This is a genomic window from Pseudoxanthomonas sp. UTMC 1351 (assembly GCF_040948865.1).
In the GTDB taxonomy this organism is placed as follows: Bacteria; Pseudomonadota; Gammaproteobacteria; order Xanthomonadales; family Xanthomonadaceae; genus Pseudoxanthomonas_A.
The window spans coordinates 115,343-172,555 of the sequence record NZ_JAVGJT010000001.1 but is presented as its reverse complement, the minus strand read 5'-3'; the positions used below and the strand labels follow the sequence as shown (position 1 = coordinate 172,555).

The 57,213-nt window shown below is 62.9% G+C and carries 52 protein-coding genes, 1 tRNA gene and 1 riboswitch (2 of these 54 only partly in view); of the genes, 28 read left to right on the top strand and 25 right to left on the bottom strand.

The window, feature by feature from the left end; genetic code table 11:
• The 6 genes from gcvH to AB6O04_RS00715 form a co-directional block, all read right to left on the bottom strand.
• Positions 1–238: the 5' portion of a glycine cleavage system protein GcvH gene (gene gcvH / locus AB6O04_RS00740; protein WP_368561696.1), read on the bottom strand. The gene continues 158 nt to the left of window position 1, outside the view; only the first 238 of its 396 coding nucleotides appear in the window; the start codon lies at positions 236–238; the stop codon falls past the left edge of the window.
• An 82-nt stretch (positions 239–320) separates the two neighbouring features.
• Positions 321–941 (bottom strand): 2-hydroxychromene-2-carboxylate isomerase, encoded by a 621-nt coding sequence (locus AB6O04_RS00735; protein WP_368561695.1) that lies wholly within the window; start codon positions 939–941, stop codon positions 321–323.
• A 6-nt stretch (positions 942–947) separates the two neighbouring features.
• Complete coding sequence (gene gcvT / locus AB6O04_RS00730; protein ID WP_368561694.1) at positions 948–2,054, bottom strand: glycine cleavage system aminomethyltransferase GcvT; 1,107 nt, start codon at positions 2,052–2,054, stop codon at positions 948–950.
• 292 nt (positions 2,055–2,346) lie between these two features.
• Positions 2,347–2,868, bottom strand: a complete 522-nt coding sequence (locus AB6O04_RS00725; RefSeq protein WP_368561693.1) for a hypothetical protein — start codon at positions 2,866–2,868, stop codon at positions 2,347–2,349.
• Positions 2,869–2,870: 2 nt separating this feature from the next.
• Complete coding sequence (locus AB6O04_RS00720; protein ID WP_368561692.1) at positions 2,871–3,302, bottom strand: NfeD family protein; 432 nt, start codon at positions 3,300–3,302, stop codon at positions 2,871–2,873.
• 3 nt (positions 3,303–3,305) lie between these two features.
• Positions 3,306–4,262 carry an SPFH domain-containing protein gene (locus AB6O04_RS00715; protein ID WP_368561691.1) on the bottom strand — a complete coding sequence of 319 codons (957 nt, stop codon included), beginning with the start codon at positions 4,260–4,262 and terminating at the stop codon, positions 3,306–3,308.
• Between the two features lie 282 nt (positions 4,263–4,544).
• Between AB6O04_RS00715 and AB6O04_RS00710 the strand changes: the two genes are divergently transcribed.
• From AB6O04_RS00710 to AB6O04_RS00700, 3 genes are read left to right on the top strand one after another with little or no spacing between them, the layout of a single operon-like run.
• Positions 4,545–5,117, top strand: a complete 573-nt coding sequence (locus AB6O04_RS00710; RefSeq protein ID WP_368561690.1) for an RNA polymerase sigma factor — start codon at positions 4,545–4,547, stop codon at positions 5,115–5,117.
• Positions 5,110–5,931, top strand: a complete 822-nt coding sequence (locus AB6O04_RS00705) for a hypothetical protein (protein ID WP_368561689.1) — start codon at positions 5,110–5,112, stop codon at positions 5,929–5,931. Before AB6O04_RS00710 ends, AB6O04_RS00705 begins: the two co-directional genes overlap by 8 nt.
• A 20-nt stretch (positions 5,932–5,951) precedes the next feature.
• Positions 5,952–7,160 (top strand): PDZ domain-containing protein, encoded by a 1,209-nt coding sequence (locus AB6O04_RS00700; protein WP_368561688.1) that lies wholly within the window; start codon positions 5,952–5,954, stop codon positions 7,158–7,160.
• A 458-nt stretch (positions 7,161–7,618) separates the two neighbouring features.
• Here the strand turns inward: AB6O04_RS00700 and AB6O04_RS00695 are convergent, their stop codons facing one another.
• From AB6O04_RS00695 to AB6O04_RS00675, 5 genes are all read right to left on the bottom strand, one after another.
• Positions 7,619–8,569 carry a DUF6607 family protein gene (locus AB6O04_RS00695; RefSeq protein WP_368561687.1) on the bottom strand — a complete coding sequence of 317 codons (951 nt, stop codon included), beginning with the start codon at positions 8,567–8,569 and terminating at the stop codon, positions 7,619–7,621.
• Positions 8,570–8,592: 23 nt separating this feature from the next.
• Complete coding sequence (locus AB6O04_RS00690; RefSeq protein WP_368561686.1) at positions 8,593–9,162, bottom strand: Hemin transport protein; 570 nt, start codon at positions 9,160–9,162, stop codon at positions 8,593–8,595.
• A gap of 52 nt (positions 9,163–9,214) precedes the next feature.
• The gene (locus tag AB6O04_RS00685; RefSeq protein ID WP_368561685.1) at positions 9,215–11,482 is read right to left on the bottom strand and encodes a TonB-dependent hemoglobin/transferrin/lactoferrin family receptor; all 2,268 of its coding nucleotides are present in this window, start codon (positions 11,480–11,482) and stop codon (positions 9,215–9,217) included.
• A gap of 191 nt (positions 11,483–11,673) precedes the next feature.
• Positions 11,674–11,874: a hemin uptake protein HemP gene (locus AB6O04_RS00680; RefSeq protein ID WP_368561684.1), complete on the bottom strand. Its 201-nt coding sequence runs from the start codon at positions 11,872–11,874 to the stop codon at positions 11,674–11,676.
• Positions 11,875–12,053: 179 nt separating this feature from the next.
• Complete coding sequence (locus AB6O04_RS00675; RefSeq protein ID WP_368561683.1) at positions 12,054–13,025, bottom strand: aldo/keto reductase; 972 nt, start codon at positions 13,023–13,025, stop codon at positions 12,054–12,056.
• Positions 13,026–13,493: 468 nt separating this feature from the next.
• Here AB6O04_RS00675 and AB6O04_RS00670 point away from each other — a divergent pair, with 468 nt between their 5' ends.
• The 7 genes from AB6O04_RS00670 to AB6O04_RS00640 all read left to right on the top strand — a co-directional run bounded on the left by AB6O04_RS00670 (position 13,494) and on the right by AB6O04_RS00640 (position 22,192).
• Complete coding sequence (locus AB6O04_RS00670; protein ID WP_368561682.1) at positions 13,494–14,066, top strand: TMEM165/GDT1 family protein; 573 nt, start codon at positions 13,494–13,496, stop codon at positions 14,064–14,066.
• A gap of 84 nt (positions 14,067–14,150) precedes the next feature.
• Entirely contained in the window at positions 14,151–15,449 is a 1,299-nt protein-coding gene (locus AB6O04_RS00665) for a NupC/NupG family nucleoside CNT transporter (protein ID WP_368561681.1), read from the top strand.
• 121 nt (positions 15,450–15,570) lie between these two features.
• Positions 15,571–16,563 (top strand): ribokinase, encoded by a 993-nt coding sequence (locus AB6O04_RS00660; RefSeq protein ID WP_368561680.1) that lies wholly within the window; start codon positions 15,571–15,573, stop codon positions 16,561–16,563.
• 264 nt (positions 16,564–16,827) lie between these two features.
• The gene (locus tag AB6O04_RS00655) at positions 16,828–18,966 is read left to right on the top strand and encodes a TonB-dependent receptor (protein WP_368561679.1); all 2,139 of its coding nucleotides are present in this window, start codon (positions 16,828–16,830) and stop codon (positions 18,964–18,966) included.
• Positions 18,967–18,978: 12 nt separating this feature from the next.
• Positions 18,979–20,127: a PepSY-associated TM helix domain-containing protein gene (locus AB6O04_RS00650; RefSeq protein ID WP_368561678.1), complete on the top strand. Its 1,149-nt coding sequence runs from the start codon at positions 18,979–18,981 to the stop codon at positions 20,125–20,127.
• 159 nt (positions 20,128–20,286) lie between these two features.
• Positions 20,287–21,315, top strand: coding sequence for a tRNA dihydrouridine synthase DusB (dusB, locus tag AB6O04_RS00645; protein ID WP_368561677.1), 1,029 nt, complete (start codon positions 20,287–20,289; stop codon positions 21,313–21,315).
• A 49-nt stretch (positions 21,316–21,364) separates the two neighbouring features.
• Positions 21,365–22,192, top strand: a complete 828-nt coding sequence (locus AB6O04_RS00640; RefSeq protein WP_368561676.1) for a class I SAM-dependent methyltransferase — start codon at positions 21,365–21,367, stop codon at positions 22,190–22,192.
• Positions 22,193–22,326: 134 nt separating this feature from the next.
• Here the strand turns inward: AB6O04_RS00640 and AB6O04_RS00635 are convergent, their stop codons facing one another.
• The 3 genes from AB6O04_RS00635 to AB6O04_RS00625 form a co-directional block, all read right to left on the bottom strand.
• On the bottom strand, positions 22,327–23,418 hold the full coding sequence (locus tag AB6O04_RS00635; protein ID WP_368561675.1) for a metal-dependent hydrolase: 1,092 nt from the start codon (positions 23,416–23,418) through the stop codon (positions 22,327–22,329).
• Between the two features lie 206 nt (positions 23,419–23,624).
• A complete protein-coding gene (locus tag AB6O04_RS00630) occupies positions 23,625–24,443 on the bottom strand; it encodes a UDP-2,3-diacylglucosamine diphosphatase (RefSeq protein ID WP_368561674.1) in 819 nt (272 codons plus the stop codon).
• Entirely contained in the window at positions 24,440–26,152 is a 1,713-nt protein-coding gene (locus AB6O04_RS00625; RefSeq protein WP_368561673.1) for a lysophospholipid acyltransferase family protein, read from the bottom strand. Before AB6O04_RS00625 ends, AB6O04_RS00630 begins: the two co-directional genes overlap by 4 nt.
• A gap of 201 nt (positions 26,153–26,353) precedes the next feature.
• On the opposite strand from AB6O04_RS00625, the gene metK reads away from it, so the two are divergent.
• Complete coding sequence (gene metK / locus AB6O04_RS00620; RefSeq protein WP_368561672.1) at positions 26,354–27,565, top strand: methionine adenosyltransferase; 1,212 nt, start codon at positions 26,354–26,356, stop codon at positions 27,563–27,565.
• Between the two features lie 224 nt (positions 27,566–27,789).
• Here metK and AB6O04_RS00615 read toward each other — a convergent pair whose 3' ends face one another.
• From AB6O04_RS00615 to AB6O04_RS00605, 3 genes are read right to left on the bottom strand one after another with little or no spacing between them, the layout of a single operon-like run.
• A complete protein-coding gene (locus AB6O04_RS00615) occupies positions 27,790–29,901 on the bottom strand; it encodes a glycogen debranching N-terminal domain-containing protein (RefSeq protein WP_368561671.1) in 2,112 nt (703 codons plus the stop codon).
• Between the two features lie 9 nt (positions 29,902–29,910).
• Positions 29,911–31,029: a glycosyltransferase family 4 protein gene (locus AB6O04_RS00610; RefSeq protein ID WP_368561670.1), complete on the bottom strand. Its 1,119-nt coding sequence runs from the start codon at positions 31,027–31,029 to the stop codon at positions 29,911–29,913.
• A gap of 49 nt (positions 31,030–31,078) precedes the next feature.
• Positions 31,079–31,609 (bottom strand): Hsp20/alpha crystallin family protein, encoded by a 531-nt coding sequence (locus tag AB6O04_RS00605; protein WP_368561669.1) that lies wholly within the window; start codon positions 31,607–31,609, stop codon positions 31,079–31,081.
• A gap of 500 nt (positions 31,610–32,109) precedes the next feature.
• Between AB6O04_RS00605 and AB6O04_RS00600 the strand changes: the two genes are divergently transcribed.
• The 4 genes from AB6O04_RS00600 (at position 32,110) to AB6O04_RS00585 (ending at position 36,408) form a co-directional block, all read left to right on the top strand.
• Positions 32,110–32,733, top strand: coding sequence for a CDP-alcohol phosphatidyltransferase family protein (locus AB6O04_RS00600; protein ID WP_368561668.1), 624 nt, complete (start codon positions 32,110–32,112; stop codon positions 32,731–32,733).
• Positions 32,733–33,326, top strand: a complete 594-nt coding sequence (locus AB6O04_RS00595) for a lysophospholipid acyltransferase family protein (RefSeq protein WP_368561667.1) — start codon at positions 32,733–32,735, stop codon at positions 33,324–33,326. The genes AB6O04_RS00600 and AB6O04_RS00595 overlap by 1 nt, the downstream gene beginning before the upstream one ends.
• The gene (locus tag AB6O04_RS00590) at positions 33,323–34,306 is read left to right on the top strand and encodes a phosphatidate cytidylyltransferase (RefSeq protein ID WP_368561666.1); all 984 of its coding nucleotides are present in this window, start codon (positions 33,323–33,325) and stop codon (positions 34,304–34,306) included. The genes AB6O04_RS00595 and AB6O04_RS00590 overlap by 4 nt, the downstream gene beginning before the upstream one ends.
• A 224-nt stretch (positions 34,307–34,530) precedes the next feature.
• The gene (locus AB6O04_RS00585; protein ID WP_368561665.1) at positions 34,531–36,408 is read left to right on the top strand and encodes an ATP-binding cassette domain-containing protein; all 1,878 of its coding nucleotides are present in this window, start codon (positions 34,531–34,533) and stop codon (positions 36,406–36,408) included.
• A gap of 423 nt (positions 36,409–36,831) precedes the next feature.
• Here the strand turns inward: AB6O04_RS00585 and ppc are convergent, their stop codons facing one another.
• The gene (gene ppc, locus AB6O04_RS00580; protein WP_368561664.1) at positions 36,832–39,555 is read right to left on the bottom strand and encodes a phosphoenolpyruvate carboxylase; all 2,724 of its coding nucleotides are present in this window, start codon (positions 39,553–39,555) and stop codon (positions 36,832–36,834) included.
• A gap of 222 nt (positions 39,556–39,777) precedes the next feature.
• Positions 39,778–39,900, top strand: a riboswitch (S-adenosyl-L-homocysteine riboswitch).
• 39 nt (positions 39,901–39,939) lie between these two features.
• Between ppc and ahcY the strand changes: the two genes are divergently transcribed.
• The 5 genes from ahcY to AB6O04_RS00555 all read left to right on the top strand — a co-directional run bounded on the left by ahcY (position 39,940) and on the right by AB6O04_RS00555 (position 44,776).
• A complete protein-coding gene (gene ahcY, locus AB6O04_RS00575) occupies positions 39,940–41,373 on the top strand; it encodes an adenosylhomocysteinase (protein WP_368561663.1) in 1,434 nt (477 codons plus the stop codon).
• A gap of 85 nt (positions 41,374–41,458) precedes the next feature.
• On the top strand, positions 41,459–41,992 hold the full coding sequence (locus AB6O04_RS00570; protein WP_368561662.1) for an N-acetyltransferase family protein: 534 nt from the start codon (positions 41,459–41,461) through the stop codon (positions 41,990–41,992).
• A gap of 8 nt (positions 41,993–42,000) precedes the next feature.
• On the top strand, positions 42,001–42,840 hold the full coding sequence (gene metF, locus AB6O04_RS00565) for a methylenetetrahydrofolate reductase [NAD(P)H] (RefSeq protein WP_368561661.1): 840 nt from the start codon (positions 42,001–42,003) through the stop codon (positions 42,838–42,840).
• A gap of 241 nt (positions 42,841–43,081) precedes the next feature.
• Positions 43,082–43,675, top strand: coding sequence for a hypothetical protein (locus AB6O04_RS00560; protein ID WP_368561660.1), 594 nt, complete (start codon positions 43,082–43,084; stop codon positions 43,673–43,675).
• Between the two features lie 195 nt (positions 43,676–43,870).
• Entirely contained in the window at positions 43,871–44,776 is a 906-nt protein-coding gene (locus tag AB6O04_RS00555) for a branched-chain amino acid transaminase (RefSeq protein WP_368561659.1), read from the top strand.
• A gap of 222 nt (positions 44,777–44,998) precedes the next feature.
• Here the strand turns inward: AB6O04_RS00555 and AB6O04_RS00550 are convergent, their stop codons facing one another.
• The 6 genes from AB6O04_RS00550 to AB6O04_RS00525 form a co-directional block, all read right to left on the bottom strand.
• Entirely contained in the window at positions 44,999–46,345 is a 1,347-nt protein-coding gene (locus tag AB6O04_RS00550; protein WP_368561743.1) for a sensor histidine kinase, read from the bottom strand.
• A complete protein-coding gene (locus tag AB6O04_RS00545) occupies positions 46,332–47,015 on the bottom strand; it encodes a response regulator transcription factor (protein WP_368561658.1) in 684 nt (227 codons plus the stop codon). Before AB6O04_RS00545 ends, AB6O04_RS00550 begins: the two co-directional genes overlap by 14 nt.
• 6 nt (positions 47,016–47,021) lie before the next feature.
• A complete protein-coding gene (locus tag AB6O04_RS00540; RefSeq protein WP_368561657.1) occupies positions 47,022–47,249 on the bottom strand; it encodes a hypothetical protein in 228 nt (75 codons plus the stop codon).
• A gap of 409 nt (positions 47,250–47,658) precedes the next feature.
• Positions 47,659–48,534, bottom strand: coding sequence for a 30S ribosomal protein S6--L-glutamate ligase (gene rimK, locus AB6O04_RS00535; RefSeq protein ID WP_368561742.1), 876 nt, complete (start codon positions 48,532–48,534; stop codon positions 47,659–47,661).
• A gap of 91 nt (positions 48,535–48,625) precedes the next feature.
• Positions 48,626–48,699, bottom strand: a tRNA-Gly gene (locus AB6O04_RS00530).
• Positions 48,700–48,784: 85 nt separating this feature from the next.
• Positions 48,785–50,584, bottom strand: coding sequence for an autotransporter domain-containing protein (locus AB6O04_RS00525; RefSeq protein ID WP_368561741.1), 1,800 nt, complete (start codon positions 50,582–50,584; stop codon positions 48,785–48,787).
• A gap of 290 nt (positions 50,585–50,874) precedes the next feature.
• Between AB6O04_RS00525 and thiS the strand changes: the two genes are divergently transcribed.
• The 5 genes from thiS (at position 50,875) to AB6O04_RS00500 (ending at position 55,091) form a co-directional block, all read left to right on the top strand.
• Positions 50,875–51,075 (top strand): sulfur carrier protein ThiS, encoded by a 201-nt coding sequence (thiS, locus tag AB6O04_RS00520; RefSeq protein WP_368561656.1) that lies wholly within the window; start codon positions 50,875–50,877, stop codon positions 51,073–51,075.
• Positions 51,076–51,166: 91 nt separating this feature from the next.
• Positions 51,167–51,961: a thiazole synthase gene (locus AB6O04_RS00515; protein WP_368561655.1), complete on the top strand. Its 795-nt coding sequence runs from the start codon at positions 51,167–51,169 to the stop codon at positions 51,959–51,961.
• A gap of 7 nt (positions 51,962–51,968) precedes the next feature.
• Entirely contained in the window at positions 51,969–52,754 is a 786-nt protein-coding gene (trmB, locus tag AB6O04_RS00510) for a tRNA (guanosine(46)-N7)-methyltransferase TrmB (protein WP_368561654.1), read from the top strand.
• A gap of 76 nt (positions 52,755–52,830) precedes the next feature.
• Positions 52,831–54,690, top strand: coding sequence for an SLC13 family permease (locus tag AB6O04_RS00505; protein WP_368561653.1), 1,860 nt, complete (start codon positions 52,831–52,833; stop codon positions 54,688–54,690).
• Entirely contained in the window at positions 54,687–55,091 is a 405-nt protein-coding gene (locus AB6O04_RS00500) for an ACT domain-containing protein (protein WP_368561652.1), read from the top strand. The genes AB6O04_RS00505 and AB6O04_RS00500 overlap by 4 nt, the downstream gene beginning before the upstream one ends.
• Before the next feature lie 219 nt (positions 55,092–55,310).
• Here the strand turns inward: AB6O04_RS00500 and AB6O04_RS00495 are convergent, their stop codons facing one another.
• Positions 55,311–55,610, bottom strand: a complete 300-nt coding sequence (locus AB6O04_RS00495) for a Rieske (2Fe-2S) protein (RefSeq protein ID WP_368561740.1) — start codon at positions 55,608–55,610, stop codon at positions 55,311–55,313.
• Positions 55,611–55,723: 113 nt separating this feature from the next.
• Here AB6O04_RS00495 and AB6O04_RS00490 point away from each other — a divergent pair, with 113 nt between their 5' ends.
• From AB6O04_RS00490 to mscL, 3 genes are all read left to right on the top strand, one after another.
• A complete protein-coding gene (locus AB6O04_RS00490) occupies positions 55,724–55,996 on the top strand; it encodes a hypothetical protein (protein WP_368561651.1) in 273 nt (90 codons plus the stop codon).
• Between the two features lie 48 nt (positions 55,997–56,044).
• Positions 56,045–56,755: a fumarylacetoacetate hydrolase family protein gene (locus tag AB6O04_RS00485; protein WP_368561650.1), complete on the top strand. Its 711-nt coding sequence runs from the start codon at positions 56,045–56,047 to the stop codon at positions 56,753–56,755.
• A gap of 225 nt (positions 56,756–56,980) precedes the next feature.
• On the top strand, positions 56,981–57,213 hold the 5' portion of the coding sequence (mscL, locus tag AB6O04_RS00480) for a large-conductance mechanosensitive channel protein MscL (protein ID WP_368561649.1). 169 nt of this gene lie beyond the right edge of the window; 233 of the gene's 402 nt are visible here — the first part of the coding sequence; the start codon lies at positions 56,981–56,983; its stop codon lies off the right edge, out of view.

Here is a 57,213-nt window from a genome sequence, read left to right as displayed (position 1 = left end):
CGACCACCTTGCCAGTGACCGGGCTATAGACGTCAGAAGCGGCCTTCACCGACTCGACCACGGCAGCGGCCTCGCCCGCTTTGACGTCATCGCCGACGTTCGGTAACTCCACGTACACCAAATCACCAAGCAAACCTTGGGCGTGATCGGAGATGCCAACGGTAACGCGGCCGTTGCCTTCGTTACGGGCCCACTCATGGGACTTGAGGAATAAAAGATCGCCAGGAATCTCATTCATGGGGCTACTCCGGATTCGAACGTGGTCAGGGGACAGGGCGCTAGTTTAGCGAAGTAACGGCGGGGGAAGGAAAGCGCGACCATCACGTAGGGCGATGGGGTGCGCGCCCGGTGCGCAGCGCGCGCTCCAAGTGCTCGATGCGATCCTGCCCCCAGAATGGTTCGCCGGCCAGAACATAGCCGGGCACGCCGGGCAGATCGGCCGCGATCGCCGCTTCGGTGTTGCGCTGGTACTCGTCCACGACGGCTTCACTTGACGCCAACGACAGCACCGCCTCTGGGTCATGGCCGTGACGCGCCAGCAATTCCGCGACCGTACCCCGATCAGCCAGGTTGCGGTCTTCCACCCATAGGGCGCGCAGGGTCGACAGCATGTAGTCGGCCGGATCCGCTTCCGCTCGCAACAGTGCGATCGCCGTCTGATCCACGAGCGCGGCATCGACGGGGAAGAAGGCGGGATGCAGGTTCAGTGGCAGCTCGCGAATTTCACGCCAGCGCGACAGCTCCACCAATCGATAGCGCTGCCGAGATGGCGGTCGCTGGCCCAGCGGAACACCGCCTGCCGCCTTGAACACTTCCAGCATCCGCACCGGCCGGTAGCGAACGCTGACGCCGTACTCGCGCGCCACCTGCAAGAACTCCTCGTGACCGAGATAGGCGTACGGCGAGACCAGACTGAAGAAATAATCGACCGTCGCGCTCATGGCGAATCAGCCCAACACGCCGGGTTGCGCCTGACCTTCCCGCACGAACGGGAACTTGACCACGCGCACCGGCACTTCCTTGCCACGAATGTCCACGCGCACTTCACCAGGCGTGCCGGCCGGAATGCGAGCGAAGGCGATCGCCTTGCCCAACGTGGGCGAGAACGTGCCGGACAGCACTTCGCCTTCACCCTGGGCGGTCAGCACTTTCTGCCCGTGGCGCAGCACGCCTTTCTCATCCATCACCAAGCCCACCATCTGGCGCGGCGCGCCACCGGCTTTTTGTTTTTCCAGTACCGGGCGACCGATGAAGTCGCGACCTTCATCCAGCGCCACCGTCCACGCCAAGCTTGCTTCGTACGGCGTAACCGCCTCGTCCATGTCCTGGCCATACAGGTTCATGCCCGCTTCCAGACGCAAAGTATCGCGTGCGCCCAATCCCGCGGGCTTCACGCCGGCTTCCAGCAGGGCGTTCCAGAACGCCACCGCATTCGATTCCGGCAGCACGACCTCGTAACCGTCCTCACCGGTATAGCCGGTGCGTGCGACAAACAGCGGTACGCCATCGGCGGTCTGCGCCTCAACTGCGGCGAATCGCGCCAGCTTGGCGGCAGCAGCACGATCGCTTTCGCGCAGCAGGCCCTGCACCTTCGCGCGGGCGGCGGGTCCTTGCACGGCGATCATGGCGAAGTCGGCGCGCTCCTTTACCTGTACATCGAACGGCGCGGCTTGCTTGCCGATCCACGCCAGGTCCTTGTCGTGGGTGGCGGCGTTCACCACCAGTCGGAAAAACGAGTCCGACATGTAATAGATGATCAGGTCGTCGATGACGCCGCCGTTCTCGTCCAGCATGCAGGTATAGAGTGCCTTGCCCGGCGCCTTCAGCTTATCCACCGAATTGGCGACCAGATGGCGCAGAAAGTCGCGCGTGCGCGGGCCGTGAAGATCGACCACGGTCATGTGGCTGACGTCGAACATGCCGGCGTCGCGGCGTACCTGGTGGTGTTCTTCAATCTGGGAGCCGTAGTGGATCGGCATGTCCCAGCCGCCGAAATCGACCATCTTGGCGCCAAGCGCGCGATGGGTGTCATTGAGGATGGTCTTCTGGGTCATGGCGGCTTCCGGCGCAAAGACGGGCATTATCCCAGATGACGCGGTGGGTGCGGCCGCGCCCCGCGATAGTATCGAGTCGGTAGCGATGAGACCGTCGCAACGGCAGGCGATAGCGAATAGCCGCTTAAAGGCGCTCCTCGCGGAGCGGAGCTTGCTCCGCCGCTGTTTGTGTACGGGCTCCGGAGACTGTCAGCCGAGCAAGCTTGGCTCTACCAAAGCGCGGTTATTCGCTATCGCCTGCCGTTGCGACGGCCTTATTGCTATCGTCACGACAAGGCCGCGGGGCGCGGCTCTAAAGACCGAAGTAAGCCTCGTTGATGCAGTCCACCGCGGAGGGCTGGACTTCGACAAGCTTGCCGCTGGGCAAATCCAGCCGGCGGGCCCAGATCACGTCCTGCAGATATTCCTGATCCATGCTTTGGCGGACAACGGCAGCCAGCCGCTCGTCGTCCTTGCCATGGACCCGGCAACTGCCGAACTGCAATTGATAACCTTCCTCTGCTTTCGGATAAGGCTGTGCATCGGTGATCTTCCACAAGGCGCTCTGTCCATCCCGCCCCGCCATCTTGGCTGCCACCACATAGCGCAGCGTGGGTTCGGCTTCATCGCCTTGGGAACCTTCGCCGCCACCAGCGGCCAGTACGCCTATGGAGTAATCGCATACGTGCGCGTAATCGTCCGACTCGGAGATGCAGCTGCCTCCGGCGTCGTGCAAACCCTCCGGATACGGCGGCACGATCTTGCCGATCAAACCGGAGGCGTGTGCCCCGGAGGACGATAGTGCCAGCAGCAGGGGCCAGACTGCTGCGCCCATGCTTAGGCCTCTTGCACCTTGAGCGTCATGCCATCCACGGCGATCACCCGCACCGGCGTACCTGCCGCCAGATCAGGTCCCTGCACGACCCAATAAGCGTCGCCCAGTTTGATCCGGCCACGTCCACCGATGATCGCCTGGTCCAGCGGCGCCACCACGCCAACCAACTGCTCGGCGCGACGATTGAGCAATGGCTGGTCGCTGACGCGCCCGGTGTTGCGGAACCATTTGCGGTAGATCTGTATCGAAACGAAGCTCAAAACGATGAACACCGCGACCTGCACCAGCAGAGAGACACCCGGTATCAGCAGCACGCCCAGGAACACCACCGCCGCGGCGAAACCCATCCACAGCATGAAGGCACCGGGTGCCATGGCTTCTGCCGCGAACAGCAGCAGCGTGATCGTTGCCCAAGACACCACGTCCCAACGCATGGCTCAGACTCCCGTCCGCGGCGGTACACGCGGCGGTGCCGACTGCTGCTTGCCCAAGGCTTCCTTCGCCAGTTCGGCGATGCCGGCGATCGAACCGATCATGCCGGCGCTTTCCATCGGCATCAGCACGAACTTCTGATTCGGTCCTTCCGCCAGTGCCTTGAATGCCTCCACATATTTCTGTGCGATGAAGTAATTGATCGCCTGCACGTCGCCCTTGGCGATCGCATCGCTGACCATCTGGGTCGCCTTGGCTTCGGCTTCGGCCAGGCGTTCGCGCGCTTCAGCGTCGCGGAAGGCGGCTTCCTTGCGGCCTTCAGCTTCCAGCACCGCCGCCTGCTTCTCGCCGTCGGCACGCAGGATCTCCGATTGCCGCGAGCCCTCGGCTTCCAGAATCTGCGCGCGCTTTTCGCGTTCGGCCTTCATCTGCCGGGCCATCGAGTCGATCAGGTCGCGCGGCGGCTGGATGTCGCGGATTTCGATGCGGTTGACCTTGATGCCCCAGGGATTGCTGGCCTGGTCCACCACATTAAGTAGCTGCGCGTTGATGGTTTCGCGGTTGCTGAGCGATTCGTCCAAGTCCATGGAACCGATCACGGTGCGGATATTGGTCTGCACCAGTGCGATCGTGGCGATCTCCAGGTTGGAGACCTCGTAGGCGGCCTTGGCGGCATCCAGCACCTGGAAGAACACCACGCCGTCGACCTTCACCACCGCATTGTCCTTGGTGATGACTTCCTGGCTGGGCACATCCAGCACCTGCTCCATCACGTTGACCTTGCGGCCGACGCCATAGACCACCGGGATCAGGAAATGCAGGCCCGGGGTCATGGTGTGGGTGTACTTGCCGAAGCGCTCCACCGTCCACTCGAAGCCCTGCGGCACCATGCGGACGGTCTTGAACAGAACGATCACCCCGGCAAACAGGACGACGATGGCCAGAAAACTTGTTTCGAACATGACGTTACACCCCTTCCTTTCCCTAGATATGGGCGGAGTATAGACGTAGGTGGTGGCCGTGGATGGTCCGGCCGTTCTACCGGCTGCGACGGTTTTCCGACGTGCCGCATCTACTGAGGTGTCCCACGAATAACTTACCCACCTGACTTGGTCTTGGCCCCCGATCCTGCGTTGCTCGTCGTCACCATAGTCCCGGCTATGCCTCCTCCTCACGCCTTGGCTCGGGGGCCAATCCACAGCGTCATATAGGCAAGCTATTCGCGGGACACCTCAGAGGAATACATGCCTTCCCTTTCCCGCTTCGCCATCGATGTGCCGGACACCCTGCTCGCACAGGCACGCGCGGGGCGGCAGGACGCGTTCGAGCAGATCTACCGATGGTTCGAACGGCCGGTATTCACGCTGGCGCTGCGGATCTGCGGCGACCGCGAAGAGGCTTCCGAAGTACTGCAGGACACCATGTTGAAAGTGTTCCATCACATCGGCGATTACCGCGGCGGCAGTCCCTTCTGGGGCTGGTTGCGGCAGATCGCGGTCAATGAAGCACTGATGCGTCTTCGCCGCAGCCGGAAGCTCGATGGCGAGGTCGCGATGGGCGGGGACGACCTGCCCGACGACCATGGCCCGCTGCCGCCTGCCGCGGCCGATGCCGATGCCGCCATGTTGCAACGCGCGCTGGCCGCGTTGCCCGTCGCTACCCGTACCGTGCTCTGGCTGTACCACGCGGAGGGCTATACCCACGACGAGATCGCCGCAATGACACAACGCACCGCCAGCTTTTCCAAATCGCAGCTCGCGCGCGGCACTCGCCGTTTACGTGCGCTGCTGCAGATCGAGGAACCTGCCCATGCCTGATTCCCGCGCTTCTTGCGACGCACCGCGCGGCTGGGATGACGCCTTCGCCGCCTTACCTCTGGAAATGTCGCCGGCCGATACTTGGACTTCCGTTGCCCGCAGACTGCCATCGCGCCCGTCAGCGTCACGCCGCAAACATCGGCCTTACTGGTTCGCCATGGCGGCCGCGGTAGCGCTGGCGGCCGTGATCCCGGTGTTCCGATGGAGTGAACGTGAAGTTCCGCCTGCGCCCAGCTCCGCGGCGATAGCGCCTGCTCCACCTACTTCTTCGTCCTCTTCCGTCGCCGCTCCATCATTCATCTCGCCAGATGCCGCGCCCACCGCGGTAGCCGCTACCGGTCAAGCTCAGTCGAAGACGCCGTCACCCACAACGAAGAGCGCGGCTTCGTCGATTTCAGCGACGACAGCAGCAACGGCAGCATCAGCGCCACGCGTCGCCAAGCAGACTCGCTCGCGCAAGGCCCCGCCAAGCCAATCCAAGGATCCCGCCCCCACGGCAACAGAAGCAGCCGAACAAGACCACCGGTTGGAAAATCTTTACGCCGAATCCGCGCGCTTGGAGGCGATCCTGGCGCAACTGGAAGAGCCCCGCGCAGGCAGCGCGACCATGACGGCACTCAGCGCGGAACTCCAGGACCGTATTGCCGATATTGACGGCGCGCTTTCCCAACCCGACATGCCTTCCGCTTCACAACTCGACCTATGGCAACAACGGGTCGATGCGCTGCGGCAGCTGACGGGCGTGGAAACCACCCAACGCTGGATGGCAGCCCAGGGCACGGCCACGGAAGGTCCGCTGGCCCAGGTGTACTAGAAAATCAACGAGAGGCAATCATGAAATCGACGTTCTTGCGGTTTTCCGCTTTAACCCTCGCGCTAGGAATGGGACTGCTACCGGTCGCTTATGCGCAGACTTCCGTCCAGCAACAGAAGGCACTGGAAGCGGCGCGCGCGGACCTGCAGCGCGCGGCCAAACGCGTTGCCGAGCTTTCGCGCGAACTGGGCGTGGCGCAACGTCCGCTTCATATCGAACGGCGCATCGAAACCCGGCCGATACTGGGCGTCCTTTTAGCGCCCGATAAGGATGGCGTGCGCATCACCGGTGTCACGCCCGATAGCGGTGCTGCCAAGGCGGGACTGAAGGCGGGCGATCAGTTGTTGAAAGTAGACGGCAAAGGCATCACCGGCGCGAACGATGGCGCGCGGCTGGCCAGTGCTCGCCTTGCGCTGGCCCAACTGAAAGCCGGGACACCGGCGACCATCACCTACCGGCGCGGCGGCCGCGTACAGGACACAAAGGTAACGCCGGAGCCGGGCCGCCCGGCCATGATGATTGCGCGCGCGGACGCGCCCGGCCAACACCCGCACACGCGCACTCTCGTCATGCGGGACGACCAAGGCCAACCCATGCTCTTGGAAGACATGTTGCCGCTGACCGATCTGCATATGGGTATCGCGCCCGGCATTCAAGCCGAGTTGCGCCGAATCAAAGATTTGCGCGGCTGCCGCGGCGACGATTGCCGGTTGCCGATGCTCACTGAGGCTTTCCGTTGGGAGGGCCTGAACCTGGCTTCAGTGGATAAGCAGTTGGGCCGCTATTTCGGCGCGGAGTCCGGCGTACTGGTGCTTTCCAATGGTGCCGAACTGGAAGGCCTGCAAGCGGGCGATGTGATCCGAAAAATCGAAGGGAAGCCGGTGGCATCACCGCGCGAGGTCATGGCAGCGCTACGCGGCAAGCCAGAAGAAAGCCGCGTGAAAGTCGAATTTCTGCGCGACCGTCAGACCCGCACTGCGGATGTCCGTCTACCCAAGACCTTGCCGATTCGCGTGCCGCTTCCGCCTGCGCCACCGCTGCCTCCTTCAGCGCCGAGACCACCATCGCCGCCGATGGCTTTCTTGGCGGAGATGCCGCGGACCACGGGTGAGCCGCATACCGAGCGCGTGATGGTGCTGGACCCGGAAGGCCGCGCGTATGAAATCGATGCACCGGAGCCTCCAGAACCTCCCACACCTCCGACGCCGCCCAAGCCGTCGTCCGACTGACCGAACAATAAGAACCCTATGTAGGTGAATCCCATCCCCCGCCCAAAGCGGGGGGCTTTTTTTGTAGAACGGATATCTGTCGACATGCCAAGGCCGCGGCATAGCTTCCTTGTGGGAGCGACGTGAGTCGCGACGTTGATGTTTCAGGTCGCGACTCACGTCGCTCCCACAAGGGACGCATCCGCGCTTTTTGTAGAGCCGAGCTGCGCCCCGACATAGAACCGAGCCAGTAGCAACAAGGCCGTTGCAACGGCAAGCAATCGTGAATAGCCGCCTAGACCTGCTCCTCGTTGCTTATTCCGTTTGAAGCGCTGATCTTCGACCGGTGCACGCATGGGCAAGAACAGCGGAGCAAGCTCCGCTCTACGAGAAGCACCTTCACGGCTATTCGTTATCGCCGGCCGTTGCGACGGCCATATTGCTACTGACTCGGTGCTATAGCGAGGCGCAGCTCCGCTCTACGGTGCTGTTTCCGCGGACGCACGCTCCACCCATTCGGCGAAGACCTTGGCGATGTCGGCATCCGGCACGACCTTGCCCTTCTGCACATCACCGGCCTGGGAGAACAGCGGCATGATCATCGCCATGCCGTCGACTTTCGTTTTCAGGCGCAGCCCGGGTGCCTGGGACAAGTACTCGTCCCAATGTGCACGCACTTTGGCCCAGTAACCGGCGGTCGCCTTCCAATAGGCATACGCCGGAGCGAAGTCGATGTCCTGGGTCTTCTGGTAATCGTTGAAACCGAATTCGCGCGCCAATTCCACCTGGCTGCCGTCCGGCTTGCGCAGCACCTTGGTGTTGAACTGTTCGTGGGTCCAGCCGTTGGGCGTAATGGTATGGCGATTGATCACGGACAACGCGTTGTAGTCGCTGCGCTTGGTGTACTCGCGGCGCGGCAGCGGGCGCCAACTCAGGTCGCTGGTCCAGGTGGCGATGCCGTTGCCGTATTCCCAGCGACCGGTGCCGCAATAGCGAGGCGCATCGCTGACTTCATAGACGCATTGGGTCCATGCACCGCGTTGTTTGTCTGCGGGGATGGAACGCACATGCCAGGTCTGGTCGGCGCTGAACTCGAAACGCGTCGGTGCTTCGTAAACCCAATCCTGCCGCCAATGCTTGGTGACATGGCCACTCTTCGCATCCACCAGGATGTGCTGCAGCACGATCCGGCCCGGCGCATCCTCGACCACGATGACGGTCTCGTCGCCACCGCTGCGCATGGCGGCCTGGCGTTCGTAACCAGGCTGCAGCAACACGGTTTCGTCAAAAGCGAAATCGACTTGGTATTCGCCCTGCATGGCAAGAATGGATTGCCGGTCACGGGTTGTATCGACGTTCTGCGCCAAGGCCGCGCCCATCTGCAGGCATGACATTCCGGACAACAACAGCGTGGCTACCGTTGGTTTCATGGTTGCTTTCTCATTTCAGTTGATCAAAGGGACGGCGTTGCCGCTGTCCCGCCGTGTTCGTGTTGTGCCGCCGTCGCGGTGAGCAGCGCCTCGTAGCCAGGGCGTCTCGAAACGATATCCACCTCGACACCCTCGGCATCGACAATGCGCCGTGCGGTGGTGGCGCCCAGTGGAGATACCGGCGCCAGGCTTGCCGCCAGCACCGGCGATGCACCCCGCGCCAACGCATACAGCCGCACCGTGCAGGCACGCCAGTGCCCGCCCAGCAATCGACCCGCCATGCGCCACCACAATCGTTCGGCCACGCCTCGTTCTCTTTCCGTCGTTTCCTGGGCGCAAGGAAGCGAAGTCATCATTCGGTCCCACGCCAGGAAATCGCTGTCGGGCAGCAGATGCAGGCGCCAACAGCATCGTCCGTCGCGGTCGAAAAACCGTACGCTTTCACGCAGTCCATCGCTGTCCACGCCGACCGCTGCTTCAGCGTATGCCGCCTGTGCCCAGCCCGCGAGTTCAGTACCGTGCTGCAGCCGGTACAGACACAGCACCGTGCCCAGCGCCGCCAGTTGCTGAGGCTGCGGCAGAACGTGCGGCATCGCCGTCGCCAACTCCGAGTTCCCTTGCAACCGCGCGCTGGCCATGGCGCCGCTACCAGTTCAACGACAGACTGGCGGACAGCGAGCGTCCCGGACGGGTGTAGCGGTCCAGCACCGCGCTGCTTGCCAGTATTCCGTTCACATCGGCCCAATCGGTGTACTTCTTGTCCGCCAGGTTGAGGACGCCGACGTTGAGCTTGGCCCCTGGCGCGAAATTCCAGTGCGCCAGCAGATCGAGCACGCCGTAGCCAGCGGGCTGGTATTGCCCCTCTTCGGCCGGACGCTTTTTCTTTTCGGCGAAGCTGCCGACCAGTTCGGCGCCCCAGGCTTCGCGGTAGTAGGCCAGTCCCAAGGTGCCACGCAATGGGTCGACCGAATTGAGCGGCGTATCATCGGTCTTGTTGTCCCCGCGCGCGTAGGCCACCGCGCCGCGCAGCGACCAGCCTTCCATCCGTTCGCTGAGCGCACCGAAGTCGACGCCCGCCTTGAACTCCGCACCGTAGATGCGGGCGTCTGCGACGTTCTGCGACTGGAACACGATCAGCGGCGTCTGCGGCGGCCGACTGACCTGCACGAACGATTCGATGAAGTCCTGATAGTCGTTGTAATAGCTGGTCAGCCCGGCATAGAACGCGTCATTGGAGAAGCGCACGCCCAGCTCGTAACCATCGCTGGTCTCCGGCTTCAGATCGGGATTGGCGATCACCGTATAGCCTCCGGTGAGATTGGTGAAGCCCACGTTGACATCGCCATACGGCGGCGCGCGGAATCCATGCGCGTAGTTGGCGAACAACGACCAGCTTTCGGCGAACCGCCACACGCCACCCAGTTTCGGCGACACACTGGTTTCATCCATGCCTTCCACCGCAACCCCGGGATTATCCTCGGCAAAGATGTTGTCCAGAGTGGGATCCAACTTGTAATAGTCCACGCGCAATCCGGGGATCAGGCTGAACCTGCCATCGGCGAAATGCATTTCGTCCTGCACATAGGCGCCGATCTTGGTGGTCTTGCTGATAGGAAAGTCGCGCACCGGGAACACATCCATTCCGACAGTCTTGCTGATCGCGCCCGTGGTCAAATTGACGGTCATGCCATCGCGCTTCTCATGGGTTTCCGACCACGAAGCATCCAGGCCATAGGTCAGATCGTGGTCGACGGCGCCGGTGATGAACGCCTTATAGAAAATCCCCTGAAGTCCGTACAGGCGCTGGTCGAAGTTGTGGTCCATCACCCGCCGCGTATTGTTGCTGCGCAGTTCATGGGTGCGCTGAGTACTCTCGCTGTCCTGGCGATAGATGCGCCAATTCAGACTGTCGGCGAAGCCAGCATCCAGCGTGTCGACCTCATGCTCCAGCGACACGCGCGCACGCGTCTGATGGTCCCTTCCTTCCTGCGACAAAATGCCCGGCGTGAAACCAGCAGGCCGCGTTCGGCTGGTGAATGCTTCGACGCTGTTGTAGTCCTCGTTTCCTTCCACTGTCAGCTTGAAGCGCTGGCTCTCGCTGGGCGCATATACGAGCTTGCTTAGCAGGCTGCGGCCATCGCGGCGCTGTGGATTGGGAGCGGTACGACGGTTGACACCATCGGGATCGGGGCCCGTGCTCTGGTTGCTGCCTTGGTTTTCGGTTTCCTTGCCCTGGCGGTGGCTGACCGCCGCCATGCCGCTCCAGCGGTCGCCGCCGAAAGCCGCGATAGCGCCGCCGAACAATCCTTCCCAGTCGCTTTCGAAGCCGAACTTCAAGCCAAAGTAGGCATCCTTGCCTTCCTCCAGGTAATCCGAAGGATCCTTGGTAACAAAGGCGACCACACCGCCCAATGCATCCGAGCCGTACAACGAACTCGCGGGTCCGCGCACGATCTCGACCTGCTTCAGGGTGTCGAGGTCGACGAAATTTCGATTGGCCGACAGATAGCTGCCAAAGCCGAAGTTGTCCGACACCGGAATGCCGTCGGTCTGGATCAGTACGCGGTTGCCATCCAGGCCGCGAATGCGGAATCCACTGAGCGCATTGAAGCGCCCGTTGGTGGAGGTGACCGACACGCCCGGTTCGTACCGCACCAGATCCTTGATGTCGCGGATCAGCCGGTCATCCAACTGTTCGCGATCGATCACGTCCACCGTACTGGGCACGTCGGAAAGCGCACGCTCGCCCCGGGTGGCGGTGACTTGTACGCGCTGGAACTCGCGGGCCGCGTTGGCGGAGCTGGCCGAAGCAACGGCAGAACTATTGGCTGAACTTTCTACAGCGGTTTCGGCGTGGGCCAGGCTGGCGAATGCCAGCCACAGTGCCGAGGTCAGCAACGTGGGGCGCATCATGGGCGTACAGCTTTCCTGTCGGTTTCAAAGTAGAGAGACCGGAAAGGCTGGCGGCCGATGGAGTCGTTGGCTGGCGCCCGGTGGAGTAAGAACCTGTTCTAAAAAAGCGATTCGCCGCACGCCGCCCTGGAGAGGGAAAGGCGACGCACTGCGAATCGCGAGCTACGCCGTGAGGCTTACTGCAGTGACGCTTACTTGGTAAGGATCAACTTGTCGTTGCTTGTATGGCGCAGGCGGTACACCTTGTCGCCATGGCGAATCAGGATTTCGCGCTGGCCCCTGAGCAGCGTCTCGCTGTCCAGTGCCTCTTCCGCGAACGCCGGGCGCTGGGGCAGCCGGTCCCGCAGCGACAAAGGTTCGACCTTCGATAAAGGGGTTACGTTTGCGGTCATCAGAGAGCTCCGTGGCGGACCGGATTCAGATGATAATGATTCTCATTCTGGAGTCAACAGGTATTTGAAGAGCCGGGAATGGGGAATGGGGAATGGGGAATGGGGAATGGGGAATGGGGAATGGGGAATGGGGAATGGGGAATGGGGATCCCGATTCCCGATTCCCGATTCCCGGCTCCTTACGACGTCGCGGCGCTCAAACGCTCCCAGAACGCCTCGTCATACTGTTGCGACAGCTCGACCGCGCGCAGGTTCTCCAACAGTTGCGACACCTTGCTTGCGCCCGTAATGACGGTGGAGACGTAGGGGTTACGCAGGCACCAGGCGATCGCCAGCGGCGCGGGGGATTCACCCGCTTCCGCCGCCAGTGCTGTGAATCGGCGCACGCGTTCGCGCCGGCGCTCTTCAGGCGAACCCATCACCATGCGCTGCAACTCTTCGTTGCCTTCGTAACCCAGCCGCGTATCGGCCGGCACCGCTTGATCGTATTTGCCGGTCAGCAAACCCGACGCCAGTGGCGACCAGGTCGTAGTGCCCAGGCCCAGTTCGGAGTACAGCGGCGCGTACTCCAGTTCCACGCGCGAGCGCCGCAGCAGGTTGTATTGCGGCTGCTCCATCGTTGGTCCATGCAGATGATGTTGGCGCGCGATGCGGGCGGCTTCCTTGATTTGCGCTGCGGGCCATTCGGAAGTGCCCCAGTACAGCACCTTGCCTTGCCGGATCAGCGCATCCATGGCCCACACCGTTTCTTCGACCGGCGTATCCGGATCAGCGCGATGGCAGAAGAAAAGATCCAGGTAGTCCACCTGCAGTCGCCGCAGCGCCGCATGGCAGCCCTCGGTAACGTGCTTGCGGGATAAACCGCGCTGGGTCGGCCGCGGATCGGCGACCGACCCGAAGCACACTTTGCTGGAGACGCAATAACCATCGCGCGGCAACCGGAGATCGCGGATCGCATCTCCCATCACCCGTTCGGCCTCGCCATGCGCGTAGACCTCAGCGTTGTCGAAGAAATTGATGCCGTGGTCCCACGCGGCCGAGATCAGCTCGCGCGCGCCATCGCGACCTACGCGGTCGCCGAAGTTGACCCATGCGCCGAAAGACAACGCGGAAAGTTGCAGACCGGATGAACCCAGGCGGCGGTATTGCATGGCGGTCTCCTGCGTTAGGGCCTGCTAACGTTATTGGGACAGGTCACGTTGCTGCCCCGTACTTGATACGGGGGCCGGAACCCAGTGCGCACGGGCCAGTGTCATCACTCGGGCATGTATCGGCATACATTTCCTCATTCTTCCTTGCCCCGTACGCACTGGATTGCGGCGTGGCCTATCCCAATAGCGTTAACAGGCCCTAATGAGAAGAGTTTACTCATGACCTTGGAAGCCTCCGCTACAATGCGCGCACTTTCCTCCGGGGAGTAGCCCACCTGCCACGTGCAGGGTCCGCGCATCAACATACTTGGCGGCTTCGTCTTGGATCACCCTTGCGAGCAGCCATGGTGCGCGGGGCCGAAGCCACCGCTTCCGCTGGGCAAGACCGAAGGCAGGCGTTGCGCCACCCGGGCCGGGCTGCGCGATGTTTGCCTTCGCGTTCGCGAATGCCCGGCCCCGGAGCTCCTGATGTTTTCACTGCAAGCCCTGCTGGTATCGACCGGGACGGTTGCGCTGGCTGAAATCGGCGATAAGACACAATTGCTGGCCTTGTTGCTGGCCGCCCGCTACCGCAAGCCTTGGCCAATCGCACTTGGCATCCTGGTCGCGACGCTGATCAACCACGCGGTCTCCGCCTGGTTCGGCGCCGAGCTGTCGCAATGGCTCTCGCCCACCGCGCTTCGTTGGGGCGTGGCGGTGAGCTTCCTTGCGGTCGCGTTGTGGACGCTGAAACCCGATCACCTGGACGACGAAGGCGACCGCCTGCCGCGGCATGGCGCATTCGTTGCCACCACCGTGGCGTTCTTTCTGGCCGAGATCGGCGACAAGACCCAGATCGCCACCGTGCTGCTGGCCACCAAGTACGACCCGCTATGGCAGGTCATCGCCGGCACCACGATAGGCATGCTGTTGGCCAACCTGCCGGTGGTCTGGCTGGGGCATCGCTTCGCCGATCGGTTGCCGCTGAAACTGGCGCGCGGGATGGCCGCGACGGTCTTCCTGAGTATCGCGGCCTGGGTGGCATGGAATGGCGTTACCTGAACGTAGTCAGTTCAGGCAGCGACGCTTGGGCCGCCTGCTAGACTGCGGCGCTTCGGAACAATGACTGTGGTTTGGGGGAATTCCATGCTCGAAGCTTTGGGGCGCATTGGCTTCGGCCTGTTCGGTTTGGCGGTATTGGTCGGCATTGTCTGGCTGTTTTCCAATAACAAGCGTGCCGTTGACTGGAAGCTGGTCGCTACCGGCGTCGCATTGCAGATCGCTTTCGCCGCATTGGTGCTGCTGGTGCCCGGCGGGCGCGAAGTGTTCGACTGGTTGGGCCATGGCTTCGTGAAGGTGCTCGAGTTCGTGAAAGCAGGCTCCGGCTTTATCTTCGGCAGCTTGATGGACACCGAGAAATTCGGCTTCATTTTCGCCTTCCAGGTGCTACCCACCATCATCTTCTTCGCAGCGCTGATGGGCGTGCTGTACCACTTGGGCGTCATGCAGGCGGTGGTCAAGGCCATGGCTTGGGCGATCACCAAGGTCATGCGCGTTTCGGGGGCGGAAACCACCAGTGTTTGCGCCAGCGTATTCATCGGCCAGACCGAAGCGCCGCTGACGGTACGCCCCTACATTTCCAAGATGACCGAATCCGAGCTGATCACCATGATGATCGGCGGCATGGCACACATCGCCGGCGGCGTTCTGGCGGCCTATGTCGGCATGCTGGGTGGCGGCGACCCGGAACAGCAGGCGTTCTACGCCAAGCACTTGCTGGCGGCTTCCATCATGGCGGCACCGGCTACGCTCGTGGTGGCCAAGCTGCTGATACCGGAAACCGGCATGCCGCTGACACGCGGCACGGTGAAGATGGAAGTGGAGAAGACGTCCAGCAACATCATCGATGCCGCCGCCGCGGGCGCTGGCGACGGCCTGCGTCTGGCGCTCAATATCGGCGCCATGCTGCTGGCCTTCATCGCCTTGATCGCGCTGATCAACTCGCCGCTGACCTGGCTCGGCGAAATCACTGGATTATCTGCGCTGATCGGCAAGCCCACCGATCTGGCCACGATCTTCGGCTTCGTGCTGTCTCCTATCGCCTGGATCATCGGCGTGCCTTGGCAGGATGCCAACACGGTCGGTTCGCTGATCGGACAGAAACTGGTGATCAACGAGTTCGTCGCCTATATGCAGCTGGCCGATATCGTCAACGGCAAGGTCGCCGGTGTATCGCTCAGCGGGGAAGGCAGGCTGATCGCGACTTACGCGCTATGCGGCTTCGCCAACTTCAGCTCTATCGCCATCCAGATCGGCGGCATCGGCGGCTTGGCCCCGGAACGCCGCTCCGACTTGGCGCGGTTCGGTCTGCGCGCCGTGCTGGGCGGTACCGTCGCCACGCTCATGACTGCCACCATCGCCGGAGTGCTCTCCCACTTCGGCTGATGACAGGCTCGTCGCCAACCCGGTTGGCGGAGAAGCTTCCCCGAGCCAGTCCCCTTTTCTCCTTTTTTCTCCGTTCTTTCTGGCAGCGCGTCCGCCGCCAGTGCTCGATCAGGCAAACCTTATGAATACCTCCGCAACTTCCACCTCTCCCGCCCACGTTGCCGTCATGGGCTCTTTCAATGTCGACCATGTCTGGCGCTGCGACGCGCTACCGGCGGCGGGCGCGACCATCGCGGGGAAATACTCATTCGGCCCCGGCGGCAAAGGCTTCAACCAGGCGGTCGCCGCCGCACGCGCCGGTGCGGCCACCGTGTTCGTCTGCGCCCTGGGAGACGACGCTGGCGGCGCCCTGGCGCGATCGCTGGCGGCAGCCAACAAGATCGACCTGCGCGTGCAAGCTTGCGAAGAACCCACCGGCACCGCCGGCATCTATGTGGACGCCCATGGCCGCAACAGCATTGTGGTCGGCGCCGGCGCCAACGCGGCGTTGACGGCCGAATTCCTGGAGCAGCAGCAGGCCACGATCGCTTCCGCCGGCGCTCTGCTGGCGCAACTCGAATCTCCGGTGGAAAGCGTTGCCGCCGCCCTGCAACTGGCACGTCTGAACGGCGTCACCACAGTGTTGAATCCCGCGCCGGCCAACGCAGGTACCAGCACCGACCTGCTGGCCTTGGCCGACATCATCACGCCCAATGAAACCGAATTCGCCGCGCTGCTTGCCCGCCATCTCGGCGAGCGCATCGAGTCCGACCAGGTGGCCACGTCGGACGTGCAGACGCTGCACAACTTCTGCCGCCAGCTGTTCCCGCATGGCACGGTGGTGGTCACCCTGGGCGGTACCGGCGTATTTGTGTCCCACCCGGAAATGGCCCTGCGCGGCGATGCGCGCGCCAACTACCGCGCGCCGGCCGAGGCCGCCAATGTGGTCGATACCACCGGTGCGGGCGACGCATTCAACGGTGCCTTGGCCGCCTCGCTTGCAAACAATCCGGCCGCGGCATTCTCCCAGCATGTGCGCTTCGCCAGCCGCTACGCAGCCCTGTCCACGGAGAATCTGGGCGCCGCCCTGGCCATGCCCGCACTAGCCGACGTGCAGTCCCGCTACGCCGACTAAGAAGAATCTCTCCTGTAGAGCCAGATTGAGCGTTGTAGAGCGGGCCATGCCCGCGAAGCTTCACGTGGCGTGATGGGAAAGGTTCGCGCCCGTGGGGCGCTCCTATAAAAAGCGCCTTAGCGGCTATGTGCTGATCGCCTGCCGTTGCGACGGCATCGTTGCTATCGGGAGCCGGAGTTATCGCGGGGCGCGGGCTCCAGTTCATTTGAAAACAATTCTCATTTACACTGAGTGTGACGTTTTTCAACTTAATGATCTGACCCCATGACCTTTCCCCACCCCCGCTTGCTGACCCTTGCGGTCGCCCTTGCGCTTCCTTCCGCCGTCTATGCTCAGACCCAGACCGACGACCCGACCGAACTCGACCGGGTGACGGTCTCAGCCAGCACCAGCCGCATCCCCGATTCCGAAGCCGCCCTGCCCAATACCATCACCGTGATCGACCGGGCGCAGCTGGAGCAGCAGTTGGCACTGACCCAGGACCTGTCACAGGTGCTGGCCAACCTGATTCCGTCGTTCACCCCATCGCGGCAGAAGCTCACCAATGCCGGCGAAACCCTGCGCGGCCGCAAGCCGCTGTACCTGGTCGACGGCGTTCCGCAGTCCACTCCGCTGCGTGACGGCGGCCGCGACGGCCACACCCTCGATCCGGCGATGATCGAGCGCATCGAAGTGATCCATGGCGCCAACGCGCTGCAAGGATTGGGCGCTTCCGGCGGCATCATCAACATCATCACCAAGCACGCACCGCGCAAGGACGGCGATAGCTTCCACGACGTCAGCCTGAGCGCCAGCAGCGCGCTTTCGCACCAAGACGACAGCGTCGGCTACCGCGGCTCCTATCTGTTCGGTACCCGCCAGGGCGCGTTCGATTTTGTCGGCGGTGCGTCTTACGCCAGCGAAGGGCTGTACTACGACGGCAACGGCAATCCGCTGGCGATCAACGCCGTGCAGGGCGACCTGATGGATTCGCGCAGCCACAATCTGTTCGCCAAGGGCGGCTGGAATATCGACGAGGATCGCCGCCTGCAGCTGACCGCCAACCGCTATCAGTTGCAAGGCAACAACGACTACGTCGTGGTCAATGGCGATGCCGTCAACGGCATCCCGGCGAGCTCCGAACGCGGCAATCCGGAGGGCGAAGGCCCGCGCAACCGCAGCACGTCGGTGGTGGTGGACTACACCGACAAATCGCTCGGCGGCGGCTACCTGCAGGCGCAGCTGTACTGGGTCGATTTCAAGGCTCTGTACGGCGGCAGCGACTGGGAAGACTTCTGGGGCGACGGACGCGATCTGAACTGGTACGACCAGTCGCAGAATCAGTCCGAAAAGCTGGGCGGCAAGTTCAGCTGGTCGCGCGGCGATCTGTTCGGCCTGCGCCTGCGGGCAACGCTGGGCCTGGACCTGGCCCGCGATACCACCTCGCAGGAGTTGATCCGTGCGGGATTGAACTGGGTGCCGGAAACCGTCTATGAATCCTGGTCGCCGTTCGTGCAGGCCGAGTGGTGGCTGACCGACACGGTGATGCTGACCGGCGGACTGCGTTACGAACACGGCAAGCTCGAGGTCGACGACTACACCACGATTCCGGCCAATCCCGGCGGCAGCCGTTTCGTGCGGGGTGGCTCGCCGACGACCAGCGAAACCTTGCCCAACATCGGCTTGGTCTGGGAAGCAACTGACGCACTGAAGCTGTACGCCTCGTATGGTGAGGGCTACACCGTCGCCGACATCGGTCGCGTGCTGCGCGCGGTGAACCGTCCGAATCAGAGCGTCGACAGCCTGGTCGACCTGGAGCCGGTGATCGCCGACAACCAGGAAATCGGCCTGGACTACGACGACGGCCGCTGGCTGGTGCATCTGGCGATGTACCGTTCGGATTCCGACCTGGGTTCGCGCCTGGATTTCGACCCTGTGACCCAGACCTACAACGTCGCCCGCGAACGCACCGAAATCAAAGGCTTCGATGGCAGCGTGGCGTATCAGGTGCAGGACGATATGCGAGTCGGCGTGGCCTATGCCCGCACTCGCGGTAGCTACGACAGCAACCGGGATGATCGAGTCGACAGCGATCTGCCCGGCATCAACATCAGCCCGGATCGCGTCACCGCATTCTGGGAATTGGCATTCGCGCCGTCAGCCAACCTGCGCCTGCAAGCCAGCAAGGCGATGGATCGGGATTTCTACACGCGCGGCACGCGGACATCGAGTTCCGATGGCTACACCACCGTGGATCTGCTGAACCGCTTCAAGCTGCCGGTCGGCACCTTGAGCGTGGGCATCGAGAACGTGTTCAACGAGCAGTACATCAGCTACTACTCACAGGTCACGCCGCCGCGCGACGACACCTATACCGCTGGCCGCGGCCGGGTGCTGACGGTGGGCTGGTCGCACCGGTTCTGATCGTCCTTCGCCATGTCCAGCACGCTCCAGCGCCAGACCGGCTCACATACCTCGGCACGCCGTTTCAGAGGCGTGCTGAAATGGCTGCACCTGTGGCTGGGACTTACCGCAGGCATGGTGCTGGTGGTGGTGGCGTTAACCGGCACCGTGCTGGCCTTCCAGCGCGAATTGCTGCTGATGGCGCATCCACAGTTGGCGAGCGCCAAACTGCCCCCGGTCAGCACGCAGGGCGAAGCACTGGCACGCATCGTCGAGCAGTGGGGTCCGCGCGGCATGCGCTCCGCGGATCTGCCCTCGGCCAAGCTGCCGGTATGGCAGGTGTTCTTCAGTGGCGGCGAACGCCGGTATTTCGATGCCGTCACTGGTGACCTGCTACTGACGCGCAGCAAGGACAACGACTGGGTGCTCTGGCTCCGCGACCTGCATGTCCATCTACTGGCCGGCGAGACGGGTGAAGAGGTGTTGGGCGTGTTCGGACTGATCGCGCTTTTCATCCTGTTGTCGGGGTTGTATCTGTGGTGGCCGCGATGGCGGGCATGGGCCGCCAGCCTGCGCTGGTATCGCGGTCCACCGACGCGGCGCTGGCTCAGCTGGCATCGCAGCAGCGGCGCATTGTTGTTCCCGATGTTGCTGCTGGTTGTCGCCACCGGTGTTGCGATGGTCTACAACCAAGCCACGCGCACCGCATTGCGGTGGACGCTGGACGACGGCCCTGAGATGGTGCCACCGCTACCTATGCCGCCGACCGACCAAGCCATCGACTGGTCGGCCTTGCTGGCCGCGGCAGAAGGCCATCTTGCCGGCGGCGATTTACGGCGGATCGCACTTCCCAAGAAAGACGATGCGCTGGTGTCGATCCGTGCCCGCGCCGCGGGCGAGTGGCACCCGAATGGTCGCAGCGTCGTCTGGATGGATCCTTATCGGCTGCAGGCGGTGCAGGTCTATGACGCCACCGCGCAAGATCTTGGCGGTCGTATGAGTGACGCTATTTATCCGCTGCACGGTGGCTTCGTGGGTGGCCGGGCGTGGCAATGGGGCGTGGCGCTGACCGGGCTGGTACCCGCCTTCCTGCTGGTTTCCGGCTTCTTGTTCTGGCGGGCACGACGCGCTGGCGCGCGCGCCAAGGGGCCAGAGGCCGGAGGCCAGAGACCAGGGAACTGAGCCCTGAGCCGGATGGTTTTTTGCTTCGCCGTCACCGGCACAAGGTTCCTGATCCTGATCCTTACTGCTGAGCCGCCCTGGCCCCTTGCACCCCTGACCCCTGGCCTCTGATCCCTGGCCCCTGATCCCTGATCCCTAGCCCCCTGCGATAATGGCGGCATGTCGCCTTCCACGCTCCATATCGGCCCCCATCGCATCGACCCGCCGGTCATTCTGGCGCCGATGGCGGGTGTCACCGACAAACCGTTCCGGCAGCTGTGCAAGCAGCTGGGCGCGGGTTCGGCCGTTTCGGAAATGACCATCAGCGATCCGCGTTTCTGGAAGACGGAAAAATCGCAGCGGCGCATGGACCATGTGGGCGAACCGGCGCCAATCAGCGTGCAGATCGCCGGCACAGAGCCGCAGCAGCTCGCCGAGGCCGCGCGCTATAACGTGGACCACGGCGCGCAGATCGTCGACATCAATATGGGCTGCCCGGCCAAGAAGGTCTGCAATGCCTGGGCAGGCTCAGCGCTGATGCGCGACGAGGCACTGGTGGCGCGGATATTGGAAGCGGTGGTGGGCGCCGTTGCGGTCCCAGTCACCCTGAAGATACGCACCGGCTGGGACTGCGATCATCGCAATGGCCTGACCATCGCACGGATTGCTGAAAACAGCGGCGTCGCCGCACTGGCCGTACACGGGCGCACTCGCGACCAGCATTACACCGGCCAGGCGGAATACGACACCATCGCGGAAATAAAATCGGCACTCGCCATTCCGGTGATCGCCAACGGCGACGTCGACTCCCCGCAGAAGGCCGCACAAGTATTGCGGCACACCGGCGCCGACGCGGTGATGATTGGCCGCGCCGCGCAGGGCCGCCCGTGGATCTTCCGCGAGGTAGCGCACTACCTGGCGACGGGCCAGACACTGCCGCCACCCACCCTCGCCGAAATACGCGACATCCTGTTGGGCCACCTGCACGCACTGCACGGTTTCTACGGTGAACCGCAGGGCGTGCGTATCGCTCGCAAGCACCTGGGTTGGTACGCCAAGGACCGCCCGGAGCATTCCGCCGAACAGCGCGCGGCATTCCGCGCCGTGGTCAACCGCGCCGAAACGGCGGACGCGCAGATTCGCCTGACCCGCGACTATTTCGACGCGCTGGTAGCGGGCGTGGTGCCAGACTTGCCCGCGGCCGCGTGATGGATTCTGGGTTGCCGCATCCATAAAACTCCCCGTCGGAGCATTCGCCATGAATGACGTCAAACCCGAAGCGACTTACCTGCATGGATTTTCCCCGGTGGAACAGGCGCGGCTGATGAAGCAAGCGCGGCTGGCGGAATCCACCATCTTCAGCAACATCGATTACACCGGCGCGCGGCGCGTGCTGGAGGTCGGCAGCGGCGTGGGTGCGCAAACCGAGATCCTGTTGCGGCGCTTTCCGGATATCCACGTCACTTGCGTGGACTTGAACGAGGCGCAGTTGGAAGCCGCGCAACAGAACCTCGCCAAGATGCCGTGGTGCCAAGGCCGCTACACGCTGCTACAGGCCGATGCCACCAACCTGCCGTTCTCACCGCGCGAATTCGATGCGGCATTCCTGTGCTGGGTGCTGGAACACGTACCCTCGCCTGCGCGCGTCATCAACGAGGTCCGCCGCGTGCTGGCGCCAGGCTCGCCTGTGTACATCACCGAAGTGATGAATTCGTCGTTCCTGTTGGATCCCTATTCGCCCAATGTCTGGCGCTATTGGATGGCGTTCAACGACTTCCAGTACGACAGCGGCGGCGATCCCTTCATCGGCGCCAAGTTGGGCAACCTGCTGCTGGCCGGCGGCTATCGCGACGTCGCGACCGAGATCAAGACCTTCTACTTCGACAATCGCGAACCCGCCCGGCGCAAGACCATGATCGCCTTCTGGGAAGAGCTGCTGCTGTCCGCTGCGGATCAGCTGCTGGAAGCGGGACGCGTCACCCAGGATGTCGTCGACGGCATGCGTCGTGAATTGAACGACGTGCAGAACGATCCCAATGCGGTGTTCTTCTATTCTTTCGTGCAGGCGCGGGCGACGGTTTATTGACCGGTTGAGCGGTACATCGTAGAGCCGAGCTTGCTCGGCTGCTCTTTTGCCTCCCACGAAAAGCAGCCGAGCAAGCTCGGCTCTACAGAAACGCGGATGAATTCCTGTGGGACGAGAAGCGGCGAAGCCTGTGATTACTGCTGCCCTTCCGCTTTCAGTGGTGGCGTTACTTCACCGGGCTGAACAATCGCCGCCCGAAAAGGCTGATCCGATTGCCGCCAGATGCGCTGCCACATGGCGGCCAGCAGCGCGCGCATTCCATCCATCCCCGAAACCGGAGTTGCCCACGGCAGTTGCACCGGTGCGATCGCCTGCCAGGCGTCGCTCTGCCGTTGAGCCACGGCGAACTGAAAGGTGTAGTCCGGCTCCAATCCCATGCGCAGATCCGACAGCACCAAGCGGTCGCCCTGCACCTGCGCCCGCATGAAGCCGCGGTTGAACCACGTCAACCGCTTCACCGCGGGGATTTCCCGTGCTTCCCCTAGCGCCTGCGTATTGGAGGGATAGCCGCGGAAGATCAGCGGCCCTTTGTCGAACACCGAGCGCTCGGCTTCCACATAGCCGCTGGGCGTCATCGCCACCACTCGCCAGAGCAACGTGTTGAACGGCATCGGCACCGAAAAGCGCGGCGCATCAGCCAAGCCCATCGCGGCGAGGGTGCGATCTGCTTCGCGGCCCACCATGCCCTTGGCGATCAACGACCAACCCAGATACGCGCAACTCAACACCAAGCCCGCCGCCAACGCACGCTGCGCGATCCGCTTTTCCGGTACGAACCAGGCCACGACGCAGCCGATCAGCAGCCAAACCGTATACATCGGATCGATGATGAAAACGCTGGACCACATGGTCGGTGGCGGCATCAGTGGCCACCACAGCTGGGTGCCGTACACGGTGAAGGCGTCCAGCACCGGATGCGTCACCAGCGCCAGTTGGATGGCCCAGAACCATCGCCGTGGTGATTCGGCCACTCGCCCGCCGCTACGTTTGAATAGCCACCAGATCAGCCACGCCACCAACGGCAGTACGAACAGCGAATGGCTGAAGCTGCGGTGCACCGTCATCAACATGACCGGGTCGTCGGTGAACAGCATGATCGGGAAGCTGTCCAAGTCCGGCAGCGTGCCCAGCGCGGCGCCTGCGAGCAGTGCGGCGCGACGATGGCGAGCCGGAGCGATGGCCGCCGCGATGGCGCCGCCTAATACGATTTGGGAAAGGGAGTCCATGGCGGGATGCTAACAGCCCCCCGCGCTCCTGTAGGAGCGACGTGAGTCGCGACCGTAGACTCAGGGGCTCTAGACACGGACTAACACGGACAGAGGCGGATAAAGCATTGACGCTTTTCATCCGTGTTTATCTGCGTTGATCCGTGTCTAAAGCTCTCTAGCTTCCGGTCGCGACTCACGTCGCTCCCACAAGAAGCCCCCGCCGATCACGCCGCCTTGGACATATCCGGCGACACCAGCCGCAGGCGGGCTGGTATCACCGATAGCACCTGGCCTGCATGCGAGACTAGTTGCAGACTGCCGTCGGCTTCTTCGCAGAGGGCGGTCAGGCTTTCCACCCAGTCGCCGTCGTTGGCGTAGACCAGGTTGTCGCGCTGGAATAGCGCCGCACGGTGGATGTGTCCGCAGATGATGCCGTCCAGGCCGCGGCGCTGCGCGTCGTCCAAACCGGCTTGTACAAATCGACCGATGTAGCGTTCGGCCGCATCGCTCTGGCGCTTCAGGTATTCGGCCAACGACCAGTAGCGCAGGCCCAAGCGGCGGCGGATCTGGTTGGTGATGCGGTTGCCGGTGAGGATGCGGTAGTAGAGCCAGTCGCCGAAGCGCTCCTGCAGCCCGCCGAAGTGGGTGATGCCGTCGTAATCGTCGCCATGAGTCACCAGAAGGCGTCGACCATCGGCGGTGGTGTGGATGGCACGGCGACGCACTTGCATGGCGGGCAGCATCAGTCCGCAGAACCTGCGTACGGGACGGTCGTGGTTGCCAGGCACATAAATTAGTTCGGTGCCGTTGCGCGCCAAGGCGTGCAGGTTTTCGACGACACGATTATGTGCGGCGTCCCAGGAAGCCCGCCGCTGCGCCATCCACCACAAGTCCACGATGTCGCCCACCAGATACAACCGGCGGCAGCGTAGTCCGCTCAGGAAGTCTGCGAACTCGGCCGCGTGGCAATGCTTGGAACCCAGATGAACATCGGAAACGAAGACCGCGCGCTTCATGGGAGCGGTGGCGGTCCGGGGGCTCATGCCGGCACCGCCTCACGCGGGGTAGGTTCCAGATAGCGCGCCCGCTTCTTGGGTCGGATGCAATGCAAATCGACTTCGATCAAACCGTCGATGGAATCGCTGAAGGCCGGGTCCACACCGAACGCCAGGAACCGCGTGCCGCCCGGTTCGCATAACTCGGTGTACTGCTTGTACAGCATGGGCACGGTGGCACCCAGCGTGTCCAAATTGCCTTTCAGTACGCGAAAAGCAGTCTCCGCGTCCAACTGACCGAACGAAGGTGGCGCGGCGGCATAGCGGAATGGATGACGCGAGACCGCTTCGCCATTGGGATCGCCGTAGTACTGAGCGTAGTAGCTGACGATCTGTTCGCGCGCGTGCAGCGGCAATGCGGCGCTCATCGATACCGCGCCGAACAGGTAACGGATGCGTGGATGCCGGCGCAGGTAGGCACCGATGCCTTGCCACAGATAGTCGATGCTGCGGCTGCCCCAGTACTCAGGCGTGACGAAACTGCGCCCCAGCTCCATGCCCTGAGCAATTCGCGGCAAAGCATCGTCGGCATAGTGGAACAGCGATGCGGTGTACAAGCCTTTGAGCCCTTGTTCGGCCAGCACCGAGGCGCCGCGCGCGATGCGGTACGCGCCGGCGATCTTCCGCGCCTGCGCATCCCACAGCACGATGTGTTCGTACCAGGCGTCGTAGGGATCGACGTCCATTCGCTTGCCGGTGCCCTCGCCTACTTCGCGGAACGTCAGTTCGCGCAGGCGGCCGATCTCGCGCAACAGCGGCGAATCGGACGCCAGCCGGCCCACGCAGATGCGTTTACCGTCGGTGGTGGCGCCAAGGCATTCCAACGAATCCATGGCGGCGCTCAGCACGGCGCGGTCCGCCGCGGCAACGAGCGGCTCCGGTCCTTCGGCGGCCGCTTCCTTCCGGCGGCCGATGGCGTACAGCGCGCGCCGCACTAGCGCTACCGCGATCTCGGGATCCACGCTTTCGTCGACCTGCATCAGATTGCCGACGCGTAATACGATTCTGCGCTGGCTACGGGCAAACATCTCGCGCGCAAGCAGGGCTGTCCCAGCCGGCTTCAACAGCGCCGACGCGCCGTAGAAGAACGCCGAATTGCGCGCCTGGATCCGCACCGGCAGCACCGGCGTTCCGGTATTGCGGGCAAACCGGAGGAAGCCCTTGCGCCAGCGCGTATCGGTTACCCCACGCGGTCCCAGCCGCGAAACCTCACCCGCCGGGAATACGATGACGCACTGTTCGTTTTCCAATGCCTGCTCGATGGCTCGCAGGCTGTCCGCGCCCGGGCTGCCGCCCAGGATGCGCACCGGCAGCAACAGGTCACGAAGACTGTCGATGCCGGTCAGGAAATCATTGGCGACGATCTTCACGTCGCGTCGCACACTGCCCACGAAGTGCAGCAAGGCCATAGCATCCAGCGCACCGGATGGATGATTGGCGACGATCAACAACCGGCCGGTTTCAGGAATCCTCCGGCGTTCGACGTGATCCACCACGTAGCGCAGGTTGAGGAAATCCATCGCCGCTTCAAGGAAGGCGAAATCGCGCAGATGCGTGTGCGCCGCCAGGAAACCGTACGCTGCATCCAGCCGGGACCATTTGCCCAAGGTCTTCAACAGCGGGCGGGCCACCCAGGCTCGGCGGCCTCGGAACCACTGTGGGTAGCGTTCGGCGATCTGTTGTTCCAGCGGGCGCATGTCAGGAGGCTCGTCGGGTTGCGCGCAGCCTGCTACCGATCCGCGACACTGCCATTGCGGTTTTGCGGCAGACACATGACAGCCGCCGATGACCGCCTGTTTAACCCCACGGGCACCGTGAACGGGGCAGAATGCACGTTCCGCCCGGCGCGTGTATCATGCGCACCCATCTTTTCATCCGAATCAAGGGATATAAGCCCGATGTCCAACTACCTGTTCACCTCCGAATCGGTCTCCGAAGGCCATCCGGACAAGGTCGCCGACCAGATTTCCGACGCCGTCCTCGATGCCATCCTGGCCCAGGACAAGCGCGCCCGCGTGGCATGCGAAACACTGGTCAAGACCGGTGTGGCCATCGTGGCCGGGGAAATCACCACCTCCGCCTGGATCGATCTGGAAGCGCTGACCCGCAAGGTGATCGTGGACATCGGCTACGACAGCAGCGACGTCGGCTTCGACGGCGCCACCTGCGGCGTGCTGAACCTGATCGGCAAGCAATCCCCTGACATCAACCAGGGTGTGGACCGCAAAAAGCCCGAAGAGCAAGGCGCTGGCGACCAGGGCTTGATGTTCGGCTACGCCACCAACGAAACCGACAGCTACATGCCGGCGGCCATCCACCTGTCGCACCGCCTGGTCGAACAGCAGGCCAAGGTGCGCAAGAAGAAGAACTCCCCGCTGCCGTGGCTGCGCCCGGATGCCAAGAGCCAGGTCACCCTGCGCTATGAGAATGGCAAGGCCGTGGCGATCGACGCCGTGGTGCTGTCCACCCAGCACGATCCGGACATCAAGCAGAAGGATCTGGTCGAAGCCGTGCGCGAGCACATCGTCAAGCCGGTGCTGCCTGCCAAGTGGCTGCACAAGGGCACCAAGTTCCACATCAATCCGACCGGCAAGTTCGTGATCGGCGGACCGGTGGGCGACTGCGGCCTGACCGGCCGCAAGATTATCGTCGACACCTACGGCGGCTGGGCCCGTCACGGCGGTGGCGCGTTCTCGGGCAAGGATCCATCCAAGGTGGACCGTTCCGCCGCCTATGCCGCGCGCTATGTGGCCAAGAATGTGGTCGCTGCCGGCCTGGCCGACCGCTGCGAAGTGCAGTTGTCGTATGCGATTGGCGTGGCCGAGCCGACGTCGATCTCGGTGACCACCTTCGGTACCGGCAAAATCGACGACCAGAAGATCGAGAAGCTGATCCGCAAGCATTTCGACCTGCGCCCGTACGGCATCATCCAGATGCTCGACCTGATCCATCCGATGTACCAGCAGACCGCCGCCTACGGCCACTTCGGCCGCAAGCCGCAGGAAATCGGCTACGTCGACAGCGCCGGCAAGAAGCACACCGCTACCGCGTTCTCGTGGGAAAAGACGGACCGCGCCGAAGCGCTGCGCAAGGATGCCGGGTTGAAGTAAGCCCCGGCTTCTTCTTCGCCAGGAAAGACAGACGGGCCGCGCAAGTGGCCCGTTTTTTTTGTTTGGTCGCGACCCAAAGCTAAAGAGCTCTAGACACGGATCAACACAGATAAACACGGATGAAAAGCATCAATGCTTTATCCGCTTCTTTCCGTGTCAATCCGTGTCCAATATTTTAGCTATTGAAGAAACAAAGTCGGCCGAGCCACGCATAAATCGCAACGCTACAACCGCACCGTCACTCGTACCTCTGGCGAGCCGCCGGCATGCGCGGCCAGTACGCGGTCGCTGACGCGTTCGAACATCAGGTCCACGCGAGCGCCGGCGACGTCCAGGCGTTCGACACGCAATCGATCCACGCCGTAAGGCAGCTGCGGGTGATCAATGATCACCTCGCTGCGCGCGGCATCCACCTGTAGACCCAGGCAGGCCTGCAACAGCATGAACACCGATCCGGCCGACCACGCCTGCGGCAGGCAGGCAACCGGATAGGCGATAGGCGGTTCGCCCGTTACACGCGGAAAGCCGCAGAACAATTCCGGCAAGCGCATGCCGAAATGCGTGGCCGCTTCGAACACTTCACCCAACAGGTGCATGCTCTGCCGGCGCGCGCCGTAGTGCGCCATGCCGGCGGCGCACAGCGCGACATCGTGTGGCCATACCGAGCCGTTGTGGTACGACATGGGATTGAAGCGCGGCTGATCCGAGGCCAGCGTGCGCACGCCCCAGCCGTTGTCGAACGGAGGCGAGCACAGCTGCGCGATCACCCGCTGCGCCCGCGACAGTTGAGGCAGGCCAACGTAGAGCAAATGTCCCGGATTGGAGGCGCGAACGCGGCACATGCGTCCCTCGCCGTCCCGCGCCAGCGCATAGAAATCCAGTGCCTCGTCCCAGAACCGCATTTCGACGGTTTCGCGCGTTCGTTCGGCGCGGATCCGCCAGCGGATGGCGGCTTCTTCTTCCCCACGCATCGCCGCCAGCGAGGCCATGGCTTCCAAGGCGGAGAACACATAACCCTGCACTTCCACGAGTGCGATGGGTCCGTTCGGCATGCTGCCATCTTCGTGGAAAATCGAGTCGCCGCTGTCCTTCCAGCCCTGGTTGGCCAGCCCACTGGCCTCACCACGCGCATAGGCCAGCAGGCCATCGGCGTCGGCATCGCAGCTGCGCTCAATCCATTCCATCGCTTGCCGCAAGGCAGGCCATAGCATTTCCAACAACGCGAGGTCGCCGGTGCGGCGAAAGTAACGACCGGCCAACATCACGAACAGCGGCGTGGTGTCGACACCACCGTAATACAGCCCGAACGGTATCTCGCCCAACGCGGCCATCTCGCCCTTGCGGGACTCATGCATGATCTTGCCCGGTGCGGAGTCGCGGAAGGCGGACGTCTCCTGCGCTTGGCGTTCGGCCAGAAACTTCAGCACGCCGCGCGCCAGGCCGGGGTCGATCCAGAGCGTCTGCAAGGCGGTGATGATCGCGTCACGGCCGAAGGGCGTTGAGAACCACGGGATACCCGCATAGGGATAGCGGCCTGAAGGCAACTCACTGGCCAGCAATGCGATGTCGGTGCGCGAGCGTTCAAGCCAGGCATCGAACAGCAAGCCACCGCCGCGTAGCCGCCCACCGGAGCGCCGCCGTGCGCGCATCGAGCCCCGCGCCTGGATGGTCGCGGCGCGGTAGCGTTCGCGTCCTGGCCGTGACGGTTCGGTACCGACTTCCAGATACAGCTCGAATCCCTGATGAGGCAACAGCCGCACATCGAACCGGGCCTTCTCTTCGGTCAACGACGATGGCGACATCGAAAAACTGATCACGGTACTGCGAAGGGTCCCATCCAGACCGAGATAGCGCAGCGTCGCCGCATCCGTACTCAGGTCCACCGGCGGATAATCGCCGCGGCGCGCCCGCTGCATGCCGCGCACCTCGAACATGTCGCGGAAATCGGCACCGAATTCAATCAGCAGCGGTAGGACGACTTCGTTCTCGGCGTAGTTCACACAGTCGACACGTTCGTACAGACGTCCGCTCCATAAAAATCGCGAACGCTCTATGTGGATCACGCCCTGTGCCGCTGGGTTGCCACCGATCGGCGGCAGCGGCCGGTTGGTCAGATGCGAAGTGAACACCACTTTGTCCTGCGCAATCGCCGCGCTCAGCAAAGTAGGTTGATCACCGTCGAGGCAAAGACGCAGGCGCGACAGCGTGCGCGTGCCCTCATGAAACAAACCGTCCGAATCGCCGTAGATGTCGCCTTGCGCGTCGCATACCAGGAAACTGTCGCCCTCTTTGAGCGAATAGCTGGTCTGGATGTTGCCGGGGACCGTGGTCAGCATGCCGCAGGATCAGGCGCTATAGACCAGCGCCGTTGCCGGCTGGGCGGGCAGCGTGGGTGAAAGCGACCGTGTAGGCGACATATCGGCGCCCATAGCAGAACTCGTCAGCACCGACTCGTAGAGTTCCAGATAGCGCCTGGCCATGACCGGTGCCGAAAAACGCCGTTCGAACACGCGCCGGATCTCGCCACGATCGAGCTCCGGCAAACGCGCCACCGCTTCCACCGCCTGCTCTTCCGAATCGACGATGAAACCGGTCACGCCATGGTCGATTACTTCGCGTACCGAACCGCAATCCCAAGCGATCACCGGCGTTCCGCACGCCATTGCCTCGATCATCACCAGCCCGAAAGGTTCCGGCCAATCGATCGGAAATAGCAGCGCATCGGCGTTGCCCAGGAACAGGCGCTTGCCTGCATCATTGATCTCACCGATGAACTCAACACCGCCTCCCGTCATCAACGGCTCGATCTCTTCGCGGTAGTAGCCTACGTCTACCGCATCGACCTTGGCTGCCATCCTCAGCGGCCGGCCGGCACGCCGTGCGATGGAGATAGCGCGGTCTGGCCGCTTCTCAGGCGAAATGCGCCCCAGAAATGCCACGTAGCCCCCGCTGGGCGTGGCGGGGGGTTCCAGCAATTCCGGAGGCAAGCCGTGATACGCGGTGCCGACCCAGTGGGCAAATCGCAACGGCAGGCGCTGCCGATCGGAAATCGACACCAGCGGAAAGCGCGGCCACCGTTGATAGATGCCGGCTAGATCCTCCAGATCCAGGCGGCCATGCAACGTAGTGACGGTGCGTTCGGCGATGTCTTCGAACAACGGGAAATGCAGCAGATCGACATGGAAGTGCAACAGATCGAACTCGTCGGCGCGGCGACGTACTTCATGCAGCATCGACAGATGCGCGGCCAGGTCGGATTTGAGCGGATGAGGGTCCAGCCGGAAGGCGAGCGCCCGCGCCGAAACCAGCTCGGCACGGGTGCTGCTGTCGCCGCTGGCGAAGACGGTGACATCGTGGCCCAGATCGACTAGCGCATCGGCCAGATAAGCCACGATACGTTCGGTGCCGCCATACAGGCGCGGCGGTACCGATTCATACAAAGGTGCGATATGGGCGATACGCATGGGACGAGTCCGTCAGATGGTCGTTGCCGGCGGGGACCAACCAGAAGGTTTACGGCGTGGGCGTCCGGTCCTGATCATCACCGCGGTTGATGGGAATGCGCCTGCCCACCTGTGCTCGCGGTGTCTTCGGCAAAGTCACCGTCAGCAGTCCGTCGCGGAACTCTGCCTTGACCTGGTCCCACTCGACGTCGGTTTCTATCGGGATGCGCCGTTCGAAACGGCCGTAGTAATACTCGCTGTAGCGGCGGCCGGCATCCTCGCGAACATCGCGGCGCTCGCCACGCAGTAGCAAGCCGTCGCCTTCATGCAGCACCTCGACGTCCCGCTCGCTCATGCCCGGGAGTTCCGCGGTCAGTACCAGTTCCTTGTCGCGTTCGCTCAGTTCGACACCGGGCCAATCGCTTTCACGGTCGAAACCGAACCGGGACAACGGCCGGTCGAATATGGGGCGGTCGAACTGGCGCATCACACCGTCGAACAGCCGGTCCATCTGCCGCTGCAGGTTCACCAAGGGATCGCCACTCTCGCGTAGCTGGGACGCGCGTTCGCGATGGCGTGGAGTCAAATGCCTTACGTTCATGATGTGCTCCTCATATCAACCACGGTTGCGCGATGGTCGAGTGGCCCGCGAAGAGTCGCGCAGGAAGTCAAACGCCACGGCCATGGCACGGCGCCTGGAGAAGTTCCAGGAAGGCGTTGCGCGTACCGGCGCGGGCCGCCCTCATACGTCACCGTTCGCAACGACATACCGCGCAATTAAGGAGAGATGTCGCGCATTTCAATGGCCGCGGTTGCGGGTGCGGTTAGCTTGAATTAGGTGTAGTAGAAACCGCGTCAATATTGTGTTGGAGCGGCCGTGGAGTCGCGGCCGGCCATCAAGCGCGGCAGTGGCAACGACTGAACTGCGAGACCGCGCACATTCCCGGCGGAATCCGGTGTCCAGCCGTGTGGGCGTAGCGGACACGCGTGCTTCATCGACCGGTTCTCCCGCCTAGGCCAGCGGGCGCTTACGGAACGGCTTTCCGCATTCGACCGCCCTACCGCACACGCTCCGCAAAGCTTTCGCTTACCATCGTCGCAATGGGGACCAACGACCGACGACCGATCGCCGCGCGTGCCAGCGGCTGGGCTGCGAAGCTCAGTGCTGCGCTGGCGCAATCATCCATCACGCCCAACCAGATCTCGGTATTGAGCATCTTCTTCGCCGCTCTTGGCGCGATGATGCTGGTTTGGTCGCCCACCGTGCCTGGTCTGTTGCTGTGCGCCATCTGCGTACAACTGCGGCTGGTCTGCAACTTGTTGGATGGCATGGTCGCGATGGAAGGCGGCAAACAGACCGCAACCGGTGCGCTGTTCAATGAATTCCCCGACCGTATCGCCGACTCGCTGCTGATCGTCGGCCTGGGCTATGCGGCCTTCACGCCCTGGCTGGGCTGGTTGGGCGCACTACTGGCGGCCCTGACCGCCTATGTGCGCATCTTCGGCGGCAGCCTGGGACTGGCGCAGGATTTCCGCGGCCCGATGGCCAAGCAACACCGGATGGCGGTACTGACCGCCGCCTGCCTGCTGGCCATCGCCGAGCGGATGACCCTCGGCAGCGACTACAGCCTGATCATCGGCAGCGGCGTGATTGCCGCCGGTTCACTGCTTACTTGCATTAGTCGTACCCGCGCCATTGCCGCGCAGCTGCAGGCAGGCGGCTGATGCTGTCGCGCCTGCTGGTCGCGGCGGTAAAACTTTTCATTGGCGCCTATCCGCGCTGGCGCGGCAGCCAGCCCTCGACAACACAACGGATCTATTTCGCCAATCACGCCAGCCACCTGGATACGGTGGCGTTGTGGTCGGCGCTGCCGCCCGGACTGCGGGCTCGTACCCGGCCGGTGGCCGCGCGCGATTACTGGGGCAGCGGGATTCGCGAAGTGATCGCCCGGCGCGGCTTCAATGCGGTGCTGATCGAACGGGACCGCGAGAAATGCGCAGGCGACCCGTTGCAACCGCTCTACGACGCCCTGGATGCGGGCGACTCGCTGATCATTTTTCCGGAAGGCACACGCAACTACGAGCCCCTTCCACAGCCGTTCAAATCCGGTCTGTTTCATCTGGCGCAGCGCTACCCGCACGTCGAATTGATCGCGGTATACCTGGACAATGCGCGTCGCTGTCTGCCTAAGGGCAGCCCGGTTCCCGTGCCGTTGGTGTGCACTGTGCGTTTCGGTGCGCCGGTGGATTTGCGGCAAGGTGAAGACAAAGCGGTCTTCCTGCAGCGCGCCTGGCAGGCAGTGGTGGACCTGGCATGAAACTGACCGTTCCCACCGAGCAATTGGATAGCTTCCTGCAGGCGGCCATCGCACGTGCGCCTATGAAGTTCTGGTGGGTCATCGGTGGCGTGATCGCGCTGCTGCTGCTCGCCAGCGCTATCGGCTGGCTGCTGGGCCGGCGCAAACCCGGCGCGGTCATCGACAACCTCAACGCCCGCATCCGCGCCTGGTGGGTGATGGTGGCGGTGCTGGTGGCCTGCTTCGTGCTGGGCAAGGTCGCCACGTTGGTGCTTTACGGCTTGTTGTCGTTCTTCGCGCTGCGCGAATTCGTCACCCTCACGCCAACCCGGCGCGGCGATCATTTTTCTCTGTGCCTGTGCTTCTACGTCGCCATTCCGCTGCAGTACTGGCTGATCGGCACGGATTGGTATGGCTTGTTCGTCATGTGCATTCCGGTCTATGGCTTTCTGCTGTTGCCGGCGGTATCCGCGTTATCCGGCGATACCGAACAGTTCCTGGAGCGCAACACCAAGATCCAATGGGCGCTGATGCTGACGGTGTACTGCCTGAGCCATGCGCCGGCGCTGATGCTATTGCGCATCCCTGGCTATGAAGGGCAGAACCTGATGCTGTTGTTCTACCTGTTGCTGGTGGTGCAGCTGAGCGATGTTTTGCAATACGTATTCGGCAAGTTGTTCGGCAAGCATCTGTTGGCGCCGCAGGTCAGCCCGTCGAAAACCGTGGAAGGCCTGGTCGGCGGTGGCCTGGCGGCGGCGGGCATCGGCGCCGCGCTGTGGTGGATCACCCCGTTCACACCGCTGCAGTCCGCACTGCTGTCGCTGCTGATCGTCCTGTGCGGATTCCTGGGCGGGCTGGCGCTGTCGGCGGTCAAACGCAGCCTGGGCGCCAAGGATTGGGGCGAAATGATCGAAGGCCACGGCGGCATCCTGGACCGGCTGGATTCGGTGGTATTCGCCGCACCGGTGTTTTTTCATGTGGTCAGGTATGGGTTTCAGTAGCTAGGTCCTCGTAGAGCGGAGCTGCGCCCCGTGATGGCTCCGAGTCAGTGGCAATGGGGCCGTCGCAACGGCAGGTGATATGGAGTAGCCGATTAAAGGCGCTTTTCGTAGAGCGGAGCTTGCTCCGCTGCTTTGCTTGCTACCGACGGAGAAGAACAGCGGAGCAAGCTCCGCTCTACGAGGGCAACGCCGCGTCCGCCGGTCCGGCGCAGTACAATGGCCGGATGTCCTTAATGCAACTCCAGCGGGTCGACTTCAGTGTCGGCGGGCCGCTGCTACTCGAACACGTCGACCTCAACATTGAACCCAACGAGCGCATCTGTATCGTGGGGCGTAATGGTGCGGGCAAATCCACCCTGATGCGGCTGTTGGCCGGCGAACTGAAAGCCGACGACGGCGAGGTACGGCTGCAGAACGGCGTGGTGGTCGCGCGGATGGCGCAGGAAGTGCCGCAGGACACCAACGGCACGGTGTTCGACGTGGTCGCGGAAGGCCTGGGCGACCTGGGCCACCTGCTGGCGCGCTATCACCATGCACTGGCGGACGGCGATATGGACGCGATGGGCGAGGCCCAGACCCAGATCGAAGCGCAGCACGGCTGGGATCTGGACCGGCGCGTGGAACAGGTGCTGGCCAAACTGGAATTGCCCGAAGACGCGGACTTCGCCGCATTGTCGGGCGGCATGAAGCGCCGCGTGCTGCTGGCGCAGGCGCTGGTGCGCAAACCCGACATCCTGTTGCTGGACGAGCCCACCAACCACCTGGATATCGATGCGATCGCCTGGCTGGAAGGTTTCCTGAAGCAGTTCGAAGGCAGCATCGTTTTCGTCACCCACGATCGTAGTTTCTTGCGTTCGCTGGCCACCCGCATTGTCGAGATCGATCGCGGACAGGTCACCAGTTGGCCCGGCGACTACGAAAACTACCTGCGCCGCCGCGAAGAGCGGCTGCATGCCGAGGCGCAGGAGAACGCGCGTTTCGACAAACTGCTGGCACAGGAAGAAGTGTGGATCCGCCAAGGCATCAAGGCACGCCGCACCCGCAACGAAGGCCGCGTGACCGCGTTGAAGGCGATGCGCCGCGAACGCGCGCAGCGCCGCGACCTGACCGGCAACGTCAGGATGGCAACCGCCGCCGCGCAGAACTCCGGCAAGAAAGTCATTGAAGCCAAGCACATCACTCAGTCCTATGACGGCCGGGTGCTGCTGGACAACGTGTCGACGACCATCTTTCGCGGCGATCGCGTGGGCATCATTGGTCCCAATGGCGCGGGCAAATCGACGTTGCTGAAAATCCTGCTGGGCGAGATGAAACCGCAGCAGGGCGAAGTGACGCTGGGCACCGGATTGCAGATCGCCTATTTCGACCAGCACCGCAGCCAGCTCGATGAAAGCCGCAATGCATTGGAGAACGTGGCCGAGGGTAGCGACTTCGTCGAGATCAACGGCAGTCGCAAGCACATCATCGGCTACCTGCAGGATTTCCTGTTCTCGCCGGAACGTGCCCGCGGCCCCATCACCCGCCTGTCCGGCGGCGAACGCAATCGGCTGTTGCTGGCCAAGCTGTTCGCACAGCCTTCCAACTTGCTGGTGATGGACGAACCCACCAACGATCTGGACGTGGAAACGCTGGAACTGCTGGAAGAATTGCTGATTGACTACAAAGGCACGCTGCTGCTGGTTTCGCACGACCGCGAATTCCTGGACAACGTGGTCACCAGCACCCTGGTGCTGGAAGGCCAAGGACGGTTGGCGGATTACGTGGGCGGCTACAGCGACTGGGTGCGCCAGCGGCCGGCGGCTCTGTTCGCGACCGAACCCGACACTGCCGCCAAACCGGTACCGGCTTCAGCTGCGGCCGCAGCGCCTGCCGCGGCGGAACCCAAGCGCAAGCTCAGCTACAAGGACGCGCGCGAACTGGAACAATTGCCTGCCCGGATCGAAGCGCTGGAAACGGAGATCGCACAGCGCACCGCGGCGATGAATGATCCCAGCTTCTATCAGCAAGATGCCGCCGCACTGCTCAAAGCCAATGAAGCGCTTGCAGCGTTGCAGGCTGAGCTGGACACCGCGTATCGACGTTGGAGCGAGCTGGACGGCTGATCGTCATCGCGCTGGCCGTGCGCTTTTGATTCTGTAGGAGCGGCCTCTGGCCGCGAGCTCTTCGCTAGTTGCCGCGGTACAAAGCAAAAGCTCGCGCCGGGACGGCGCTCCTACAAAGGCCGAATTTCTGTACTGCTTGATTGTTCCGGTCGCGACTCACCCGCACCGGCATGCCGGTGCGACTCCCACAGGGATAGACCGCGCCTTTGTGGGAGCGACGTGAGTCGCGACCGAAATCCCATAGATACCGACACGCATTCACCAACCATGGACAAAAGGTATCCAATGCTTTTGTCCGCATGCCCCATTTGATCCTGATTCTGTAGGAGCGGCCTCCGGCCGCGAGCTCTTCGCTAATTGCGCGGTACAAAGCAAAAGCTCGCGCCGAGGACGGCGCTCCTACAACCGCGAACGTGCAATCGATCAACCTGTATTCTGCACACCCTGCGACACGCCGTTGATGCTGGCCACCAGCACGCGCAGCAGGTTGTCATCCTCGCGGCCGCTGTCGCGCCAACGTTTCAGCAGGTCCGCTTGCAGCACGCTGATCGGGTCGATATAGGGGTTGCGCAACCGGATCGACAACGCCAGCCGCTGGTCGTGCTGCAGCAGCCATTCGCTGCCGTTCAACTTCATCACCCATTCCAGGGTGATTGCATGTTCGTTCTCGATGCGCGGGAAGAATTCGTCATGCAGCGGTCCGGCCATGCGCGAAAACATCTGCGCGATGTTCAGATCGCCCTTGGCCAGCACCATGGAAATGTCGTCGAGGAAAGTCTTGAAGAACGGCCAATCACGAGCCATTTCACGCAGCGTCTCTTCGCCGCCCGCATCGACCACCGCCTTCAGACCACTGCCAACGCCGTACCAACCAGGAATCACCGCGCGTGCCTGGCTCCACGCGAACACCCAGGGAATCGCGCGCAGATTGGTGAGCGCCGCGTCCTGGCCCAGCCGGCGTGACGGCCGCGAACCCAACGTCATGCGTTCGATCACATCGATGGGCGTGGCATTGCGGAAGTAATCCATGAAACCCGGCGCATCGACGAAGGCGCGATAGGCCTTGGTGCTTTCGGTGGAGACGCGCTCCATGACTTCCCGCCACTGTGCTTCGCGCGGCTCCGGCGGACGCGGACGCAGGCTGGACACCAGCACCGCACCGGCCGCCTGCTCCAGCGAACGCAGCGCCAACGCGCGGATGCCGTACTTGCGATGGATGACCTCGCCCTGCTCGGTCACCCGCAACCGCCCGTCCACGCTACCGCGCGGCGAGGCATCCACCGCGCGCGTGGTCTTGCCGCCGCCGCGGCTGATGGAACCGCCACGACCGTGGAAGAAGGTCAGCTTGATGCCCAGGTCCTTGGCCGCCTGCAGCAGCTCCACTTGGCCGCGTTGCAAGCCCCAACGCGAAGCGGCTATTCCGCCATCCTTGCCGCTATCGGAGTAGCCCAGCATCGCCATCTGCACGTTGTCGCGCGCGGCCAAATGAGCGCGGTAGACCGGATCGGCGACCAGATCGCGCAACGTATCGGGGCCGTGCTGCAGATCGCCCACGGTTTCGAACAGCGGCGCGATGTCCAGCGGCACATGGCCGTCAGCGTCGACCAATCCGCCGCGGCGTGCCAGCGCGAGCACGGTCAGCACGTCGGCGCGGTTGTGCGCCATGCTGATGATGTAGGCGCCCAGTGCTTCAGTGCCGTGCCGCTGGCGGGCGTCGGCCAAGGTGGCGAACACGGCATCCAGCCGTTGATTGGTTTCATCGTCTGCCGCAGGCAATGTCTTTTCGCCGCTGGCGTAGGCGCCCAGCAAGGCACCCCGCTCCACCGCATCGCGCGATTCCCAATCGTCGTCGCCCAACGCTGCGGCCACGGCGCGTGCGTGCACGCTGGACTCCTGACGCACGTCCAGCCGTGCCAGATGGAAGCCGAAGCTACGCACCCGCCAGGCCAGTCGGCGCACCGCGAACCAACCCGCGTGGACGCCGCGGTTGGCTTCCAGACTGCACAGGATCAGCTCGACGTCGTGGGCGAACTGTTCGGGCGAATCGTAGCCTTCCGGCCGGTCTTCAAGCGTCGCCTGCAGGCGCTCGCGCATCAGGTCGTTGAGCAGCCGATACGGCATGTCGCCGTGGCGCGGACGCGATTGCGCCGCCGCCTTCGGCAGCAGTGCACGGTATTCCTCCAGCCGCGCCAGCACCTCGGGCGAAACTCCGACCACCGACGTCGACTGGCTAAGCAGCGAGGTCAGCTGCCACAGCTCCTTTTTGTAGCGGGTCAGGATGGCGGCGCGCTGCGCCTGCAGCGTGGCGGCAATGGTGCCGGCATCGACGTTCGGGTTGCCATCCATGTCGCCACCCACCCAGGTGCCGAAGCGCAGCAACCTGGGCAGATGCGCGGTGACTTCCGGCGAAGGTCCATAGACCTCGGTGATCGCGTTTTCCAGCGTCTCGTAGAGCACCGGCATCACCCGGTACAACACCTCGATCAGATAGAAGCCGACGTGCTCGCGCTCATCTTCCACACCCGGGCGGACCGGCGAGGAGTCGGAGGTCTGCCAGGCGGAGGTCAGCGCCATGCGGAAGCGGGCGATGTCGGTTGCGCGCTCGCCCGGTGTGCGTTGGCCGTCCAGGTCGTTGATCAGGCTGGCCACCATCAGCTGCTCTTTCTCCAGCAGCGCGCGGCGCACGGCTTCGGTGGGATGCGCGGTGAATACCGGTTCGATATCGATGCGCGGCAGCCATTCGGCAAGTTCTTCCAAGGTCACGCCCTGGGCTTTCATCTTCACAAGGGCATCGTGCAAACCGTCGGGCTGCGGCGTACGGCTACCGGTACGCTGGTAATCGCGGCGGCGGCGGATACGGTGGACGCGCTCGGCGATATTGACTACTTGGAAATAGGTACTGAAGGCGCGGATCAGCGATTCGGCGTCTTGCGGCGCCAAGCCGGCCAGCAACCCGGCCAGCGACTGCGGGGGTGCATTGCTTTGGCGGCGGGCGATGGCGGTGGTGCGCACCCGTTCCACTTCATCCAGGAACGCCGGGGAAACCTGCTCGGCCAGCATGTCGCCGACCAGGGCGCCCAGGCGGCGCACGTCTTCACGAAGCGGAACATCGGGCGGAGCGAATTCCAGACTGCGGGGGCTATTCATTTGAGCGAAGTTTTTCCGGTCGGTCGGCGATACCCACCTGCCCTGCGCTTCCGGTGCGACGGAGCCGGCGGTGGTCCGAACGATTCTGCACCCCACCCTGGCCCCGCCATACCCCGGAGCGGGGCGGGCGGCCGTTGCTGCATGGCAGCAAGTCCAAGCCTAACCCATGCCCCGGGCGTTTTGGTCATCTTTCCATCCGGAACAAGCGATATAATGGCGCGCCTCGCCGAGGGGCGCTGCGACCGGGTGTGTGCGGATTCTTCCGCAAAGCCCGCACTTCATGTGCGGACTTTTCACGACACGGCCAGGCTCGGCAGGATTCTTTTGTAACGGCGCCCGGTCAAGAATGCGAGTCCGCTCGCCACTTTTTCCGGAGCCAAACGAATGAACGCAGTACGTAGTTTCTCGACCGACGGCGATTACAAGGTCGCCGATATCTCGCTGGCCGAATGGGGCCGCAAAGAGCTGGACATCGCCGAGCACGAAATGCCCGGCCTGATGTCTATCCGCAAGAAATACGCCGCCACCAAGCCGCTGAAAGGCGTGCGCGTGACCGGTTCGCTGCACATGACCATCCAGACCGCCGTGCTGATCGAGACGCTGGTCGACTTGGGCGCCGATGTGCGCTGGGCGTCGTGCAACATCTTCTCCACACAGGATCATGCTGCTGCCGCGATTGCGGTCACCGGCACCCCCGTGTTCGCCTGGAAGGGCGAGACGCTGGAGGAATACTGGGACTGCACGCTCGATGCCCTGAACTTCGGCAATGGCAAACTCGGCCCGCAATTGGTGGTCGACGATGGCGGCGACGTCACCCTGCTGATCCACAAGGGCTACGAGCTGGAAAACGGCAGCGACTGGGTCAACACGCCGTCGTCCAGCCATGAAGAGCAAGTGATCAAGAACCTGCTCAAGCGCGTGCAACAGGAGCGTCCGGGCTACTGGACCGACGTGGTCAAGGACTGGAAGGGTGTGTCCGAAGAAACCACCACTGGCGTGCACCGCCTGTACCAGATGATGGAAGCCGGCACGCTGCTGGTCCCGGCGATCAACGTCAACGACTCGGTCACCAAGTCGAAGTTCGACAACCTGTACGGCTGCCGCGAATCCCTGGCCGACGGCCTGAAGCGCGCGATGGACGTGATGCTGGCCGGCAAGGTGGCGGTAGTGTGCGGTTATGGCGACGTCGGCAAGGGTTCGGCGCACTCGCTGCGTGCCTACGGCGCCCGCGTGATCGTCACCGAGATCGATCCGATCTGCGCACTGCAGGCGGCGATGGAAGGCTTCGAGGTCAACACCATCGAAGACACCCTGGGAACGGCGGATATCTACGTCACCACCACCGGCAACAAGGACATCATCACCATCGACCACATGAAGGCCATGAAGAACCAGGCCATCGTGTGCAACATCGGCCACTTCGACAACGAAATCCAGGTGGACGCGCTGTACAACCTGCCCGGCGTCAAGAAGATCAACATCAAGCCGCAGGTGGACAAGTTCGTGTTCCCGAGCGGAAACGAGATCTTCCTGCTGGCCGAAGGCCGCCTGGTCAACCTGGGCTGCGCCACCGGCCACCCGAGCTTCGTGATGTCCAACTCGTTCTCCAACCAGACGTTGGCGCAGATCGATCTGTGGGCCAACAAGGACGTCTACGAAAAAACCGTCTACCGCCTGCCAAAGCAGCTGGACGAAGAAGTAGCGCGCCTGCACCTGGAAAAGATCGGCGTGAAACTGACCAAACTGACCAAGGAACAGGCCGACTACCTGGGCGTGTCGGTGGACGGGCCGTACAAGCCGGACCACTACCGCTACTGATCCGCAGCGGGAGGCCGCAACCCGGTCTCCCGTCTTGGTCACCGCCGCGCAGCGACCTGCCGCGCGGCTCTTTGTTGGGGATCCGATGCAGGCGTCTTTTCGAATCCGCTCCGCCGTCCCGGCTGATGTTTCCGGTATCGCCCACGTGCAGATCAGCACGTGGCGCGCGACTTACCGTGGGCTGGTGCCGGACACGTATCTGGGTGCCATGGACCCTGCGGTCCAGGAGAACTATTGGCGATCGTTGCTGTCGGCGAACGATGGCGATTTCGTTCTGGTCGCCGAGTCGCAGGACCAGGAAATCGCCGGCTTTGCGTGCGCGGGCCCGAACCGCGATGTGGAACTCTCGTACGTCGCCGAGCTGCACAAGCTCTATCTGGCGCCGAAATGGCAGGGACGCGGTGTCGGGCGGCGCTTGATCGAAAGTACCGCGGAAACCTTGCTGCAACAGAACCTCACGTCGATGATCGTGTGGGTGCTGGGCGGCAATCCTTTCCGCAAGTTTTATGAGTCCGTAGGCGGCGCCTACGTATCGGAAAGAACCATCGAGGTCGGCGGTGCTCCGCTGCTGGATGTCGCGTACGGGTGGCGCAACCTGCGCCAGCCGCTCAAAGCCTGAGGAAACGTATGCCCGCTGTCCCTCTCTCCTTCGAGTTTTACCCGCCCAAGACCGACGAGCAGCGGGCGCAGCTGGACCGCACTGCGGAGAAGCTCAAGACGCATGCGCCGGAATATGTGTCGTGTACCTTCGGCGCAGGCGGCTCGACGCTTAGCTATACCTCCGAAACGGTGCGCCATCTGCACCAGCACCATGGCTTCGATGCCGCGCCACACCTTTCCTGTGTCGGTGGCAGCCGCGAGGAAATTCGTGAGTTGCTGCGGCTGTATCGCGCCCTGGGTTGCAAGCGCATTGTCGCCCTGCGCGGCGATCTGCCTTCGGGCATGGGCCATCCCGGCGATCTGCGCTACGCCTCGGAGTTGATTGAATTCATCCGCGCCGAGCATGGCGACGCCTTCCACATCGAAGTCGGCTGTTATCCGGAAACCCACCCGCAATCGGAAGACGCCCTGGCCGACATGAAGTACTTCAAGGCCAAGGTCGACGCGGGCGCCGACGGCGCGATCACGCAGTATTTCTACAACCCGGACGCGTATTTCCAGTTCGTGGATGTTGCCCGCAAAGCGGGTGTGGAGATTCCGATCATTCCCGGCATCATGCCGATTTCCAACTTCACGCAGCTGAAGCGCTTCTCCGAAGCATGCGGGGCGGAGATCCCCCGCTGGATCGGCAAGCGCATGCAGGCGTTTGGCGACGATGCCGAAGCGGTGCGCGATTTCGGTGCCGACGTAGTCGCCGGCCTCTGCGAACGGCTGGTCGCCGGCGGCGCGCCCGCCCTGCACTTCTATACCCTCAATCTGTCCAAGCCCACCCAGATCATATTGAAGCGGCTGGGCTGGGGCGGCTGACCCTCTTACATCCTTTATAGGAGCAGCTTTTGCTGCCGTAGGAGAAGTTTTTGCTGTTGTAGGAGCGGCGTCTCGCCGCGAGCTCTTCCTGTCAGATCACGGTAGAAGCCAAGAGCTCGCGGCGAGACGCCGCTCCTACCTGGCTGCTCGTGCTCCGCACCCAGCATTCATCTGAACGATCCACACATTCCTCAGCGGCAGCCCGATGACATTGCCGATCCACCACGGTTACGCTGGATAGATGCGATTTTTAGTTCTGTTCCTGCTGGTACTGACAGCTCCCGGCGCGCTGATCGGCCACATCCCTTCCGCCGCCGCACAAGACGTGCAGCGCTGTACCACGATGACCGGGGAATCGGTCTATACCGATAAGCGCTGCGAGGATATCGGCGCGATGGACCACTTGCCGTCTCCCGCCACAGAAGCTTCCGCAAGCGCCAGCCATCTGTATCGCGGAGGTTGCTCGCGTACGTTGAGTGATCTGGTTTCGCAGATTTCCGGTGCCATCAGCGCACAGGACGTCAACCGGCTTGCGGGCGTCTATCAGTGGGCAGGAACTTCGGATGCGGCCGCCCATCGGATACTGGACCGGCTGGACGCGGTGGTGCAACGCCCGTTGGTGGATATCGTACCGATACGCCCAGCCCCGCCGCCGATAGTGGACGATGCCGGCAACGTAGTGGACACGAATACCGACGGCTACTACCCGCAGACCACCCAGCTTCCGCGCCCCGTCGGCCTGCGCATCGTGCAGACACTGAAGAACAGCGCCACACCCTCGGAAACTTCGTTCAGCCTGCGCCGCAACTACGGTTGCTTCTGGATCACCCTCTAGACCTGTAGGAGCGGCGTCCCCGCCGCGAGCTCTTCCCGTCAAATCGCGATAAAAGCGAAGAGCTCGCGGCAGGGACGCCGCTCCTACAACACGCGCCCGGTTCCACTAGCGGCTCCACTCAATATGGTTACGGCCGACCTACGCCTCACGGTCCCCAATTGGTGCAGAATCGAACCACCCCAACGGAGAGCCGCCATGAACTTTCCCGAGAAAATCTGGCACAACGGTACGATCAAGCCATGGGCGGAAGCCACCACGCATGTCATGGCGCATGCCATCCATTACGGCTCTTCGGTTTTCGAGGGCATCCGTGCCTATGAGACACCGCAGGGTACTGCGATCTTCCGGCTGACCGACCACATCAAGCGCCTGTTCCAGTCAGCCAAGATCTACGACATCGATATTCCCTACACGCTGGACGAAATCAACGCCGCCTGCCGTGAAGTCGTTCGCGTCAACGGCTTGACCAAAGCCTATCTGCGGCCGGTCGCCTTCCGCGGCTACGGTGGCATCGGCATCGCCGCCGACACGCCGATCGATGTCGCGGTGGCCGCCATGGCTTTCGGGCGCTATCTGGGCGAAGACGGCATGGAGAACGGCATCGACGCCTGCGTTTCCAGCTGGCAACGCTTCGCGCCCAATACACTACCGGCGGGTGCGAAGGCAGGCGGCAACTATCTCTCCGGCCAATTGGTGACCCGCGAGGCGAGGCGCCATGGTTATGGCGAAGGCATCGCGTTGGCGTCGACAGGATTGCTGAGCGAGGGCGCGGGCGAAAACCTGTTCCTGGTGTTCGACGGCGAACTGCACACGACACCGGCAAGTGCGTCGATCCTTACCGGTATCACCCGCAATTCGATCATCCGCCTGGCTCGCGACGAAGGCATCTCCGTAGTGGAGCGAGACATCCCGCGGGAATACCTGTACCTGTGCGACGAACTGATGATGTGCGGCACGGCGGCGGAAATCACGCCATTGCGATCGGTCGATGGCAAACCCGTCGGCACCGGTAAACCCGGGCCGGTCACCAAGCGAATCCAGCAGCTGTTCTTCGGTCTGTTCGACGGCAGCACGGAGGATCGTTATGGCTGGTTGGAGTAGCTCCCCCCTACCCGGCGTATCGCTCGCATTGCAGGTTCGATCGAGCGGCTTGTCGTAGAGCCGAGCTTGCTCGGCTGCTCTTCGATCCTGCCTGGGAAACGCGAAAGCGAAAGCGAAAGCAAAAGCAAAAGCAAAAAGCAGCGGAGCGAGCTCCGCTCTACGAAAGCACCTTCAAACGGCTATTCCCTATTGTTTGCCGTTGCGACGGCCTCATCGCTGTCGTCACGGTGAGGATGCGGGGCGCGGCGCAAACCGCAGTGTGGCGATCACTCCTTTCTCTTCGCCAGGACGCACGCCGACCTGCCAGCCATATAGATCACAAAGCCGGCTGACGATCGACAGACCAATGCCGCCGCCTTGCGAGTGGCCGGCATGAGTGCCGCGATAGCCGCGTTCGAACAAGCGTGCCGCATCTTCGGGGCTTAAACCTGGACCCGAATCGATGACTTCCACGCTGTCGGGCAACAGCTTCACCACGACGTCGCCTTCCAGGGTGTACTTCACCGCGTTGCCAATCAGATTGCCCAAGGCAACCGACAGAGCGGCCTCAGGCGCATCGACCCTCAACCCACTTTCGCCTTCCACCCGCAGCGTCAGCGGCTTGCCACCGAGTTGCGCACGGTGCGCATCCAGCAACTGTTCGGCCACTTTTGCGACATCGGTGTTGCCGTGACCACGCTCGCTACGCGACAGCAGCAACAGCGCGCTGATCAGGTCGGTGCATTGCTGTTCGGCGCGTTGGATACGCAGGATGCGCGTCTTGGTTTTTTCATCCAGGTCCGGCCGCGACAACAGCAACTCCACCGAACCGCGAATGATGGCCAACGGCGTGCGTAGTTCGTGGCTGACGTCGGCGTTGAATTCGCGGTCACGTTGCACGACCTCGGTCAGGCGATCTGAATAATCATCCAACGCCTCGGCCAACTGGCCGACCTCGTCCTCCGGAAAGTGTGGCGCCAGCGGTTGCGGATCACTGCTGCCACGATAGGCACGCAGACGCGCCGCAAGATCCGACACCGGACTCATCACCCGGGATGCCGCCCACCAACCGACCACGAGAGATAGCAAGCTGAAAAAAAGGACGGAGATATAAATCGCCCTGATGAATTGTTCCTGCCCCTTGGCCGTTTGCGAAATGTCATAGGCAAGAAAAAACCATTCCGTCGGAGTTTTTCGCACCGCCAGCTTGTAGATGAAAGGGTCGCCCGATTCGTTTACGCCTGAAACGTTGTGATTGCCGTTGGGAAGCTCAGCCCACTCAGGTCGTTCCTCACGGACACGGTCGAATTTGTCCGGGGTGAACACATAGGCCCGTATTTGCTGGACGGGCAGATCGGGGCTGGTGCCTGGATCGCTGTAGTACCGCCGGGCGAACTCGTCGATATTGCGATTCATCACGTCTTCGACCAGTTGGTTCTCGACTCGCTCGCGAGTGAAATCGGTCAAATACGCGAACAGCGCCGTCAATCCCGTACCGAACAGGAGGAAGGACAGGATGATGCGGGTGCGTAGCCGGCGGCGGAATCTGACCGCTCGCCGGCTCCGTTTAGGTGGATCAGCTGCTGGCATCGGGCGCAGCGATGCGGTAACCGATCCCATGGCGGGTCTGGATGTAAGGATTGTCGAACGGCTTGTCCACGACGGCGCGCAGACCGTGGATATGCACCCGCAGCGAATCGGAGTCCGGCAGCTCTTCGCCCCAGACCCGCGTTTCCAGTTCCTGGCGAGTCACCACCGCCGGCGACGCTTCCATCAACGCTTGCAGAATTTTCAGTGCGGTGGGGTTGAGCTGGAGCAGCTTGCCCTGCCGGCGCACTTCCAACGTGTCCAGGTTGTATTCCAACTCACCGACTTCCAACACTCGTGTCTGCACGCCTTTGCCTCGGCGAGACAGCGCATTGAGCCGGACTTCGACTTCCTGCAACGCGAACGGCTTGATCAGGTAATCATCGGCACCGGAATCGAATCCGGCTAGCTTGTTGTCCAATGAATCACGCGCCGTCAGCATCAGCACCGGCGTCTGCTTGCGCGCTTCGTTGCGAAGCTTGCGGCAGACCTCCAGCCCGTCCATGCCAGGAAGGTTCAGATCCAACACGATAGCGTCAAACTCATGGACTACCGCCAGATGCAGGCCGGTAACGCCATCAGCGGCGAAATCCACGGTATGGCCCCGCTCTTCCAAGTAGTCGCCGATGTTGGCGGCGATGTCGCTGTTGTCTTCTATGACCAGGATGCGCATCAGGCATCAGCCTCCTTTATTGTAGGTGCCCGTTGGATTGCGACGCATCGCATCCTGTGCGTCCTGCGCCTCGCGGCGCCGTTCGGCAACGGTTTTGCACTGAGTGGTGGTTCGCAGAGAACCGATCATTGTTTCTCGCCGACGGATCAGTCGGCTTCCGGCGGCTGCCTGACCGAATATCTGATTGACGAGATTCTGCTCGTTCAACAATTTGGTCTGCTCAGCGTTATTCAAGATACCGCCTCCACGGTGACCGCTACTGCGATCATCACCACTGCGAGGGTCAACCGGTACATGTGCTGCGCCTTGTCATGAGGAAAGAGGGAGGGATGAATGTAGCCAGCCCCGCTCATAGCAGCAAGTGTCACTTGAGAGCGCAAAAAACGAGGCCCAAGCGGGTGGTCACCCGCTTGGGCCAAACTAATGCCCCGATTACCGTAATCCTGTGCTTTCCAGATAACACCACTGGGAGGAACGCAGAGCTGCGGTCCGGACAAGGCTACGCGGTTTTCGATTAAACGACTGTTAAAGGCGATGTTAAATATGTGTGAAGCAGGGGCAGGGGCCAGGGAGGAGCGAAGAGCCTAGATCCGGCTCGGCCTTTGGCCTTTGGCCTCTGACCTCTGGTCCCTGACCTCCTGGCCTATTCAGACTTCGCCGCCACGTACTCGATAATCCGGCCAGCCACATCCGCATTGCAGACGGCTTCTATGCCTTCCAATCCTGGGGTCGAATTGACCTCCAGCACCATAGGACCTCGCCGGGAGCGGATCAGGTCCACGCCGGCCACCCTCAGACCCAGGACTTCGGCGGCCCTGATCGCCATCGATTTTTCGTCCTGAGTGGCTTCCACTGGCTCCGCGGTCCCACCCCGGTGCAGGTTGGAACGGAAATCCCCTTCGGGCGCCTGTCGCCGCATGGTCGCCACGACTTGGTTACCGACCACGAAGCAACGCAGGTCGGCACCCTCCGCCTCGCCGATGAATTCCTGCACCACGAAATTGGCATACAGACCGCGCAGCGCCTCCACCACGCCACGCGATGCGGACAACTTCTCCGTCAGCATGACGCCCGCGCCCTGAGTGCCTTCGTTGAGTTTGATCACGTGTGGCGGCGGCCCCAGCATGGACAGCAAGTCGGCCGTGTCGTCGGGGTTGTCGCCAAAAACGGTCACCGGCAAACCAATCCCTTGCGCGGCAAGCAGCTGGTGCGCGCGCAGCTTGTCGCGCGCGCGCAGGATGGCGTCCGACGGATTAGGCGTGTAACTGCCCATCATCTCGAACTGGCGCAGCACGGCCGTTCCGTAACGGGTAACCGATGCGCCGATCCGCGGAATCACCGCGTCGTAGCCGCCGACCGGCTTGCCCTTGTAGTGCACGGTGAAGCCTTCCGACGAAATACGCATGTAGCAGCGCAGCGGATCCAGCACTCGCACGCTGTGTCCGCGTTCACGCGCCGCTTCCACCAGCCGCCGGGTCGAATAGAGTTTGCTGTTGCGCGAAAGGACAGCCAGTTTCATGGTCGTGGGCGGCGGATCGTTGGCCGATAGCATGGCACGCCCATGCGGCCGCGCGATGACGGACGAAACGGCAGCAGGCAGACGGAGAAGATGGAGCGGGTGAAGGGAATCGAACCCTCGTCAGTAGCTTGGGAAGCTACAGCTCTACCATTGAGCTACACCCGCGCGACGGCGACGAGTCTATGTCGGCGCCCCGCTCCAGTGCAATGCGGCACCGTAATTCAGGCGCCGCATTGCAGGAAACCACAAATCAGAAGCCGCCGCTGAGCGTGACGAATGCGGTGGTGTTCGTGCCGCCTTCCTGATTGACGGTGGTGCTGACGCCGAGGTCGGCGGCCAGCCCAAACAACTGGCTCTTGGCACCCAGTACTACGGTCCCGTAGTTGCGGTCCACCTCCAGGCCTGGCACCGCATAAGGCTGGGTGCCAGGCAGCGACTGCAGCTGGCCGAAGACTTCCGTAGCCGCTTCTTCGAACTCGTGGTCGTAGGTCATCCGCGCGTACGGGCGCAGATGATCGGTGATGGTGTAGGTGGCCTGCCAACCCACGCTGCCGATCAGCGAGTCGAAATCCTGATCCGGGTACGCCAAAGCGGTGGAACTGGCATTGTTCTCAGCATAGCCATCCAACTTGATTCGCTGCGCCAGCACGCTGGCGACAGGTCCATGGCGCAGCCCGCCCTCACCCATCTCGAAGCCTGCACTCAGACCGACGCTTAGATTGCTGCCGTCCGGCGATCCGCTGTGGCGACGAGTGACGTTACCCAGCTGGACTTCGCGATCGACATCGTAGGAAATCCAGCTATAGCTGACCTGGGCGTTGGCCCATGCGCTTTCGCCGTACCAGCCAGCGAAACCGCCCAGCGTGGCGTCCGATTCGTCGAAGCTACCGCCCCGGCGGCCGAAATCGTACTCGTTGCGGCCATACCCGCCGAAGCCGCCGAACACGAACGCGCCACGCGACCAGTCCACACCGAACGTACCCACCGGACCCGCGCCGTCGTAGACATTGCCATGCCCGTAACGCAGGAAGTCGCCGCGCAGGTCGCCCCACCAGCGCATGCCATCGGCTTCCGGCTGGCCATCCACGTGGGCGAAGACGCGTTCGGCACGCGCGCGGCCGTGCACCGAAGCCGTATACGGCAACAGCGCGATCTGGCGAGGACCTTCCATAACCGAGACCGCATAGTCGGCCAGAATCCCGTGCGCCTTGGACGAGGGATGCACGCCATCGGCGAAGGCATAAGTATCCGGGGCATTGGGCGTGGCGTAGTTCAGCGGACTGCAAGTCAGCGACGAGGCCGTGAGCTGCGGGCTGCACGCGGTGCCGGTCACGTTGCCGAACCCGTAATCCGCCGGACTGGCCACGATTTCCTGCAACAGATGGAAGGTATCCAGCGGAATAACGCGCAAACCGGCGCTATTCAAACCCGCGTACAGCGCGTTGTTATAAGTGTCTGCTAACTGGGTTGCTGTGGCGGACGCCACCGCGCCCTGCGCGCGGAACGCAGGCGTTGCACCCAGGTCCGGCACCGTCGGCACCAGCACGTAGCGCGCTCCCGCATTCTGCAATGCCCCTACAGCACCCACCTGCGCGGTGACCGCACCGGTGATGGTGGCTTGCGCCGGGGCGCCTGCGGCCACGGCGAACAGATCGTTGGCGCCGCCCCACACCGTATAGAGCGCATTGGCATCGGCGCGACCGCCGGTGCTGGTCAGGTAGCTGGTGACCTGGCTGGCGACGGAAGGGATAGGCCCAAGCGCACCGCTGGAATTGGTACCCACCCGGGCGCCACCCACCGCATAGTTGGTGCCGCCCTGGTTAGCGCTGATCGCACCTCCGCCGTAATACTCGGCCATGTATTCGGACCAGACCAGGCCGGGGTTGGTGGTGAAGCGGCCCAGGATGGCCGCCGACGGACCGACTGCCTGCACTAATGCCGGCCGGAAATGGCCGGAATCGGACAGACTGTCGCCGAAAAAGACGGTTTGCGAGTACGTAGTGCTCTGCGCCAGCGCAGGCGCCGCGGCAACGGCCAGCGCGACCGCCAGCAACGAGCGGACAGGCGATTTGGAAAGCTTCATGGATTCTCCGGGGCTAATGAGGATTTATAGAAGAAAATGACGTCGTGCAAACGCGCGCCGGATTCTGCCGTACGGCTGCGCATGGCGCGCATCGTTTCATCAAGTCCGGGGCCGTTCACGCTGCACCGCCGCATCGCCTGGACCCCAGCGGCGAGCAAGGCGGCTCTGCGACGAAATGCTCGATCCGTTCCATCTGCATGACCATTTCGCCTACACAAAGACATGCACGCTCGGCAGCGACCGGCGACAATATCCGCATGGAAATCCAATTGAACGGGCAAGACCGCCCTCTTGACGCCGACAGCACCATTACCGTGCTGCTGCTTGCCGAAGGCTTGGCCGAACGCCGTGTGGCGGTGGAGGTGAATGGCGAAATCATTCCCCGGGGCCAACACGCCACCCATGTATTGCAGCCAGGTGATCGTGTGGAAATCGTCCACGCGCTGGGCGGCGGATAAACCGGTCGCGCAATAAGTCAGTCCGCCATCTCCCAAGATCGCAATCGATGCCCGCGGCCCTGAATGGGCAAACATCGGCGATAATCCCGGCATGCCCCACACTCATCCGACCGACCCGCTCATTATTGCGGGCAAGACCTATCGTTCCCGCCTGCTGACCGGCACCGGAAAATTCAAGGATTTCGAGGAAACACGCCTGGCGACCGACGCCGCCGGCGCCGAAATCGTCACCGTCGCCATCCGCCGCACCAATCTGGGCCAATCGCCCAACGAGCCCAACCTGCTCGACGTGCTGCCGCCGGATCGCTACACGATTCTTCCCAACACCGCCGGCTGCTATACCGCCGAAGATGCCGTGCGCACCTGCCGCCTGGCACGCGAGCTGTTGGATGGCCACAAACTGGTCAAGCTGGAAGTGCTGGGCGATCAGAAAACCCTGTATCCCGATGTCGTGCAGACCCTCGTTGCCGCCGAAAAGCTGGTCGCCGATGGTTTCGACGTCATGGTCTACACCAGCGACGATCCCATCCTGGCCCGCAAGTTGGAGGAGATCGGATGCGTGGCGGTGATGCCGCTGGCGGCGCCGATCGGATCGGGCCTGGGTATCCAGAACCGGTACAACCTGCTGGAAATCATCGAAAACGCCAAGGTACCGGTGCTGGTCGACGCTGGCGTGGGCACCGCATCCGATGCGGCCATCGCGATGGAGCTGGGCTGCGATGGCGTACTGATGAACACCGCCATCGCCGGCGCGAAGAATCCGATCCTGATGGCCAGCGCCATGCGCAAGGCGGTCGAGGCCGGGCGCGAAGCGTTCCTCGCCGGACGCATCCCGCGCAGGCGCAACGCGTCCGCCTCCAGTCCCATCGACGGACTGATCGGCTAAGTCCCCGATGACCGACCCTTTCTCCAGCTCCGGCGCCAAAACTCCGCCCAAGCCCTTCACGGTGGAAGAAGGCCGCCGCCAGATACGCAGCTTCGTGCTGCGGCAGGGTCGCTTCACCGAGGCCCAGCAGCGCGCCTTCGAGACCTTGTGGCCGCGATATGGGCTGGATTACGAGGGGAAGCCGCGCGACTACGACACGGTGTTCGGCCGCCAGGCGCCGCGCGTGCTCGAGATCGGCTTCGGCAATGGCGAAGCGCTCCGCTACGCCGTGGCCAACGATACCGCGCGCGACTATATCGGCATCGAAGTGCACGCGCCTGGTGTGGGCCGGCTGTTGAACGCCTTGGCCGAGGACGGCAGCGACCATGTCCGCCTGTATCACCACGACGCTGTCGAAGTGCTGCTCAACGAAGTACCCGACGGCGCGTTGGATGAAGTGCGCATCTACTTCCCCGATCCGTGGCACAAGAAACGCCACAACAAGCGTCGCCTGATTCAACCCGAATTCGCCACTTTGCTGGCGGCCAAGTTGCGCAGCGGCGGCCGCTTGCACGCGGCGACCGACTGGCGGGACTATGCCGAGCAGATGTGGGACGTGTTGGACGCCACGCCTGGCCTGATCAATCGCGCGGGACCGCGTGGCCATGTACCGCGCCCGGCTTGGCGCCCGCAAACGCATTTCGAAACCCGTGGCCAAAAGCTGGGTCATGGCGTGTGGGACCTGCTCTATGACCGGGAATCGGGAATAGGGATTAAGGAATCGGAGAAGCAACTGCCTCCGCCTTCCGGGTAGCGCCCATACACATTCGCCCGCTTTTGCTATCCCGCTTTTGCCACTCCCCATTCCCGACTCCCGGCTCCCCGCCCTCATGGAAAACGCGCTAACGCTGACCAACGACATGAAGCTCGTTCTCGGGCTGGTCGTGTTCACGATGGCGATGTTCCTGTTCGAACGCATCCGCGGCGATCTGGTGGCCTTGGTGGTGCTGGTGGTGCTGGGCGTCACCGGCTTGATCGCACCGGAAGAAATCTTCGGCGGGTTTTCCGGTAACGCGGTCATGAGCATCATCGCCACCATGATCCTGGGCGCGGGCCTGGACCGCACGGGTGCGTTGAACCGGTTGGCGTCGTGGCTGCTGCGGCGTGGACACGGCATCGAGCAGCGGCTGATGCTGATGACCGCCGCCATCGCCGGCCTCAATTCGTCGTTCATGCAGAACCCATCGGTGATGGCGCTTTACCTGCCCGTCGCCTCACGCCTGTCTTCGCGCACCGGGCTGTCGCTGCAACGGCTGCTGTTTCCCATTTCCGCGGCGATCGTGATGGGCGGCGCGCTGACCATGGTCGGCAATTCGCCGCTGATCCTGTTGAACGATCTGTTGGTATCAGCCAACAACAACCTGCCTTCAGGCATGGCCACGCTGGAGCCGCTGCGCATGTTCGCGCCGCTGCCGATCGGCGTGACACTGCTGGCGGCATCGTTGCTGTACTTCCGCTTCTACGGCGACAAGAAGCTCAAGGACGAGGCTGAGACTTCCGTAACGCCGGCACGCACCGAGAGCTATTTCGCCAATACCTATGGCATCGAAGGCGATGTGTTCGAGCTGGTGGTTTCAGCGGAGAGTCCACTGGTGGGCATGTCGCTGGGCGAAGCCGAAGCGTTGCATGACGCCCCGTTGATGCTGGCACTGCAGACGGGCAACGACACGCGGTTGGCGCCGCCAGCCGACATGCGTATCTGGGTGGGCAGCGTGCTGGGCGTGATGGGCCCGCGCCAGCAGGTGCACGACTTCGCGCAGAACCAGTTCCTGCGTATGTCCTCGCGGCTGCGCCACTTCGGCGACTTGTTCAATCCCAGCCGCGCCGGCATTTCCGAAGCCGTGGTGCCGCCGACTTCCAAATTCATCGGCAAGACCGCCGCCGATCTGCGCCTGCGCAAACAGTCTGGTATCAGCCTGCTGGCGATCAATCGCGACAAGAAGGTGATGCGCGATGACGTGCGCGAGGTGCCGCTGCGCGCCGGCGACATGCTGGTGTTCCATAGCATCTGGCAGGACCTGCGCCAGGCTGCGGAGAGCCGCGACTTCGTGGTGGTGACCGACTACCCGAAGGGTGAGCAACGCCCGCATAAGTTCAAGATCGCCATGAGCATCTTCGCCATCACCATCGTCATTGCGCTGACTTCAAAGCTGCCGGTGTCGCTGACGCTGATGACCGGCGTGGCCGGCATGCTGCTGACCGGCGTGCTGCGGATGGACGAGGCGTATGCGGCGATCAACTGGAAAACCGTGTTTCTGATGGCCGGGCTGATTCCGCTGGGTTGGGCGATGGACAGTAGCGGCGCGGCGGCCTGGGTCGCCGGGCATACGGTGGAGCGGCTGCCGGAGGGCATCCCTGTCTGGGCGCTGGAAATCGCCATCGCGCTGCTGACCACCGCGTTCTCGCTGGTGATCAGCCACGTAGGCGCCACCATCGTGATGGTGCCAATGGCGATCAACCTGGCCTTGGCGGCGGGTGGCAACCCCACCGCATTCGCATTGATCGTGGCGCTGTCGGCGTCCAACAACCTGATGACCGCCTCCAACCCGGTTATCTCGATGGTGACCGGGCCGGCAAACTACAACTCCAGGCAACTCTGGCGCGTGGGTGCGCCACTTTCGCTGATCTATACGCTGGTGGTGGTGGCTGCGGTCAACGCGCTGTTCTGGTTCAACGGGCGAGCCGGTTGAACACGGCACCTGCGTCGATCTCTTTATCGTTGAAGGTGCTGCCGGGCACCTTCGCCGTCGTTCGCCTGAACCCTGATGACGCGTTGCCGTCTTGGTTCCAACCCAAAGGTTTTCGCACGGCGTCGTGGACAGCCGAAGAGTTGTCGATCCTCTGCGAACAATCGATGGTGCCGGCGGACGTATCGGCAGAACGCGATTGGTGCTGCCTGATGTTGCAGGGCCCGTTCCCCTTTCAATTGACCGGCATTTTGCTGTCCGTGCTGGCGCCGTTGGCGGACGCCGGCATCGGCATCTTTGCCTTGTCGACCTTCGATACCGACTATGTGCTGGTGAAGGAAACCGCGTTGGAATCAGCGTTGGATGCATTGCGGCGTAGCGGGCACTGCATCGCCGAAACGTAGAACTGCTTTGCCGCGCTTCTCGTAGAGCGGAGCTGCGCCTCGCGATAGCATCGGGTCAGTAGCAATGAAGCCGTCGCAACGGGCCATCGATAACGAATAACCTGAAGGCGCTTGTCGTAGAGCGGAGCTTGCTCCGCTGCTCCTTGTTCGATGTGCACGGACCCAAGAGCAGCCGAGCAAGCTCGGCTCTACGAGAGGCAGAGCCTTCTTCCACCCGCCCTACGCCAGTCGTACCTCACCCTCAACAACAGTCACGGCCACCGCTCGCAGCGAATCGCCCCTGCAGGGCCCCGCCACGCATACGCCACCACCAAGCTCGAACGATGCGCCGTGCGCAGCGCAGATCAGATGACCTTCCTTGCTTTTCAAGAACTTACCGGGCGCCCAGTCCAGCCGCCGTCCGGCGTGCGGACAAACGTTAAGCCAAGCACGGACGCTCTGGCCCTGCCGAAACAGCAATAAAGACTCGGCATCGCCATCGATCACCGCTTCGACTTCGGCGAATCCGCCGTCTTCCAGATGATCGAATGTGATCAGCGGCGCACCGTTTAACGAAGTTCTCACACCGTCATCTTTTCGTCATCCGATACTGGCGCACCGGTTCCAACCCCATTTTGGCACGACCCGATCCGATGTCCGCATACTTCCACTTCAACAACTTCCGTTCCGCCTTTGCTCCGCGCAAACCGCGTCACCCGCTATTGCGCCTGGCTTTTGGCTTGTTGGGATTGGCGGTGCTTTGCGTGCTGGTGTTTTTCAGCGTCTTTGTCGGCGCCGCGATGATCGCGGGCGGCCTGCTATACAAACTGCTGCGTCAGCGCGGCAAGCCCGTCGCCCGTGACGCGCGCGTGGTGGACGGCGAGTACCGTGTGATCCGCAAGCCGGCGATGCCACTGTCGCGATAAACTGGCCGGCCTCTTCGCCAGCCAGCCTCCGGCTTAGTGCCGGGAACCATGACCGATATCGTTCCTGCTCCCCAGACGCCGCGCGTACCCGTTCGTGGCGGCGGCACCTTTCCGGTTCGCCGCATCTTCTGCGTCGGCCGCAATTTCGCCGATCACGCCAAGGAAATGGGCGCCGCGGCGCCGGCGTCCAAAGCCGAACGCGGTCAGCCCGTATTCTTCCATAAGCCTGCCGATGCGATCGTCATCAATGGCGCCGATGTGCCCTACCCGTCCGCCACCCAGGACCTGCATCATGAGGTCGAACTGGTCGTGGCGCTGGGCACAGATGCGCCGCCCGGGGTACTGGACCACGCTCAGGCCCAGGCACTGGTGATCGCCTATGGCGTGGGACTGGACCTGACCCGTCGCGATCTGCAAGCCGCGGCGAAAGCCAAAGGGCTGCCGTGGGATACCGGTAAAGGTTTCGATCATTCCGCGCCCATCAGCGAATTGGTGTTGGCCGAACATGTGGGCGATCTGGCCTCGCGCTCACTGACGCTCGATATCAATGGCACTCGGCGCCAACAGGGATCGCTCGCCGACCTGATCTGGGACGTGCCGGACATCGTGCACGAGTTGTCGAAACTATATGCGCTGCGCGCGGGCGACCTGGTGTTCATGGGTACGCCGGCTGGCGTCGGCCCGTTGGTGGCGGGCGATCATTTCGTCGCCGCGCTGGAAGGCGTCGCCGAGTTGAAGGGCGCCATCGTCGCCAGTTGAATTCTGAGTCACGCTATATACCGGTGCCGGCCTCACAACTAAAGCATCAGACGCGGATCAACACGGATGAGCACGGATAAAAGCGCATATTCGTTTTGATCCGCTTTTTATCAGCGTTGATCCGTGTCAAAAAACGCATTTTCCAGCCGCGACCGACGCCTTCCGACATTCTCACGCTATAGTTTCCGCCGGTGGCGTGTCAGCGCCGTAATTGAGGAATACAGCATGGGCATGATCAGCGAGTTCAAGGAATTCGTTTCGCGCGGCAATGTCGTGGACCTGGCGGTGGGCGTGGTGATTGGCGCCGCCTTCGGCAAGATCGTCAGCAGCTTGGTCGATGGCTTGGTGATGCCCACGGTCGGCTTGCTGACCGGCGGAGTGAAATTCAGCGATCTGGCGATCACCTTGCGGGAGGCGCAGATCGATGCGGCGGGCAAGGAGATCGTGCCGGCGCTACT

Coding starts and splice junctions, on each gene's coding strand:
- AB6O04_RS00735 (WP_368561695.1), bottom strand. CDS start 941: ATGAGCGCGACGGTCGATTATTTCTTCAGTCTGGTCTCGCCGTACGCC.
- gcvT (WP_368561694.1), bottom strand. CDS start 2,054: ATGACCCAGAAGACCATCCTCAATGACACCCATCGCGCGCTTGGCGCC.
- AB6O04_RS00725 (WP_368561693.1), bottom strand. CDS start 2,868: ATGGGCGCAGCAGTCTGGCCCCTGCTGCTGGCACTATCGTCCTCCGGG.
- AB6O04_RS00720 (WP_368561692.1), bottom strand. CDS start 3,302: ATGCGTTGGGACGTGGTGTCTTGGGCAACGATCACGCTGCTGCTGTTC.
- AB6O04_RS00715 (WP_368561691.1), bottom strand. CDS start 4,262: ATGTTCGAAACAAGTTTTCTGGCCATCGTCGTCCTGTTTGCCGGGGTG.
- AB6O04_RS00710 (WP_368561690.1), top strand. CDS start 4,545: ATGCCTTCCCTTTCCCGCTTCGCCATCGATGTGCCGGACACCCTGCTC.
- AB6O04_RS00705 (WP_368561689.1), top strand. CDS start 5,110: ATGCCTGATTCCCGCGCTTCTTGCGACGCACCGCGCGGCTGGGATGAC.
- AB6O04_RS00700 (WP_368561688.1), top strand. CDS start 5,952: ATGAAATCGACGTTCTTGCGGTTTTCCGCTTTAACCCTCGCGCTAGGA.
- AB6O04_RS00695 (WP_368561687.1), bottom strand. CDS start 8,569: ATGAAACCAACGGTAGCCACGCTGTTGTTGTCCGGAATGTCATGCCTG.
- AB6O04_RS00690 (WP_368561686.1), bottom strand. CDS start 9,162: ATGCCGCACGTTCTGCCGCAGCCTCAGCAACTGGCGGCGCTGGGCACG.
- AB6O04_RS00685 (WP_368561685.1), bottom strand. CDS start 11,482: ATGATGCGCCCCACGTTGCTGACCTCGGCACTGTGGCTGGCATTCGCC.
- AB6O04_RS00680 (WP_368561684.1), bottom strand. CDS start 11,874: ATGACCGCAAACGTAACCCCTTTATCGAAGGTCGAACCTTTGTCGCTG.
- AB6O04_RS00675 (WP_368561683.1), bottom strand. CDS start 13,025: ATGCAATACCGCCGCCTGGGTTCATCCGGTCTGCAACTTTCCGCGTTG.
- AB6O04_RS00670 (WP_368561682.1), top strand. CDS start 13,494: ATGTTTTCACTGCAAGCCCTGCTGGTATCGACCGGGACGGTTGCGCTG.
- AB6O04_RS00665 (WP_368561681.1), top strand. CDS start 14,151: ATGCTCGAAGCTTTGGGGCGCATTGGCTTCGGCCTGTTCGGTTTGGCG.
- AB6O04_RS00660 (WP_368561680.1), top strand. CDS start 15,571: ATGAATACCTCCGCAACTTCCACCTCTCCCGCCCACGTTGCCGTCATG.
- AB6O04_RS00655 (WP_368561679.1), top strand. CDS start 16,828: ATGACCTTTCCCCACCCCCGCTTGCTGACCCTTGCGGTCGCCCTTGCG.
- AB6O04_RS00650 (WP_368561678.1), top strand. CDS start 18,979: ATGTCCAGCACGCTCCAGCGCCAGACCGGCTCACATACCTCGGCACGC.
- dusB (WP_368561677.1), top strand. CDS start 20,287: ATGTCGCCTTCCACGCTCCATATCGGCCCCCATCGCATCGACCCGCCG.
- AB6O04_RS00640 (WP_368561676.1), top strand. CDS start 21,365: ATGAATGACGTCAAACCCGAAGCGACTTACCTGCATGGATTTTCCCCG.
- AB6O04_RS00635 (WP_368561675.1), bottom strand. CDS start 23,418: ATGGACTCCCTTTCCCAAATCGTATTAGGCGGCGCCATCGCGGCGGCC.
- AB6O04_RS00630 (WP_368561674.1), bottom strand. CDS start 24,443: ATGAGCCCCCGGACCGCCACCGCTCCCATGAAGCGCGCGGTCTTCGTT.
- AB6O04_RS00625 (WP_368561673.1), bottom strand. CDS start 26,152: ATGCGCCCGCTGGAACAACAGATCGCCGAACGCTACCCACAGTGGTTC.
- metK (WP_368561672.1), top strand. CDS start 26,354: ATGTCCAACTACCTGTTCACCTCCGAATCGGTCTCCGAAGGCCATCCG.
- AB6O04_RS00615 (WP_368561671.1), bottom strand. CDS start 29,901: ATGCTGACCACGGTCCCCGGCAACATCCAGACCAGCTATTCGCTCAAA.
- AB6O04_RS00610 (WP_368561670.1), bottom strand. CDS start 31,029: ATGCGTATCGCCCATATCGCACCTTTGTATGAATCGGTACCGCCGCGC.
- AB6O04_RS00605 (WP_368561669.1), bottom strand. CDS start 31,609: ATGAACGTAAGGCATTTGACTCCACGCCATCGCGAACGCGCGTCCCAG.
- AB6O04_RS00600 (WP_368561668.1), top strand. CDS start 32,110: ATGGGGACCAACGACCGACGACCGATCGCCGCGCGTGCCAGCGGCTGG.
- AB6O04_RS00595 (WP_368561667.1), top strand. CDS start 32,733: ATGCTGTCGCGCCTGCTGGTCGCGGCGGTAAAACTTTTCATTGGCGCC.
- AB6O04_RS00590 (WP_368561666.1), top strand. CDS start 33,323: ATGAAACTGACCGTTCCCACCGAGCAATTGGATAGCTTCCTGCAGGCG.
- AB6O04_RS00585 (WP_368561665.1), top strand. CDS start 34,531: ATGTCCTTAATGCAACTCCAGCGGGTCGACTTCAGTGTCGGCGGGCCG.
- ppc (WP_368561664.1), bottom strand. CDS start 39,555: ATGAATAGCCCCCGCAGTCTGGAATTCGCTCCGCCCGATGTTCCGCTT.
- ahcY (WP_368561663.1), top strand. CDS start 39,940: ATGAACGCAGTACGTAGTTTCTCGACCGACGGCGATTACAAGGTCGCC.
- AB6O04_RS00570 (WP_368561662.1), top strand. CDS start 41,459: ATGCAGGCGTCTTTTCGAATCCGCTCCGCCGTCCCGGCTGATGTTTCC.
- metF (WP_368561661.1), top strand. CDS start 42,001: ATGCCCGCTGTCCCTCTCTCCTTCGAGTTTTACCCGCCCAAGACCGAC.
- AB6O04_RS00560 (WP_368561660.1), top strand. CDS start 43,082: ATGCGATTTTTAGTTCTGTTCCTGCTGGTACTGACAGCTCCCGGCGCG.
- AB6O04_RS00555 (WP_368561659.1), top strand. CDS start 43,871: ATGAACTTTCCCGAGAAAATCTGGCACAACGGTACGATCAAGCCATGG.
- AB6O04_RS00550 (WP_368561743.1), bottom strand. CDS start 46,345: ATGCCAGCAGCTGATCCACCTAAACGGAGCCGGCGAGCGGTCAGATTC.
- AB6O04_RS00545 (WP_368561658.1), bottom strand. CDS start 47,015: ATGCGCATCCTGGTCATAGAAGACAACAGCGACATCGCCGCCAACATC.
- rimK (WP_368561742.1), bottom strand. CDS start 48,534: ATGAAACTGGCTGTCCTTTCGCGCAACAGCAAACTCTATTCGACCCGG.
- thiS (WP_368561656.1), top strand. CDS start 50,875: ATGGAAATCCAATTGAACGGGCAAGACCGCCCTCTTGACGCCGACAGC.
- AB6O04_RS00515 (WP_368561655.1), top strand. CDS start 51,167: ATGCCCCACACTCATCCGACCGACCCGCTCATTATTGCGGGCAAGACC.
- trmB (WP_368561654.1), top strand. CDS start 51,969: ATGACCGACCCTTTCTCCAGCTCCGGCGCCAAAACTCCGCCCAAGCCC.
- AB6O04_RS00505 (WP_368561653.1), top strand. CDS start 52,831: ATGGAAAACGCGCTAACGCTGACCAACGACATGAAGCTCGTTCTCGGG.
- AB6O04_RS00490 (WP_368561651.1), top strand. CDS start 55,724: ATGTCCGCATACTTCCACTTCAACAACTTCCGTTCCGCCTTTGCTCCG.
- AB6O04_RS00485 (WP_368561650.1), top strand. CDS start 56,045: ATGACCGATATCGTTCCTGCTCCCCAGACGCCGCGCGTACCCGTTCGT.